The organism is Streptococcus dentiloxodontae (genome assembly GCF_053206925.1).
Genome location: NZ_JBRUHR010000017.1, coordinates 1 through 47900, shown reverse-complemented (window position 1 = coordinate 47900; position 47900 = coordinate 1). Strand labels below are relative to the sequence as shown.

Annotated in this window: 47 protein-coding genes and 1 pseudogene; 6 read left to right on the top strand and 42 right to left on the bottom strand. The window is 39.4% G+C overall.

Annotated elements, in window-relative coordinates:
* Positions 1-213: 213 nt before the first annotated feature.
* From thrS to ACVRZ8_RS08360, 23 genes are all read right to left on the bottom strand, one after another.
* The gene (thrS, locus tag ACVRZ8_RS08470) at positions 214-2166 is read right to left on the bottom strand and encodes a threonine--tRNA ligase (RefSeq protein WP_447448884.1); all 1953 of its coding nucleotides are present in this window, start codon (positions 2164-2166) and stop codon (positions 214-216) included.
* Positions 2167-2372: 206 nt separating this feature from the next.
* Positions 2373-2771 (bottom strand): hypothetical protein, encoded by a 399-nt coding sequence (locus ACVRZ8_RS08465; protein WP_447448883.1) that lies wholly within the window; start codon positions 2769-2771, stop codon positions 2373-2375.
* A 490-nt stretch (positions 2772-3261) separates the two neighbouring features.
* Complete coding sequence (locus ACVRZ8_RS08460; RefSeq protein WP_447448882.1) at positions 3262-4605, bottom strand: glycosyltransferase family 4 protein; 1344 nt, start codon at positions 4603-4605, stop codon at positions 3262-3264.
* Between the two features lie 113 nt (positions 4606-4718).
* Positions 4719-5717: an LTA glycolipid anchor biosynthesis glycosyltransferase, IagA/BgsA family gene (locus ACVRZ8_RS08455; RefSeq protein WP_447448881.1), complete on the bottom strand. Its 999-nt coding sequence runs from the start codon at positions 5715-5717 to the stop codon at positions 4719-4721.
* A 265-nt stretch (positions 5718-5982) separates the two neighbouring features.
* Complete coding sequence (locus tag ACVRZ8_RS08450) at positions 5983-6675, bottom strand: 5'-methylthioadenosine/adenosylhomocysteine nucleosidase (RefSeq protein ID WP_447448880.1); 693 nt, start codon at positions 6673-6675, stop codon at positions 5983-5985.
* 56 nt (positions 6676-6731) lie between these two features.
* Positions 6732-7028, bottom strand: a complete 297-nt coding sequence (macP, locus tag ACVRZ8_RS08445; protein ID WP_447448879.1) for a cell wall synthase accessory phosphoprotein MacP — start codon at positions 7026-7028, stop codon at positions 6732-6734.
* A gap of 3 nt (positions 7029-7031) precedes the next feature.
* Positions 7032-7583, bottom strand: a complete 552-nt coding sequence (locus ACVRZ8_RS08440; protein ID WP_447448878.1) for an NUDIX hydrolase — start codon at positions 7581-7583, stop codon at positions 7032-7034.
* 535 nt (positions 7584-8118) lie between these two features.
* Positions 8119-8907, bottom strand: a complete 789-nt coding sequence (locus ACVRZ8_RS08435; protein WP_447448877.1) for an ABC transporter permease subunit — start codon at positions 8905-8907, stop codon at positions 8119-8121.
* Position 8908: 1 nt separating this feature from the next.
* Positions 8909-9736, bottom strand: coding sequence for an ABC transporter ATP-binding protein (locus ACVRZ8_RS08430; protein ID WP_447448876.1), 828 nt, complete (start codon positions 9734-9736; stop codon positions 8909-8911).
* Positions 9729-10187 carry a DUF3021 domain-containing protein gene (locus ACVRZ8_RS08425; RefSeq protein WP_447448875.1) on the bottom strand — a complete coding sequence of 153 codons (459 nt, stop codon included), beginning with the start codon at positions 10185-10187 and terminating at the stop codon, positions 9729-9731. Before ACVRZ8_RS08425 ends, ACVRZ8_RS08430 begins: the two co-directional genes overlap by 8 nt.
* Positions 10177-10629, bottom strand: coding sequence for a LytTR family DNA-binding domain-containing protein (locus tag ACVRZ8_RS08420; protein WP_447448874.1), 453 nt, complete (start codon positions 10627-10629; stop codon positions 10177-10179). Before ACVRZ8_RS08420 ends, ACVRZ8_RS08425 begins: the two co-directional genes overlap by 11 nt.
* Positions 10630-10753: 124 nt before the next feature.
* Complete coding sequence (gene glmU / locus ACVRZ8_RS08415) at positions 10754-12139, bottom strand: bifunctional UDP-N-acetylglucosamine diphosphorylase/glucosamine-1-phosphate N-acetyltransferase GlmU (RefSeq protein ID WP_447448873.1); 1386 nt, start codon at positions 12137-12139, stop codon at positions 10754-10756.
* 405 nt (positions 12140-12544) lie between these two features.
* A complete protein-coding gene (gene fni / locus ACVRZ8_RS08410) occupies positions 12545-13552 on the bottom strand; it encodes a type 2 isopentenyl-diphosphate Delta-isomerase (protein WP_447448872.1) in 1008 nt (335 codons plus the stop codon).
* Positions 13549-14544 carry a phosphomevalonate kinase gene (locus ACVRZ8_RS08405; RefSeq protein ID WP_447448871.1) on the bottom strand — a complete coding sequence of 332 codons (996 nt, stop codon included), beginning with the start codon at positions 14542-14544 and terminating at the stop codon, positions 13549-13551. Before ACVRZ8_RS08405 ends, fni begins: the two co-directional genes overlap by 4 nt.
* On the bottom strand, positions 14545-15477 hold the full coding sequence (gene mvaD, locus ACVRZ8_RS08400) for a diphosphomevalonate decarboxylase (RefSeq protein WP_447448869.1): 933 nt from the start codon (positions 15475-15477) through the stop codon (positions 14545-14547).
* The gene (gene mvk / locus ACVRZ8_RS08395) at positions 15459-16337 is read right to left on the bottom strand and encodes a mevalonate kinase (RefSeq protein ID WP_447448868.1); all 879 of its coding nucleotides are present in this window, start codon (positions 16335-16337) and stop codon (positions 15459-15461) included. Before mvk ends, mvaD begins: the two co-directional genes overlap by 19 nt.
* 285 nt (positions 16338-16622) lie before the next feature.
* Entirely contained in the window at positions 16623-17855 is a 1233-nt protein-coding gene (locus ACVRZ8_RS08390; RefSeq protein ID WP_447448867.1) for an acyl-CoA thioesterase/BAAT N-terminal domain-containing protein, read from the bottom strand.
* 1 nt (position 17856) lies between these two features.
* A complete protein-coding gene (locus tag ACVRZ8_RS08385) occupies positions 17857-18300 on the bottom strand; it encodes a MarR family winged helix-turn-helix transcriptional regulator (RefSeq protein WP_447448866.1) in 444 nt (147 codons plus the stop codon).
* Positions 18301-18429: 129 nt separating this feature from the next.
* Positions 18430-19386: a ketopantoate reductase family protein gene (locus tag ACVRZ8_RS08380; RefSeq protein ID WP_447448865.1), complete on the bottom strand. Its 957-nt coding sequence runs from the start codon at positions 19384-19386 to the stop codon at positions 18430-18432.
* Positions 19387-19397: 11 nt separating this feature from the next.
* A complete protein-coding gene (locus ACVRZ8_RS08375) occupies positions 19398-19781 on the bottom strand; it encodes a hypothetical protein (protein ID WP_447448864.1) in 384 nt (127 codons plus the stop codon).
* The gene (locus tag ACVRZ8_RS08370; RefSeq protein WP_447448886.1) at positions 19782-20267 is read right to left on the bottom strand and encodes a LytTR family DNA-binding domain-containing protein; all 486 of its coding nucleotides are present in this window, start codon (positions 20265-20267) and stop codon (positions 19782-19784) included. It lies immediately after the preceding gene.
* A gap of 48 nt (positions 20268-20315) precedes the next feature.
* Positions 20316-21209, bottom strand: coding sequence for an alpha/beta hydrolase (locus ACVRZ8_RS08365; RefSeq protein WP_447448863.1), 894 nt, complete (start codon positions 21207-21209; stop codon positions 20316-20318).
* Positions 21210-21223: 14 nt separating this feature from the next.
* A complete protein-coding gene (locus tag ACVRZ8_RS08360; protein ID WP_447448862.1) occupies positions 21224-22192 on the bottom strand; it encodes an alcohol dehydrogenase catalytic domain-containing protein in 969 nt (322 codons plus the stop codon).
* 123 nt (positions 22193-22315) lie between these two features.
* Between ACVRZ8_RS08360 and ACVRZ8_RS08355 the strand changes: the two genes are divergently transcribed.
* The gene (locus ACVRZ8_RS08355) at positions 22316-23689 is read left to right on the top strand and encodes an aminotransferase-like domain-containing protein (RefSeq protein WP_447448861.1); all 1374 of its coding nucleotides are present in this window, start codon (positions 22316-22318) and stop codon (positions 23687-23689) included.
* 154 nt (positions 23690-23843) lie between these two features.
* Here the strand turns inward: ACVRZ8_RS08355 and ACVRZ8_RS08350 are convergent, their stop codons facing one another.
* From ACVRZ8_RS08350 to ACVRZ8_RS08325, 6 genes are all read right to left on the bottom strand, one after another.
* Positions 23844-24617, bottom strand: coding sequence for an SDR family NAD(P)-dependent oxidoreductase (locus ACVRZ8_RS08350; protein WP_447448860.1), 774 nt, complete (start codon positions 24615-24617; stop codon positions 23844-23846).
* 26 nt (positions 24618-24643) lie between these two features.
* The gene (locus tag ACVRZ8_RS08345; RefSeq protein WP_447448859.1) at positions 24644-25210 is read right to left on the bottom strand and encodes a nuclear transport factor 2 family protein; all 567 of its coding nucleotides are present in this window, start codon (positions 25208-25210) and stop codon (positions 24644-24646) included.
* A 43-nt stretch (positions 25211-25253) separates the two neighbouring features.
* Positions 25254-25643 (bottom strand): hypothetical protein, encoded by a 390-nt coding sequence (locus tag ACVRZ8_RS08340; protein WP_447448858.1) that lies wholly within the window; start codon positions 25641-25643, stop codon positions 25254-25256.
* Positions 25644-25789: 146 nt separating this feature from the next.
* On the bottom strand, positions 25790-26263 hold the full coding sequence (locus ACVRZ8_RS08335) for a GNAT family N-acetyltransferase (RefSeq protein WP_447448857.1): 474 nt from the start codon (positions 26261-26263) through the stop codon (positions 25790-25792).
* Positions 26264-26273: 10 nt separating this feature from the next.
* The gene (locus ACVRZ8_RS08330; RefSeq protein WP_447448856.1) at positions 26274-26900 is read right to left on the bottom strand and encodes a class I SAM-dependent methyltransferase; all 627 of its coding nucleotides are present in this window, start codon (positions 26898-26900) and stop codon (positions 26274-26276) included.
* A complete protein-coding gene (locus ACVRZ8_RS08325) occupies positions 26897-27613 on the bottom strand; it encodes a pseudouridine synthase (protein ID WP_447448855.1) in 717 nt (238 codons plus the stop codon). The genes ACVRZ8_RS08330 and ACVRZ8_RS08325 overlap by 4 nt, the downstream gene beginning before the upstream one ends.
* Positions 27614-27714: 101 nt before the next feature.
* Here ACVRZ8_RS08325 and ACVRZ8_RS08320 point away from each other — a divergent pair, with 101 nt between their 5' ends.
* Positions 27715-28671, top strand: a complete 957-nt coding sequence (locus ACVRZ8_RS08320; RefSeq protein ID WP_447448854.1) for a glutathione S-transferase family protein — start codon at positions 27715-27717, stop codon at positions 28669-28671.
* Between the two features lie 49 nt (positions 28672-28720).
* Here the strand turns inward: ACVRZ8_RS08320 and ACVRZ8_RS08315 are convergent, their stop codons facing one another.
* From ACVRZ8_RS08315 to ACVRZ8_RS08295, 5 genes are all read right to left on the bottom strand, one after another.
* Entirely contained in the window at positions 28721-30013 is a 1293-nt protein-coding gene (locus ACVRZ8_RS08315; RefSeq protein ID WP_447448853.1) for a PTS sugar transporter subunit IIC, read from the bottom strand.
* A 3-nt stretch (positions 30014-30016) separates the two neighbouring features.
* Complete coding sequence (locus ACVRZ8_RS08310) at positions 30017-31396, bottom strand: glycoside hydrolase family 1 protein (protein WP_447448852.1); 1380 nt, start codon at positions 31394-31396, stop codon at positions 30017-30019.
* Entirely contained in the window at positions 31386-31727 is a 342-nt protein-coding gene (locus ACVRZ8_RS08305) for a PTS lactose/cellobiose transporter subunit IIA (protein WP_447448851.1), read from the bottom strand. Before ACVRZ8_RS08305 ends, ACVRZ8_RS08310 begins: the two co-directional genes overlap by 11 nt.
* A 10-nt stretch (positions 31728-31737) precedes the next feature.
* Positions 31738-32064 carry a PTS sugar transporter subunit IIB gene (locus ACVRZ8_RS08300; protein WP_447448850.1) on the bottom strand — a complete coding sequence of 109 codons (327 nt, stop codon included), beginning with the start codon at positions 32062-32064 and terminating at the stop codon, positions 31738-31740.
* Between the two features lie 253 nt (positions 32065-32317).
* Positions 32318-34930 carry a PRD domain-containing protein gene (locus ACVRZ8_RS08295; protein ID WP_447448849.1) on the bottom strand — a complete coding sequence of 871 codons (2613 nt, stop codon included), beginning with the start codon at positions 34928-34930 and terminating at the stop codon, positions 32318-32320.
* A 198-nt stretch (positions 34931-35128) separates the two neighbouring features.
* Between ACVRZ8_RS08295 and ACVRZ8_RS08290 the strand changes: the two are divergent.
* A pseudogene (locus ACVRZ8_RS08290) lies at positions 35129-35233 on the top strand (glutathione S-transferase family protein); the annotation flags it as partial.
* Between the two features lie 110 nt (positions 35234-35343).
* On the opposite strand, the gene nagB reads toward ACVRZ8_RS08290, so the two are convergent.
* Both nagB and ACVRZ8_RS08280 read right to left on the bottom strand, forming a co-directional pair.
* The gene (gene nagB, locus ACVRZ8_RS08285; protein WP_447448848.1) at positions 35344-36045 is read right to left on the bottom strand and encodes a glucosamine-6-phosphate deaminase; all 702 of its coding nucleotides are present in this window, start codon (positions 36043-36045) and stop codon (positions 35344-35346) included.
* 160 nt (positions 36046-36205) lie between these two features.
* Complete coding sequence (locus ACVRZ8_RS08280) at positions 36206-36883, bottom strand: VIT1/CCC1 transporter family protein (RefSeq protein WP_447448847.1); 678 nt, start codon at positions 36881-36883, stop codon at positions 36206-36208.
* A gap of 215 nt (positions 36884-37098) precedes the next feature.
* Between ACVRZ8_RS08280 and ACVRZ8_RS08275 the strand changes: the two genes are divergently transcribed.
* On the top strand, positions 37099-38340 hold the full coding sequence (locus ACVRZ8_RS08275; RefSeq protein WP_447448846.1) for a NosD domain-containing protein: 1242 nt from the start codon (positions 37099-37101) through the stop codon (positions 38338-38340).
* Between the two features lie 148 nt (positions 38341-38488).
* Positions 38489-39532, top strand: a complete 1044-nt coding sequence (queA, locus tag ACVRZ8_RS08270) for a tRNA preQ1(34) S-adenosylmethionine ribosyltransferase-isomerase QueA (RefSeq protein WP_447448845.1) — start codon at positions 38489-38491, stop codon at positions 39530-39532.
* A gap of 277 nt (positions 39533-39809) precedes the next feature.
* Here the strand turns inward: queA and ACVRZ8_RS08265 are convergent, their stop codons facing one another.
* The 5 genes from ACVRZ8_RS08265 to xerA are packed head-to-tail and all read right to left on the bottom strand — an operon-like array spanning position 39810 to position 46488.
* Entirely contained in the window at positions 39810-42890 is a 3081-nt protein-coding gene (locus tag ACVRZ8_RS08265; protein ID WP_447448844.1) for a type I restriction endonuclease subunit R, read from the bottom strand.
* Between the two features lie 29 nt (positions 42891-42919).
* The gene (locus ACVRZ8_RS08260) at positions 42920-43420 is read right to left on the bottom strand and encodes a TIR domain-containing protein (protein ID WP_447448843.1); all 501 of its coding nucleotides are present in this window, start codon (positions 43418-43420) and stop codon (positions 42920-42922) included.
* The gene (locus ACVRZ8_RS08255; RefSeq protein WP_447448842.1) at positions 43420-44247 is read right to left on the bottom strand and encodes a macro domain-containing protein; all 828 of its coding nucleotides are present in this window, start codon (positions 44245-44247) and stop codon (positions 43420-43422) included. Before ACVRZ8_RS08255 ends, ACVRZ8_RS08260 begins: the two co-directional genes overlap by 1 nt.
* A 44-nt stretch (positions 44248-44291) precedes the next feature.
* The gene (locus tag ACVRZ8_RS08250; RefSeq protein WP_447448841.1) at positions 44292-45488 is read right to left on the bottom strand and encodes a restriction endonuclease subunit S; all 1197 of its coding nucleotides are present in this window, start codon (positions 45486-45488) and stop codon (positions 44292-44294) included.
* 13 nt (positions 45489-45501) lie between these two features.
* Positions 45502-46488: a site-specific tyrosine recombinase/integron integrase gene (gene xerA, locus ACVRZ8_RS08245; protein ID WP_447448840.1), complete on the bottom strand. Its 987-nt coding sequence runs from the start codon at positions 46486-46488 to the stop codon at positions 45502-45504.
* A 47-nt stretch (positions 46489-46535) separates the two neighbouring features.
* Here xerA and ACVRZ8_RS08240 point away from each other — a divergent pair, with 47 nt between their 5' ends.
* Positions 46536-47264, top strand: coding sequence for a restriction endonuclease subunit S (locus tag ACVRZ8_RS08240; protein WP_447448839.1), 729 nt, complete (start codon positions 46536-46538; stop codon positions 47262-47264).
* Here the strand turns inward: ACVRZ8_RS08240 and ACVRZ8_RS08235 are convergent.
* The gene (locus ACVRZ8_RS08235) at positions 47249-47782 is read right to left on the bottom strand and encodes a restriction endonuclease subunit S (protein WP_447448885.1); all 534 of its coding nucleotides are present in this window, start codon (positions 47780-47782) and stop codon (positions 47249-47251) included. The genes ACVRZ8_RS08240 and ACVRZ8_RS08235 overlap by 16 nt on opposite strands.
* Between the last annotated feature and the right edge of the window lie 118 nt (positions 47783-47900).

The window sequence follows — 47900 nt, the reverse complement described above, 5'->3', positions numbered from 1 at the left end:
CTTTCGAAACTTCAAAAACTTTAAAACTAAAATTCTTATCGCTTTGAACATGCAAAGAGAGAGAACCAATCTGATTCTCTCTCGTGCTTAGTTATAAGTCACCCACTACAGTTGACAAAGAGCCGTTATAAGTCACCCACTACAGTTGACAATGAGCCGAAAAAGCAGGGAAAATTATCGTTTTCCTGTTTTTTCGTCATAATATCTGCTACTTTATTTAACGTCTTCTTCTGGACGTGACTTGCGTTCAATATCTTTAAGAATGTTTTCTGTAAATTCTGCGATGCTTTCTGTGTGCGTAGCTTTGCTGCCGTAGCGGCGGACGTTGACGGTGCCGTCTGCCATTTCTTTGTCTCCAACGATGAGTTGGTAAGGAATTTTTTGCGTTTGTGAGGCACGAATCTTGTACTGCATTTTTTCGTTGCGCTCATCCACTTCGACACGGATACCACGGTCACGAAGCGTTTTAGCGACTTCCCAAGCGTAGTCAATGTGAGCTTCGTTTGAGATTGGAATAACAGTGACTTGTTGCGGTGCCAACCAAGTTGGGAAAGCTCCCTTGTAGTTTTCAATCAGGATAGCGGTAAAGCGTTCCATAGTTGAAATCACACCACGGTGAATCATGACTGGACGGTGTTCTTCACCATCTGCACCAACATATTTGAGGTCAAAGCGTTCTGGAAGCAAGAAGTCCAATTGGATTGTTGACAAGGTTTCTTCATTACCAAGAGCCGTTTTTACTTGAATATCCAATTTTGGACCGTAGAAAGCTGCTTCGCCTTCTGCTTCAAAATAATCCAACTCCATGTCATCCATGGCTGCTTTGAGCATGGTTTGCGCATTTTCCCACATTTCGTCGTTGTCATAGTATTTGTGCGTATCTTTAGGATCACGGTAGGATAGGCGGAAACGGTAATCTGTCAAGTTGAAATCTTCGTAAACATCAATAATCAACTGAAGTGTCTTTTGAAACTCATCTTGAATTTGCTCTGGTGTGACAAAGGTATGACCGTCATTCAATGACATTTCACGCACACGCTGCAGACCAGTCAGGGCACCTGATTTTTCATAACGGTGCATCATACCGATTTCTGCGATACGGATTGGCAACTCACGATAAGAATGCACATGGTGCTTATAGACCTCAATATGGTGCGGGCAATTCATTGGACGAAGAACGAAGGCTTCGCCATCACCCATGTCCATGGTTGGAAACATGTCCTCACGGTAGTGATCCCAGTGACCAGATGTCTTGTAAAGATCAACAGAGGCAATTGGCGGTGTGTAAACGTGTTGGTAGCCTGCAGCGATTTCCTTATCAACAATGTAGCGTTCTAGTGTGCGGCGGATAGTTGCTCCATTTGGCAGCCAGAATGGTAAACCTTGACCAACTTCTTGGGAAATCATAAAGAGATCAAGCTCTTTACCAAGTTTACGGTGGTCACGTTCTTTGGCTTCTTCCAAACGTTTGAGATAAGCTTTGAGATCTTTCTTATCAAACCAAGCTGTCCCGTAAATACGCTGCATCATGGCATTGTCGCTGTTCCCGCGCCAATAAGCACCGGCTACATTGAGCAAATGGAAGACTTGGATACGACCCGTTGATGGCACGTGTGGACCACGGCAGAGATCGACATATTCGCCTTGGCGATAGATGGTCAGACCCCCCTCATCTTCTGAATGTTCTTCAATCAATTCCAATTTGTATGGATCGTTTTTGAAGATGTCACGCGCCTCATCTTTGGTCACTTCTTCACGGATAGATGGGAAATTCTCTTTGACAATTTTCTTCATTTCTTCTTCAATACGCGGCAGATCTTCGTTAGAAATTTGACCTGCTTGATTGTCTGTATCGTAATAGAAACCATCTTCGATAGCTGGACCAACCCCCAAATGAATATCTGGGAAAAGACGGCGTGCCGCTTGGGCAAAGAGGTGAGCAGCTGAGTGACGAAGAATTGGCAAAGCATCCTCATGGTCAGGTGTCACGATTTCAATGCTGCCATCTTCAGTCAAAGCACGCGTTGTGTCCACTAATTTGCCGTTAAATTTACCTGCTAAGGCTTTCTTTGCGAGGGACTTGCTGATTGACTCAGCAATTTCAAAAGTTGTCACGCCGCTTGCGTATTCACGAACAGCGCCATCTGGAAAAGTAATGTTTATCATAATTAAGATATAAAGGGCATTAAAAGGACGAAGCGAAAATCAGAAATTTGAGCAGAGTGACTGGCACTCAAATGAGATTTATCTTTTTCGTAAAGTCCCTAGCTCGTATTCAGTTAATCAAATACGGACAAGCCCTCAGTTCCTTTCTATATTATTTTTAATTATTTTAAATAAAATCTTTATCCCAAAACAGATCTGAATTTCCTTTATTCTTTCTGTTTTAGTTCTTTCAATCTAAATATAAAAAATAGATTAGAGGCTATGATATAGCTTATGAGAGATAGAATGATGGAACGGTACTGATACATAGGCATATAACCATCCATATAAAGCTTTATAGGATAGTCTCTTATGGCATTAAATAGGTAGATGAAAGAGGTTAAACTAGCAAAATAACCTAACTTAATCATTAATCTACTATTTGCAAGCATCACCAAACTGTAAAAAGGCACAAGGTACAGAGCCATGGGAATAAATAGGAAAAATGAATAAACAACAATCAATTCAGTCCCCCATGGGAGTAGAGATATTAAAGCCCATAAATAGGTTCCAAGAAAAAGTAAAAGTAAACTAACTTTAACAGCTAAGACATTCAGTTTTTTCAATGTATCCTCCTCTGATAAACCTAGAACATCTTATAGTACTAGCTCAGAGAGCCCCTCTAGACAAAATAAAGCGACCTCCTCGAAAGGACGTCGCAACGTGGTTCCACCTTCATTCGTGTACAACAAAAAATTGTTAACACCTCAGATTGGCTGTAACGTCGCCACCGTTTTATGTTTGCATAAAATCAAGGAAGGAGTATTTAACGTCAATGCTGTGCCTTTACACCAACCAGGCACTCTCTATAAGCCAAAAGAGCATTAAACATATCTTCGTTGCTTATTATAGCAAAGGCAGAGCCATCTTGCAAGAATTTCTTTGTTTCCAACTGCATAAATTACATTTCCCATTTTCCTGCAATACTGTCCCATAAAACTCTTTAAAATAGCTAAGAAAATTCAAAATAGCAATGCTGATTTGAATCAGCATTGCTATTAATCATAGGATAAAAGTGACATTAGACTGCAATTATCAGCAGCACAATATGACACATCATTCATCGTCTTCAAAGACATCCCAAATACGGTCAATCAGCCGCTTAGGCGTTGTCATCACGCGTCTGGAAGCCCTGACTGTCTGTCTTGCTAAAGCGGCCGGAACATGCGTTGTATTGCGAATCACTTTAATACGTGTTGCTCCCCTAGGAGCTCCTTCACGAATAAACAGACTGGGTTTACGGTGATAATCCTTGGAAATGCTGACATCCAGATAAAGCTCATAAACTTCTTTGCCGAAATGCTCCGCTGAAATACTGTAGAGTTTTTCCTGCCACTTTTTATCATCTTTTGGTGTTTTAAAACTGATGGCATCTAAAATCGCTGACGCCATATCAGACTCTTTTTGGTACAGCAAACCAAACATAGGATCGTCAATTAAATCGTTCAAATAAGGGTTGTTCTGAGCAATAATCGGTGTACCGCTGGCCAAACTTTCTGGGAAAGTCAGCCCTTGTGTCTCACTGGTCGAAGCTGAAATAAAGAAATCTGCTGCTTTGTAATAGAGAGCAGTCTTTTCCTGTTTCACCATGCCTGTAAAAATAACATGCTTTTCTAAGCCCAATTCATGGGTCTGCTCTTCTAGGTCTTTACGATAAGGACCATCTCCCACAATAACCAATTTCACCTTGGAATTTTGTTTAAGAACCTCAGGCAGATTAGCAAGCACCGCTTGGATATTTTTTTCGTAGGAAATCCGCGACAGACTTAGCAACAAAGTTTCATCAGAGGCAACAGCTAATTGGTCGCGCAGAGCCTTAGCATCTTCTGGGGTAATATCAGGGCGCTCATATTTATCTAGCTCAATTCCTGTCGGAATAATACGTTTAGTAATCTCTACCTCATAACCGTCCAAGGTGTTTTGGGCAATGCGGCTTGGACAGATAACAGCATCATATTCCTTAAGGTACGAACGGATAAAGTATTTGACCATGCTCGGCTTAATTAAGCGTCCCTTAGCAATGTAATGAACATAATCTTCGTAATGGGTATGGTAGGTGTGCACCACAGGAATCCCCAGCTCACGGGCAATCAGATAACCAAACGTTCCTACAGAAAATTCGGTCTGAGTGTGAATAATATCCAATTCATACTCTTTAGCCAGCTTATAGGCTGTATTTAACCCTGAATAAACCATACGGCGATCCGTAAAAGCAATGAAAGGAATGCTGGGCAGACGAATAATAGTTGGATCAGGATCTACTTTCAAATCCTTTTCTGTTGCTGTAAAAATAAAAACATCATGTCCTGCTTTTTCCAACTCTTCCTTGAGTGTGCGTGTAGACGTTGCCACCCCTGAAACCTGCGGGAAATAAGTATCTGTAAATAAACCAATTCTCATCTTAAATCACCATGAGCCAACCGCCAAGCAGCAACTCGGGCAGAGACTGCAAAAGCACAGCCTGCCCAATCCTTTCACATCATTCTAAAACTAAAACTCAACCCTGTTTTTGTCTATAAATTTTCAACAGCATGGTAAACAGCCGCTAATTCCTGAGCTACAGCTTCAATGCGGCGGCTAACTGCAACAGCATAGCCTGCTTCTCTTTTTTGACTCTTACCATCTAAAACCAAGCGCAGAGCTGATACAAAGCTATCAATATCTGTTCCAAATTCAGCCGCTCTGCTATCCAGCCAGCCCTCATAGACTGGAATATCTCGTAACACCACATGCTGATGACTGGCCAAAGCCTCTAAAGTTACAATACCTTCAGTTTCCTCCAAGCTCGGGAAGAAGAAACAATCACTTCCAGACATCGCACCTTCATAAATCTCTCCCTTGATATAACCGGGAAAGATAACATTTGAAGGGTGATCACCTTTTACAATCCTGCGAATATAAGAGGGAACCAAGGCTAGATTAAGGTAGCCAAACCAGATAAAGGTCACATCTGGCATTTTTTCAGCAACCTTGACAAAGTCCTCAATGCCCTTACGGCGGAAATAAAGACCTGCCCCCATCACTACTTTTTGATTCTTGGTCAAACCAAAATAATCGCGAAAAGCCCTCTCTTTTTCTGGACTGGTCTGATATTTGGCCAAATCAATACCATTTGAAACTGCCCAAATCGGCTTATCAATGCCATAAGACTGAATCAAACCTTTAGAATACTCTGTCGGCGTAATAATAGCATCAGCCCGTTTATAAAACTGGCATAGCCACCACTTGAATAAGGGAGCGATTTGATTGGACAGAATAAAAGAATTTAAAAAATCTTCTTTAGTCGAATGCCCATGCATGATGACTTTTTTGCCAGAATGCTTTGCTTTATTAAGCAAAAACCAAGACTTAAGACCGTAAGTATTAAGATGAACAATATCATAATCCTCATGCGGATTCATGGTATAAGGGATTCCTTGGGTCTTCAAAGCATGTTCCTGATGCTTAATCGCACGGCCAATACCGGATTTACTCAGTGTTTTTTCACCTTCAAGGTAAAGTAAAACTTTCATACTCTCCATTATAGCTTAATTTGGAAAAAATTTCATGTAGCAATGCTAAAAGAGGTCTGCTGTACTGATAAAGCCATGATAATCCGCTCTGATAACTTATTTTATACAGTTGCAAGATTAAACCTATAAAAAAAGCGAGACTGTCGCATCGCCTTTATGAATTAGTATAAAATTTCTCTGTTTGCAACCTACTGTTTGCCAACTAAAAACCTTTCTGCCTGAGCTCAATTTGTTTTTGGCAGTGTTTTGGATGTATTTAGATAGGTTAGATTAGTTTTTCGAGGAAGGAGAGAAGAACTTGAGCTGACTGTTTTCCAGCTTGGATAATGAACTGGTCAAAGGTAATATTGGCATCATGAGCTGCAGTATCAGACATAGCTCGTACAACGATAAATGGTTTGCCCAGACTGTAAGCTGCTTGAGCAATAGCTGCGCCTTCCATTTCAACAGCCAATACTTGCGGAAAATGTGTTTTTATAGCGTCAATTTTCTCCCGACCGGCAATGAAGCTGTCTCCTGTTGCAATCAGGCCTATTTGAGCAGTTATCTCTGCCTGCGCCAGCACATTTTCAAAAACAGAAACAAAATTGGGATCACTCTCAAAATAGAGAGGCTGCATAGACATCTGACCATAATCATAGCCAAAAGCGGTCAAATCAACATCATGATAGGCAAGCTGAGAGGCCACCACCACGTCGCCAACAGCCAAATCCTCTGCCGCTGCTCCGGCTGAGCCTGTATTAATCACAGCATCAACAGCGAAACGGTCTGCTAAGATGGCTACTGACATAGCTGACATTACCTTACCGACACCAGACTGCACCAAAACAAGTTCGTGCCGGCCAATCACTCCCGTATAATAACTATTGCCAAGAACTGATACTTCTTTTTTATCTTCCAGCTTATCTACTAACAAAGTAAGTTCTTGCTCCATAGCAGCAATAATTCCAATTTTCATAAAAGCACCTTTTTCCAATAAAGAGAGGCCGCTGAAAAAGCAGCCCAGCTATCATTTTACAAATAAAAGACAGCAACAAAGAGAATAATCAGCAGAATAATCAGCCAAAAGAGCAGTTTGTTAAGTTTCTTTTGAAACTGTCCGCGCTTAGCATTCTCAATGCGGCGGCTCTTATAAACGTCAGCTTTATTTGTCTTAGCTGCATGATAGCCCTTTTGCTCCATCAAATCCCGTTCGTGATAGTCCACATAAAGTTTGTCTTCGTCCCAATCTGTACTTGGTGTGTCTTCATAAAATTGCTCACCACGATTGGCACGTTCGATAATCTCGTCTGTCAAGAGTGGCTTTCCCATATACTACTTCCCTCCAAAATGCAAAGCATAATACTGCAGCGCCATGATGGTCTTGGCATCTTGTATGCTGCCATTTTCAACGAGACTCCAAGCCTCTTCATAGCTAAGCTCGAGAAGTTCAATAGTCTCATCAGCATCCATCGGTCTGGGATGTTCAACCTTTTCCAACTCAGTCGCTGCAAACAAAGTGATTCTTTCGTTGCAAAATCCAATAGCTGTGTAGAAAGAATAAAGCTCTGTCAGCTTTCCTTGATAGCCAGTCTCTTCCTCTAACTCACGTTCTGCAGCTTCCTTTTCAAAACCATTTTCACCGATTTCCAGCTTACCTGCGGGAATTTCGTAAGAGACCGTCTCAATGGCCTTGCGGTACTGTTTGACCAAAATCAGCTTATTTTCCTTGGTAACTGCTAAAACAGCCACCGCCCCATTGTGAAAAATCAGCTCACGCTTAGCTTGTCCTAAGCCGTTTGGCAATTCCACATCATCAACAGCCACCTTAAAAACCTGGCCTTCAAAAATTGTTTTGCGCTGCAGCGTTTTTTCTTCAAAATCCATGATTGAGCCCTTTCATCCAGACTATACCCTATCATTTTACTATATTTTGGTTAGAATTGCCATTTTCAGGTAATTATCAAAAAAGCCTTGACTCATCAAGACTTTTTTTAATAGTCAACCACCTAAAATCTTACTGCAATATAGGCTAAAGAAGTGTCAATTTATTACGGGTGAAAGCTTTCAACTTTACTAGCTTTCGTTTTTCTCAGTACTAGACCGATACAATCATCGTAACAAAATTCTATATGAAAGGAAGAAAACCGTTTTAGGATCTCAATTCTCACTGCATTCAATCTCATATTTTTGGGAATCATCGGCTTTATAACCTAGATCTCCTACTCCAATCACCAGAAAAAGTACAATGACCAAACAAAGGATATTTATCAAGAGCGCAAGCAATGTCATCACTAAAATTACTCAGTAGCCACAAAGAGGGTTTTAAGTACTTAAAATTAGCACCCAAATAGTCATTCTCCAAAAACATACAAGCTTTTGCTGCCTTAGATTTTACTACAATTTTGCTAAAAGACCGTTTTTATGCGGTTAGGTCACGTTTTTGGTAAATGGCAAAGCTAAGAATAAGACTGACACCACTGACAGCTAGTGCAAGGCCTAACAACCAGCTGTTTAGCTCAACCTTGCTGAAAATATCTGACCCATTGGCAAAATAATAGGGCGTGAAATACTTGAGAAAATCAATATCAGGCACAATGCGGCACATCATGTCCATAACATAGAAAAGCAGCGTCAAACCCAGTGCAGCACCAAGCTGTCTGCGACGACTCAAAGCTGAAATCAAAAAACAGATACTGGTCAGCTCAAACTGCATGACAAAAGCCAGCGCATGATAGGTCAGAAAAGGTCTGATAGAAAAGTCCTGCCCAGATTGGCAAAGCCCTAAGGTTTCTAGGCTCATACACACCAGATTAAAGATGACTAGCATGACAAGAAGACTGACGAATTTACAAGCCAAAATCGCAATTCGGCTGTGAGGCAAAGTATAAAGAAACTCGCTAGTGTGTCCTTCTTCCTCCTTGGACAAGCTTCCTACTCCCAGCATACTGGCAAACATACCCGCCCCAAGTCCAAACATGATGGTAATCTCTGTTGCAAAGTAACCATCTAAAGTCGCAATACTCACCTTATCCAGACCAATAGCCTTACTCATATCACCCATTTTAGCATAAGTATCCGCTATACCAGCAATACTATCTGCTAAACTCTGGTAAAGCAGAATACAGCCATAGCAGATTAAACCGATTGCCAAAGACCAAATCACAAGGATCTTGACATTTTGCTTACATTCATGTCTTAACAAAACCATCTTAACCCTCCTCATAATAATGCCTAAACAAGTCTTCCAAAGAAGGCTCTTCTACCAAGAAATCGTCTGGCTGCAGGCTATCTAATTTCTTCAGCAAGTCGCTGCTGCTGCCTGTAAAAGAGAAGGTCTCCTCCTGATCGCCTTTCCAGACAGTCACGCGCTTGGACTGGCTGCGCGTCAAATTTTCAAGCGTATCAATTTTGAGGATTTTCCCATCTTTGATAATAGCTGCGCGGTCACAATGTGCCTTAACCTCCGAGAGAACATGCGAGGACAAAAAGCAAGTGCTGCCAGCTGCGCAAGCTTCCCGAACCAGCTTGAAAAAATGCTCCTGCATCAAAGGATCAAGGCCAGAAGTCGGCTCGTCCAAAATAAGCAATTCCGGTTGGTGCTGCAAAGCGCAGACAATAGAAACTTTTTTACGATTACCCAGAGACAACTCCTGAATTTTCTTGTCCAAAGGGACTTCTAAAATCTGACAAATCCGTTCGGCTTCGGCGCTGCAATCCTTTTTCCTAGCCTTGGCCGCAAAAGCAATGACCTCCTTAACCTTCATCTGCGGGTAAAACATGGCTTCTGATGGCATGTATCCGATATGATTGAGACTTTCCGTCAGTGAGCTGCAGCGCCCGCCAAACAAGGCCATCTGTCCGCCACTAGGCTTAATCAACCCCAAGAGACAACGAATAGTCGTTGATTTTCCAGATCCATTTGAGCCTAAAAAGCCAAAGACCTCACCTTTTTGCACTGACAGGGTCACATCTTCTGTACCCATGTGCTTGCCATAATATTTGCGCAAATGCTTGATATCAATAACCGTTTCAGTCATGATGACTCTCCTTCCCTTTTTTGTAAGACTCTAAAAGCTGGTTAAGCTTCTTACTGTCAATATGGCGTTTGATTTTGTTGGCAATAAAAATAGTCAGGTATTCCAGCATCACATAGATAATAAAGCAAGCAGCTGCTAGAAGATTGCCATCAAACCAGCTCAGCCATTGTCCAACAGCACCATAGAGGCAGGAACAAACGATTAAGCCAAGCAGCTCTCTTCTCGCTAACCTATCGGCCTCATCAAAGTTTTTAAATAAAAAAACCTGAATCTGCGTGATAACATAGGCCGCAATAACCATTTCGATTAAATAATAGATATTAGCTGTTGTTCTTCCCTGCAAGAGCTGGTAAACAGCATAGAAAAAATAGACGCAAAAGCAATAGACAGCTGTCTTATATTCATTGGCAATTTCCTGACTTAAGAAACGTTCCCACCACTTAGTCTTCATCTTTCATTCCCTCCTGCAAGACCTGTCTGAGTTTATTGGCATATTTGCGCGAGATAAGGACATGCTCACCATTCTCTAAAGTAGCTTCAATCCGGCCATAAGCCTGACTTTTGAATGACTGAATCTTGTAGATATTGACCACCATAGATTTAGCACAGCGAAAGAAACCATGGCTGGCATAGCAGCTGGCCAAGTCTTTCAAACTTCTGCTCACCTGATAAAGACCATCTGCTGTGTACAGAAAAGTCCTTCCGTCAACACTTTCAGCATAAAGCACCTCATCAACCTTAATATAAGTGTGGCCCGTTTCATTGGCGGCCAGAATTTTATCCTGACCTTGCGCAAGCAAATCACAAATCGCCTGAATCGTTGGACTGTACTTCCGGTAACGGACGAGGATTTCTTCCTCACCGTCTGTGATTTTTTCCAATCTTAATTTCACTGATTGTCTCCTTTGGATTAAAGTATAAACAAAACCTTTATTAATCTCAAGGCAACAAAGCCTAAGCTGCAAAATTCCCTTTTGACTTGCACATAAAAAACAGGCCCATTAGACCTGTTTGTGTTTAATGTTTATTTTGACTAGGGTGGTGTGGTTTTTTAACGGCATAGCCTTCTTTGTTAACCTGACGAGCACGGCCAATGGCAACGCTGTCAGTTGGTACATCTTCTGTGATAGTTGATCCGGCTGCAGTAAGAGCATGGTCTCCAATTGTCACAGGTGCAATCAGCGTCGAATTGCTGCCGATAAAAACACAGTCACCGATAGTCGTTTTATATTTATTCTTGCCATCGTAGTTGACCGTGATGGTGCCAGCACCAAAGTTGACATCAGTTCCAACGTCAGCATTTCCGATATAGGTCAAATGACCCGCTTTGCTATTTTCCCCAATCGTCGAGCCTTTCACTTCCACAAAATTACCAATATGGACGTCTTTTTCAAGGGTTGAATCCGGACGAATGTGAGCGTAAGGGCCAACGGTAACACCGTCTTTAACGGTTGAATGTTCAATCATAGAGTTTGTGATAACTGCTCCAGATCCGATCGTCGCATCAACCATATAAGTGCCGTTGGTTAAGATGCTGCCTGCTCCAATCTGAGTCTGACCTTTGAGCGTGACATTTGCTTCTACCAATACATCTGGAGCAATCTGAACATCTACATCAATATAAGTCGCCTCAGGATTTTGGAGGGAAACCCCATTAAGCATGTGTTTTTGATTGATACGGCGGCGCATAACACTTTCAGCGGTTGCCAGAGCTACGCGATCATTAACCCCTAGACTTTCATCAAAATCACGCAAGACAAATGCTCCGACTTTCTCCCCCGCTTCACGAAAAATAGAAATAACATCGGTCAGGTAATACTCACCCTGAGCATTGTTGGTATTAATATTTTTCAAAGCTTCAAAGAGACGCTTATTATCAAAAACATAAGTCCCCGTATTGATTTCTTTGACCTGCTGTTCGTACTCAGAAGCATCTTTTTGTTCTACAATTTTAACAACTTCGCCGTTTTGATTGCGAATAATCCGACCGTAGCCAAAAGGCTCCTCAGCTGTCGCAGTCAAAATTGTTGCGACATTTTTGTGACTGACGTGAAAAGTAATCAAATCCTGTAAGCTTTGCCCCGTAATCAGGGGCGTATCACCTGCAATGACCAGAGTCTGTCCTTCCAGTCCAGCCAATTCCTTTTCAGCCATCATAACAGCATGGCCTGTTCCCAACTGTTCCGTTTGCAAGGCAAACTGAGATTGATCGGCTAAGACTTCTCTGACCAACTCTGCTTTATGACCGATAACCGTCACATTTTTAGCAGGATCAATCGCTGAAACCGAACGAAAAACATGTTCTAGCATGGTAATACCAGAAACTTTATGCAGAACCTTAGGCAAGTCAGACTTCATGCGAGTGCCCTTACCTGCCGCCAAAATAATTGCGTAATTAGACATATTTTTTCCTTATAAAATTAATAAATCGTCTCATTATACCATATTTTGGATAAGAACGAAAAAATGAGAGTGGGAAAAAACCAAACAACTAACAAAAGAGTTTGCCTTCCCGCCCCCCGCATAGCTCAAAAGATTTGAGGGATCTTTTGAGCTGGCAGATAAAGTCAAGTGAAATTGGACCTCAAATTAGATCAAATCAAAAGCATAAAATACGAACAAAACTGCCATTCAACAGTGGTTGAGGGCTCTGAAGTGCCTAATGAACTGTGCAGGGAAACTCTAGGTTAGCTAAAACCACTTGGCTACCTCACGTTCACTGGACGTTTTGAGTCCCAAGCACTATCTTATGATGTAAAAACGAACTCTAATTAAAGAGGTTGGACTTTTTGCCCAACCTTATCAAGATTATTTACTTTGTTTCACAAATTTGGTCTGTGCCAGTTTGCCATGAAGAATATAGTCTACTTGCTTGAGCTCTGACAGAGTTCGGCAGCCCAAGGCACACATGATAAGACGAAGGTCTTCTTTCCAGCCGTTGACAATAGCCACAATGGTGTCTGCTGAATGGTTTTCGACAAGCTGGAGCATTGTTCTTGATAGGCCGACTGCTTTAGCTCCCAATACCAAACATTTTATGATATCTAAAGGATGACGGACACCACCCGAAGCAAGAAGTTCCGTGTTATCGCGCAGCTCTTGTGCGGATAAGAGTGTTTGTACTGTCGTTTGCCCCCAATCATTGAGGTAACTGCGTTTCCCAGCTCTGCTATTTTCAATATAAGCAAAACTGGTACCGCCGCGCCCCGACAGATCAAAGGTCTCAAGTCCCAGTTCTTTAGCATAACGAATCGTTTTTACATCCATGCCAAAGCCTACTTCCTTAAGAACAAGGGGTACTTCAATCTGCTGAGCATAATCTTTCAGATGTTGCTTCCACGCTCGAAAATGACGCTCACCTTCTGGCATCAGCAGTTCCTGCATCAGATTGACATGTACTTGCAAAAAAAGCGGCTGTAATGCTGTCACGGTTTGCTGTCCCAAGTCAATAGACTTGTCTAAACCAATATTAGCCGCTAACTTAAGAGCGGGAAAATCAGAACGAAAGTCATAAGAATCTGGATAGTCATTTTTCAGCGCTGCGCTGTAGGAGCCCGTCACCATCAAAATTCCCGTTCTTGCAGCGACTTCAGCTAGTTTGCGATTAATAGCGCCAGCTTTTTTGGAACCGCCTGTCATAGCATTAATATAAAAAGGAAAATCCCAGTCTTGACCGGCAAAATGGGTGCTTAAGTCAATCTCAGACAAATCGTAACGAGGAAGAGACGTCTGAACCAGCTCCAGATCATCAAAGCTGTTGTAAGGCGCCTCATACTTAAGGGCATACTTGATATGGTCGTCTTTACGGTTGGTCATGTTCCCCACCTTTCCTTATATAGCAGCTCAATGCCGGCGTTTTGCCAGCGTTTAATCAGCTCTTGGCTGTCTGCTGGGTTAAAACTCAGGGCAATGCCGCAGTCACCGCCGCCAGACCCCGATGATTTGGCCACTATATCTAAACCATGCGCAGCTTCCTTGAGCGCCTTTAGTTTATCAATGTAAATAGCTGAGCTAAGGCTGATTAACAGGTCACTGACGTGTTCAAGTCCTGCTTTTACAGCACAAGCATCTCCAAGTTGCAGAGCTTTTTTGATGTTTTGGACTTCTTGTTCTGTTTCCGATAAGAACGTCTGGTTTATAGCTGACTTGGCCTGATTAATCATATCCTTGGAAATAGCCGGCTGACGCGTCCAGCCAACTAAAAAGTCACAGGCAACTGCAGGTTCAATCACATCAATCTGGTAATTCCAATCAGTTGCCAAAACCTCCTTTAGCGAAGCGGTCTCAATCAGCTTTGCTATTTCCCTGCGGTCAAAAGAACGGTAGGCAACCAAATCTGCATAAGAAATACAGGCAATGTCCCCCATAGAACCGTTATCGCCCAACTTTAAAAGCGTGTAGCTGGCCAACTTAAAAAGCTGATCCGCTGACAAATGCACCTCAGCATAGGCAGCAAGAGCCTTTATAGTCAAAACGGTCACACTACCGCTGGAGCCAATGCCAAACTTGAGGCCATCTCGTTCCATCTTTCCTGTAATTGAAAGCTCAAAGGGCTCTAATTCTTGCCCCAGATAATGTTCAAATGTCTCAACCGAAGCCTGAATCAGCTGATAGCCTGCATCGGGTTCTCGTCCTGCTGAATAATCAAACATATCTGACCATAAACGCATTGCCGCTGCTGGTTTAATCTGTGCGGTCATATAGATCGGAATGTGTTGAATCAAAGCAGTCTGACCCACTGTTAAAACTGCGTATTCCCCTGCCAGATAAAGTTTGCCGCCGGTTTGAACTTGAATTGTCTTTGTCATTTAGAGTTCCTTTGTTTTAGATACGATAATCTCGTAATCTTGGGCAAATTGTTTTGCTAAATCTGCTAAATCTTCTTCTAGACAGAGCACCTTAACATTTGGTCCAGCATCCATGGTAAAGTAACAGCGATGGCCTTCCTTACGCAACTTTCTAACTCTGTCCATAGCAGTATAAGAGCTCTCGGTAAGATAGGAAAAACTAGGATTGGCTGTCTTCGTTGTCTGGTGCATGGCTAAAGCATTTTTTTCTGCCAATTCACCGACTTTTTCAAAATCATTGGCCTTGAGATAAGCCAGCATATCTTTATAATCTTGTTTTGATTGCTCCACCCATTCTGAAAATGATGTTGAGGTTTCTGCGCATAATTTCATTCCTTCGCGGCTGGAAATAGCCTTTTTTTGATCATTGATGACGAGCATAATCATGGCTAATTTGAGATCAGTTGCTACAGAGTAAACTTCCCCTGTATCCTTATCCCAGCCTGCCAGAGGACCAAAGAAAGAACGTGAGGCCGAACCTGATGCGAATTTTGCAAGCTGTGCCAGATCTGTTTGATTTTTGCCAGCTTCAAAGAGCAAATTAGCCGCTTTAACCAAAGCAGATAAGCCTGACGAACTAGATGACAACCCTGCAGCTGTCGGCATATTGTTCCACGTTTCAATCTTGACATACTGGCTGGGATCTGTCCGAAAAAGATCCAAAACCTTAGATGCTTTGGCCGTTTCCTTGTCACCCTGAAGGGTATCATCAATATACATGAGATCGCTCTTAGCTTCATTCAAAAAAGATAATTTGGTCTCAGTGTACATATTTTCTAAAGTCAGCGAAATGCTTGAAGTGGCTGGCACCATCTTAACAGCATCAGCTTTCCCCCAATATTTGATGATGGCGATATTAGCGTATGATTTGACACTTACAGGCTTTCTATCCACGTGTTGATGGCTCCTTTTTCTTCTAATTTTTGAGCAATGGCATGCGCTTCTGAACTGGTTTTGGTCAGAGCAATAATACAGCCTCCTAAGCCGCCGCCAGACATCTTAGCACCTAGGGCACCGTAGCTTAGGGCAGTGGCAACCAAATTGTCAGCTTCTGGACTAGATACTCCAAGCTCAGTCAAAAGAAGGTGAGCTGTCGTCATGATACTTCCCAGAGCCTTTGCATCTTTAGCCTCCAAGGCTTTTTCGGCTTTTAGAGTAAGCTGGCCTAGACCATTTAAATAAGGCAGAGCCTTTTCTTCCTGAGCTTCAACCTTTTCCACCGCTTGGCGTGTATGCCCATGAATACCTGTGTCTGCAATGACCAAATGAGCATCCATATCAATAGCCAGATCAGCAAAACCAACATTTTTTATAAATTTAATGGCACGATCACTCAGGCAAGTCTTTGCGTCCAGTCCGCTGGGTTTGATGTGGGCAATAATTTCAGCCTGATTGACCAGCATTTCCAAAGTCTCTTGATCCAGCTCCTGATCAAAATAATCATAAACCGCCCGAATAGCCGCAATGGCCACTGCTGCTGATGAGCCCATCCCCCGTTTTTCGGGTACCATAGATGAAATAGCATAACTAATAGGCTGGTTCTTGATTTCCAGATATTGGAGAGCCGCAAAGATGGCTGTTGTCAGAGGATCCTGAGGTTTCATGACCAAGAGCTTGTCTGCAGACAAAATCTGACAGGTCACCTCAATATCCTTTAAGGGCAATGCAATAGCTGGGTGTCCGTAGACCACCGCATGCTCTCCCATTAAGATAATCTTACTGTGGGCTTTTCCCACACCTATTTTCTTCACCATAATCTAAGTCGTTTCCAATTTTTTTATCCTTATCCATTTTAGCGTAAATTGCTTGGAAATGCACCCCCAAATCATTTTTCCTGAAAATAACAGCCAAAAAAATCCGACAGGAAGTACTGCAGTATATTATATAAAAACATAAAATGAAACGATACAAGCCCATTACAGCCATAGAATTGTTAAAGCTGCTTCCATTAGCTATAAGGCACTTCTCTTAAAACCAGTGCAGGTCACAGTCAGTAATCATAGCAATTGACGCCACCCAAAAGAACAGACAATCTGATATTATAAAGCTTCCTCAAAATGTTTAATCGTCGCCTGCCAGCTCATTCTGGTATCCTCATGAATCAAAAAAGGTGAAGTGTTTTTATACCTAAGATTTGGTTGATAGCTGATGGTATTCATATGCCCTAGATGCGGCGTTATCAAAAGACGAAGCGGCTTAGCAGATTGCATCTTTGTCATTAGGTCAATAGCTGCGCTATAGGAATCCCAAACCTCATCATGCGACGAGGCGATAAGTAATACAGAAGCCTTGATAGACTCTACCGGCAAAAGACTGGCGGGATTCTTTACCAAACAGTTTCGTCCCAAAACATAGGACGACAAAAAATGCCGCCACTGAAAAGCTGTATAAGGAATCTCCCTACCTTGATAAGTCCAAGAGGAACAGCCAGCATTTCTTCTTCCTTTTAGTCCTTCATAAACACAGTCTGTTGGAGAATTAAGTACAGCGGCCTTAAGCTTTGAGAAATGACAAGCTGCCAGCAAGGCAAACTCAGCTCCCTTGGATCTGCCATAAATACCAATCCTCTCCTCATCAACCATTGCCAAGCCTGCCAAATAATGAAGAGCTTCCTCGATGACTTCCAAAGAAATAGCATTCAAATCCGATGGCAAATCTTCCAAACCAAAATAGGCCACAGCCATAGCAACAAAACCTCTGCTGGATAATAGCTGAGCGATATTCTGAGCTTTTTCAAGTCCGCCTTCACTGCCGCTTAGGACAATAACAGCCGGACGATTACGCCAGTTTTCTTGGTAAAAAAGTCTGGCCTTGGCGTATTGCAAAGAAACCGTTTCAACCGACCAGCCCTTTTGGAGATAGTACCTTTTAAATGAATATTGTCCTAACTTCTTTCTGCCTTGAAAAACACTCAGTCTGCAGGAAAAGTGATCATTTAAAGCAATCGCTTCAAAAGTCTTTTCAGGTCTAACCCTTGTTGTCTTTTGAGGCCGAGCAGTCTCAAACAGTCCCATAGCATTGACACCAGTATAGTCTCCCTTAAGCGCTGGACTTTGTGTCACATCCAACCGACCATGATGATCCGTCAAAAAAACAGCTGAAGACTGCCACTTAACACTTTTGGCAAGATTTTGAGGTGCATTGATACAGTAATAATCTTCTAGCTCCAGCACCAGCCTGACTTCAGTAAGAAGCGGCAGATGATCAATAATAATCGTCAAAGGACTGTCTGCCAGCTGTGTGGGATCTTCTATTGAAAAAATGCAAGACATCTTATAACTCCTCGTTCCACGGCAGAGAATCCCAAAGAGTCTCAACAGCCTCCATTAACTCAGATAGATTAGTCAAAAATTTCTCTGGGTACTGCTCAAAAATAATTTGCAGCTGTTCATTGATATAATCATGCTGCTTTTGATGCTCCTGATAAATAGCTTGCCCCTGCCGAGTTAGCTCTAAATTAAAACGTTTATCATCAATGGGAACTTTCCTGATGCAGCCCTTCTGCTCCAGTCTCTTAATTAATTGCGTAACAGCACTGCGGCTTATTCCTCTTTCTCTGGCAATATCAGCCAAGGTGAGCTGAGGCTGACGGGCGATAAGAACAATGGTCTGAACTTCTGCAAAATTAAGTCCTTCTATACGGTGCTGTTTGTATTCTAAGTCTCTGTATTTCTCCAAAAATACCTGACTTCGCTCTAAAAATGATTGATAAGTCATAAAGATACCCCGTTATTGTTAAGTGTATTAACAATAACAAGAAAAAGGCAGACTGTCAACTTAAAAAGCCATCATCAGATGACTTTTATCAGTATTAATTTGACCAGTGACAACCATGGCTTGAGACGATTAATTTATTTTCTCTAAAATGGCTTCATAAGCTTGATAGAAATGCGGCGCTTCAATACCAGCAGCCTGACCGCTGTCATAAAGGCATTTACAGACAAAGAGTAGGTCTTGAGTGTTCCCATGCAAGGTCATGATTTTGCGAGTCAAGGCCTTTTTAGCAAACATGCGTTTCATAAGCGGAGCAGAAATGATAGTCGGTAATTTATAGGCTAAGAGCTCATTTTTATAATGCTTTAGATTGACCCCTCGACTAGTTACAATCTGCGAGGTCTCTCGAATAGATTTGACCGCAATTTTTAAATAATGGGTGGAGTCCATGAGCTTTTCTGCTGCCGCAGTCGTATCCTTGACATCTTCAGACTTACCCATGACTGAAATAACAGCAGCATTAATGGCCATATGCAGCCAAATCCATTCCAACATATCGTAGGGCTGTTCCAGTTTTATGTCACAATCCGCAAAGAGCTGCACTAACTCCTGATAGTTAGGAATGGCTGCTTTTTCTTCTCTTTCTAGCATGAAATGATCAAAAAGACAGCAAGACAACTTATTAGCCACGATATTGCCACCAGCAACGGGATAGCCTAAAATATAAGGGCGTCCCTTTACTAATTTTTCAATATAAGTACGCTCTTCCCAAATGCCACAGGCAAGAAGCAGCGTTCCTGAAATACCATCTGCTGTTAAACTGTCTATGACATTGCTAACCCTGCCTGATGGAACACTAACAAAGATGAAATCGTAATGCTTTGCTGAACAATACTTGACTTGGTAAACATCACTGCTTTGGAGGCCAGCTTTCTCAGCCCGCCCATCCAGCAAGTCCACTTGAAGTTGCTTGACAGCAGCTTTGGGACTGTCCTTTCTGAGGTAATGCTCCACTTCATGTCCTGCCTTTTGAAAGGCATACCCATAAATGCTGCCAATTGTTCCCAAACCTATTACTAGAATTTTCATTTTACTTCTCCTTACGGTCTGCGCTTTTGAATAAGCTGATTAATTTCCTGCGCTTCCTGCCCTAAGTAGAAAAGATCTAAAAGACGGGACATCAGGTAGACAAACAATCCGATGAACAAAAGCACCCAGAGGCTGGCATTCCAGTGGAAAGGGAAACTGAGACCACAGATAATCCCCTCAATAATGACAAGGTCAAAACTGCTGCCTATGATTTCTCGCTGAATTTCCCATTTTTGCCTCATCAGCAACGCCAAATGAATCAAAATATTGACCAAGAACACTTGGAAAATGGTGACCAGCAAGAGCCATTCTGCTCGAAAATAAATGGCAAAGAAGGCTAATAAAATCAAGGAAATAGCGGTTGTCGCTAGAATATTTGTGATGACTTTTTTCATTTATCGGCTTCCTTTCAGGGCTTCTTTGACAGTAGTCAAATAGCGGCGATTGACAATGACCTTCTCACCATTTAACAAAGTTGCCTCCATGCGGCTGTTAAAGAGCGGCCGAATACTTTCCAGAACATTGACATTGAGTAAACAGGCCTTACTGATCTGAACGAAACCGCTGCTGCTCAAATCATTTAGGAGCTGATAGAGCCGTAAATCCGTCTGATAAACCCTATCCGCCAAATAAACAAACGTTTTTTTATCTACACTTTCGATATAGTAAATGTCCGACACATTAACCAGATGTTCCTCATCATCCTGATAACAGCTGAGCTGCCGATCTACCGTTTCCAAAAAAGACAGAATCCGCTCAGTCAGCTTGTCTTTCTGACCGTATTTGAGATGAATTTCTAATTCTTTATACTTGCTGTCTTGCTTGATTCGTAATTTCATACTGCCATTATAGCACAGCTTTTTCAGCAAAAAATCCCACATCAACCAAGATGCAGGATCGGGGGAGTGAGATACAAACACAATTTTTCTTTATTTTAAGTTCAAAACTTGGTTAATAAAGTGCATGCACAATTTTTTCCAAATGCCTAACTCTTCATAATCGGAAAATTCTGCTTGTGTGTTGCTATTAATCACGGATAAACCATGCTCCCCTGTTGCAAACATATGAAGTTCATAAAAGACGCCATTATCTTTCAGTCGCTTGGCATACTCCAAAAGAGCATTATTATAGATACAATCATCATTTTGCATGCCCCAAATAAAGGTTGGGACAGTATTTGGAGAAATATGCTCTATGGGACTGTATTCCTCCAAATTTTCTACTGTCAATTCCTTACCGACGACTGTTTTCAAAGCACCCGTCAAAAAGTCTATCTTAGGCATTGGCGACAGGCTTGTTGGTTGTTCTTTGTCTGGATCAATCATAATTTGTTCATATTGATACTGAAAATCCAATAAAGGATAGGATAGAATTACCAGACTCGGTCTCAAAGCTTCCCCCGGATCATTAAAATACTCTTGTAAAAATGGCTCATTCCAACTATTTGCTAAAAAAGCACTATGAGTAGCTCCCGCTGAGAAACCAATAAAAATAACTTTTTCAGCATCAATATTCCATTTTTGAGCATTTTCTCTAACGACTAAAAGCATTTTGGCTAAATCGTAAAGAGGCTTAGGATAAGCACTGTCTTTTCCGACCGTATAATCAAGAGTGATAGCTTGAAAGCCTTTATTAAGGAAATAAAGTGCGACAGGCTCCTTTTCCCTATCGGTTACTTTGAAGAAGCCTCCGCCACCACAAATAATAACAGCTGGACGAGGATTTTTGTTTTTAATATCTGGTGTTTTTTCGACGAGGTAAGCCGTGTAAGTGACCTCTGACTTTCGCTCGTCTTTCCAGAGAGGTGATGTCTTAATTTTCATTTTCTTATCCTCCTTTAAGGTACTAAAATGATTTTACGTTTTTCTTTTTTGTCTTCCATTAATTGATGAGCCTCCGCTGCTTCGTCAAATTTTTTGATAACCATATCTTCTTCCAGCAACTGCCCCCTTTCAAAAGCATCGTTTAAAATGGTTCCTGCTTCCTGTAGCTGCTTTAAATTAGCATGGCTAATGACAAAACCTTTTATTTGCTGACAATTCATATAAAATGCTCTGCTATCAAACGAGCTGTTTTTGGGTGCTGTCACTAGACCAATGACGCCGCCTAAAGCAAGTAAACCGCAGCTCATTTGCAATGGCATTTTTCCTGATGTATCAATCACGTGATTAAACCCAGAAGGATGCAGGCTTTTCAATTTTTTATAAAGTTTCTGGTCGTGATAATTGAAACAAGCCGAACTGCCAAGGGATTTTAATTTAGAAAAATCTTCTGTACGAGAGGTTGTTACTACCTCTGCTCCCCTTTTTTTAGCAAGGTAAACTAACTTGCTGCCAACGTGACCAGCAGCCCCTCCAATCAGAATTTTTTCCTGTTTATGAACCCTCAGCACATCTTTTAGAATAATTGCTGCCGTCGCTGCAGAATGGACCGCCGCAATTAATTTTAGTGGAGAAATCGTTTGAGGGGCAGGAAAAAGCCGTTCTTCTGGGATTAGCGCGTATTCGCTGGTAATACCCTGCCTGCCATCATACCCCATACTGTTTGTCCAAACCGTATCGCCTATGTTAAACTTTGTCACAGCTTCACCAACTTCTACAACTTGACCAATAGCATCTCTCCCTAAAATATAAGGTTTAGGCAAGTCCGTCTGATAAAGCCCCGAACGGATGAATGTATCCACATAGTTGATAGAAGCAGCTTCAACCTTAATTAAGACAGATTTTGGTATTACTCTAGGAATCGGCAAATCATCAATAATGATAGTTGACGGAGCCCCTGTTTCCTGAAGATAGACTGCTTTCATCTGTCACCCTCCTTTTCTTTAGAATATGATAAAATGGTACAAACCATACAATTTCATTATAAAATAAAATTCTTCCTTTAAACTGGGAAAAATGTAGGCAAGACAATTTTGAGGAGAAACATCATGTCTGTTAATTCATTTGAACATTATCCAATGACTTGGAAACCAGACAAGCAACTGCTAAAATTGCCACTCTATCTTGGGCTAGCTGAACTGCTAGAAAAAGATATTAATGAGGGACGCTTAAGTGCTGAAACCAAATTACCGCCTCAACGCGAACTGGCTGATTTTTTAGATATCAATCTGAGTACCGTAACAAGAGCACTTAAACTCTGTGAACAAAAGGGGCTGATTTATGCCATTATCGGGAAAGGAACGTTTGTCTCTCCTAATAAAATACGACCCTTAGCTTCCTTACAAAAAAGCGAATCTCTCATTCCTCTAGGGAATATGCGGCCTTATTATCAACTCAATCATATTGTATCTGACATTTCGAGACAAATTTTACAAAGTCAGACTGTTGATGACCTTTTTGAATTTGGCAGAGATACGGACATTCAACAGCACAAGGCCACAGCTCAGCAATGGCTGAAAAATATTCAAATCAACGCTGACAGTGAAAACCTTTTTCTAACTTCTGGTACACAAAATGCTCTGCTATTGTTATTTTTGACAGTATTTAAGCCAGGTGACAAAATAGCCGCTGACATGTTTACTTACACGAATTTTATTGCTTTAGCCCAACGCTTTAAGATTGAACTTATCCCAGTGGCTTCTGATGAAAAGGGAATTATCACAGAAGATTTACAAAAAAAGTGCCGTCAGCAAAAAATCAAAGGTCTATACCTTATTCCGACTTCTAACAATCCAACAGGGACAACCATCACACTGGAAAGAAGACTGGAAATTGCATCCGTAATTGAAAAAAATCACCTTCTGTTAATAGAAGATGACGCCTATGCTTTTACAAATTATGAAAGACTGCCAGCTTTATCAACACTAATTCCTAACCAGTCTGTTTATATACACAGTTTATCGAAAGCTCTATTTGCTGGTTTACGGATAGCTTATATGCTGGTTCCTAATTATCTTATTCATGAAATCCATCAGGCCTCTAACGTTATTAATGGTTCTCCTTCTCCGCTAAATGCTCACATCACAAGCAATCTTATCTTAAGTGGTCAGGCAGACATCACCATAACCCAAAAAAGGCAATTATCCCAAGAAAGAAATACCTTGTTTTATCATCATTTTCCAGAAGCTGCTTCTTCTAATCCATTCTCCTTATTTCAATGGTTACCATTACCCCCACATTGGAATGGCTACCAGTTTGAAACTCTCGCAAAAGAAAACGGTGTTGAAGTATTATGCGCTGAACGTTTTCTTGTCGGGGGACTTGTTGATAAATCTGCTTTACGTATTGCCATCTGCTCACCAGATAGCTTAGAAGAGCTGGAAAAAGGACTCTATCTGTTAAAACGCTTGCTTGATTCATGACTTCATAACGTCATTATAGTATAGCTCAACCCTCAAAAAATCCCGCATCAACCAAGATGCAGGATTGAGGGAGTGAGATACAGGGCACCTGAAGTTTATAGGCAGCTGTTGATAGCAAAAACGAGCATTTCAGACAGCCGGCGCCGTTTTAGGCTTAATTTGTCGTCAGACCGCCATCGACGGCGAGCACTGTTCCTGTGATCCACTTGGCCTGATCGGAAGCGAGGAAAGCGGCTGCCTCTCCGATATCCTCGCTGCTGCCGATTTTCTGCAGGGGATAAACCACCTTAACTATCTGACGGAAAGCTTGCTGCTTCTCTTCAGGCAGAGCCTGCAGATTGCGGTTCATCTGAGGTGTCTCAACGTTTCCCGGAGCAATGGCATTGACCCGAACACCCATAGGACCAACTTCAAAGGCCAAGGACTTAGTAAAGGAATTTAGAGCGCCTTTGGTCATCGAATAAGCAGTAGTCGTGCGGCCCGGAAGCATTCTATCTGCAAAACCGGAGGAAATATTGATGACATTTCCTTGACTAGCCTCCAATTGCGGCAGTAATCTCTGTGTCAAAAAGTAAGGCGTTTTGACATTGAGATTGAAATGAGCATCAAATAGAGCTTCGTCCGTCTCAGCAAAAGGTATAAATCGACCCAGCCCTGCATTATTGACCAAAATATCCACCTGCGGAAATACCGCTAAAATCTGGCTTACTGCCCCTTCCACCTGACTGACATCAGCCAGATCAGCTTCTATCGTATGCACCTCGACATCATAGGCTGTTAGCTGTCTGCGAGCCGACGCCAGCTTCTCCGGATTGCGGCCTATCAGTATGAGATTAGCGCCGTTTTGGGCAAAGGCTTTCGCAATCCCCAAACCAATACCATCGCTGCCTCCTGTAATAACAGCATTTTTTTCTTGTAAAGTTACCATCCGTTTATTCCTCCTTTTGTTTCGTGCTATGCAGAAAGGCTGGGACAAAAGTCTCTAGGACTGTCATATAAATAGCCGTAACAGTTTGACGCAGTGGTTGATTGGAAGTCCTTATCCCTTGCTTTGCAAGTGATAGCGGTCTCCCTAATCAACTGTGCGGGGGTGGGACTGCAAAATCGATTTCTACGAAATCCCGATTTTTGTCCCACTCCCATTTGCGTCCCAAACCAGCCCCAGTAAATGCGGTGGCGCTGAATTTTGCCATTTTTTAGTTCCATTAGCTCCAGAATATCAACCTGCTCACCATCCGGTGTTTGGCGCGGGTATTCCCAAACCAGCAGATTATCATCAGCCAAATAAGAGCCATCCCGATACCAACGCACAAGTTCATTTGGTCTGCGGCGGGTTCCTTCTTCCAGAAAGGCACGGATTTGAGCATGGCCTGTCAGCACTCCGCTTTCTTGGTTCATGATAATAGGAACCAATGGAGACTCGAACTCGGCATCCTCTGCATAGAGGCTGATGAGCCCGTCCGTATCACGTTCTTTGGCAAAATGATGCCAATTTTCATACATTTTTTCTGCTACGGTCATATGATTCCTCCTGATATACCGTTCAAACTGCATATCTCCTTGACTAAGAGTAGAACTCTGCTTCGACTTCGTAGATAGCTGGATTATCTGGAAGCGTTCTGACATTGATTTTACTACCAATGGGATAAAGACGTTCCAAGATTAACAGTTGTTCCAATGGCGAATAGTAGGTATTTCCATCACCTCCTTCAATAATCAATCTGTGATAATACTTAAGACCCACACTGTTTTGAACGGTTTGATGTGTTTTTTTATAACCCGTAACGGTTCCTTCAATAGACTGGCCTTCTTGCTGCAACTGCAAATGTCTTTGCTTCGATTTTTTCCCGCTAAGGAGAAAGCCAAGCCCCAATCCACAAAAGATAAGTGCTATGATCCCAAGAGGAATCAATATAATCCCAGCAATATTACTGCCATTCGCATGCGTTAGCACAGCACCCAATAAAAAAACGATGGAACGAGCATGACAACACCTATTATCCCAAAAATACTACCAAGTATTGTCTGGGGTCTCCCGTTTTTCATTATCATGACCTCCTAATTTAATCTTGTATTGATTATAAATAATTTGAAATTTTTTTACAAATTGCAGACCATGATAACATCTTCTGCATTTTCAACAACCGTTTTAAAACCAGCCTTTTGATACATATTACAGGCATAATTTCCCTTTTGGACAGATAGGGAAACCTTGTGATAGCCTTTTCTACTGAGATATTTTAAGAAAGCCTTGAGCAATTCAGTACCAATCCTCTGCCCGCGATAAGCAGGCAGCAGAGACATGGCTAAAGAAGGTATCTCATTATCAATATGACCATAATCATCCATGATACGACACCAAGCAGCACTAACGATTTTCCCATCTCTTTCTGCCACCATGCCTTCATCACCTGAGAATTGTCCAAAATCTTTGACATAGAGCTGCAGCTCTGGCAGTTGGATAATACTTCTATCAGGTGCTGGCACTCCTTTTGGTAAGAAAATGGCTTGATAGAGGAATTCATCTAAAAGCGGGTAGTCTTCTGCTATCATTTGACGAATAGTGGTAGTCATATAATCTCCTTTAATCTTGTTTCATACTTGATTTCTGCCAACTCAGCAAATAGCGATAGTACAGTCCCCGCCTTAAAGTTGCTCCTTGTAACTCAGTCTTTAACAGCTGACGAACAGCATTCATGCGAGGAAAGTTATAGGACACAGGAACCTCTAATGCTTCAGTAGTTGTGGTGTGGTGAAGAAAATTGCTAATTTTGACAGGAATAATTCTGACTGCTTCTATCAGCCAATCTGTAATCGCAGAAGGTTTAGCCAGACCGACAATAATCAGATGTCCTTCAGGTTTTAAAAGCGAAACTACTTTTTGGACAGCCCTTGTCATATCCATATGATGCAAAGAAGCAACAAAAATAATAGCGTCGAAAGATTCTGATTCAGCTTGAAAATCTTCAAAGGTAGTCGTTTGAAAGCATAGATTGTTCTCATACTTATTTTGACTACATGCCCTCTGAATACATGCTTCATCTGGATCAATCCCAATAATCGTACGCTCTTTAGCCGATAAGTACATAGCTAAACGACCATCACCACAGCCGACATCCAAAATCTTTTGCTCTCCATTCGCTAGCTGTTGACCAATCCAAGAAAAATAAGCTGTGTTATGATTCCAATAGGGAAATTTTTTCTTTGTCATCCCAAATACCTTTTTAATGCTTCTTTTTCCTGCTCCGTCAGCTCCCGATACGTTCCAACAGGCAAATCCCCCAATTTAAATGGCCCAAAGGAAATCCGTTTGAGGTAGGTGACTTTAACCCCATAGGCCAGAAACATTTTCTTAACCTGATGAAATTTACCTTCAGAAATGGTAATGTAGGCACGGCTGACTTCTGAACTAGAACTAATAATCTCTAACTTGGCTGGTTTACAAACGCTGCCATCTAAAAAAGCTATGCCATTTTCAAAGAAAGCAGGCGCATCAAAACCCAGCTCGTCGTTAACTTCTACATAGTAAGTCTTGTCCACATGGTGCTTGGGATGAAGCAGACGAAAACCCAAGGGGCCGTTATTGGTGATAAGAACCAACCCTTCGGTGTCGCGATCCAGCCGCCCGACAGGGTAAAGACCCTCTGCACGGTCTGCCTCCGCAATCAAGTCAATCGCCGTTCTATGGTTCTTATCTGATACCGCCGATACAACACCTGCAGGTTTATTAAGAATATAATAAACATCCGGTGAATAACTGATTTCTTTGCCGGATACCGTGATCAATTGCAGATTGGGGTCAACATTGAGACTGTCTGCTGCAGCCACTTCATTGTCCACGCGCACCTGCCGGCTGCGAATGAGCTTTTTGACCTGACCTCGCGAGCCAAAACCTGCCTGACCGAGTAATTTATCTAAACGCATAATTGTATTGTATCATGTCAAACCAAATTTTTGCATATTTTAGAGATAAAAGGTAAACTACCACTACTTAGTATCATCAAAAATAAATCAGGAGAATATAAATGGGACTCTTACAAAATGGTAAATGGGTTGATCAATGGTACGATACCGCATCGACCGGCGGAAAATTTATCCGCACGACCACACAATTTCGCAACTGGATAACAACAGATGGGGCTGCAGGTCCGACCGGTAACGGCGGCTTTAAAGCTGAATCCGGACGCTATCACCTCTACATTTCGCTGGCCTGCCCTTGGGCTTCTCGTACTCTCATCATGCGTGCACTCAAAGGCTTGGAAGAGCACATCAGCATCTCTATCGTGCATCCTCTCATGTTGGAAAATGGCTGGACTTTTGAGCCAGCAGATGGCGTCATTGCAGATACCGAACTGCACAGTGATTTTCTCTATCAAGTTTATCTGGCTGCGCAGCCAGATTATTCGGGACGTGTGACCGTTCCTGTCCTCTGGGACAAGAAAACCAAGACCATCGTTAACAACGAATCTGCTGAAATCATGCGCATGCTCAACACCGCCTTCAATGACATTACAGGAAATACCGCTGACTACTACCCAGCTGATTGGCAGGCTGACATTGATGCCATGAACGACTTTATCTATCCCAATATCAATAACGGCGTCTATAAGGCTGGCTTTGCTACTTCTCAAACCGTTTATGAGAAGGAAGTCAAAAACCTCTTTGCAGCACTGGACAAACTAGAAGCCCTGCTGAATTCTCAGAATTGGCTGGTCGGCAATCGCTTCACCGAAGCGGACATTCGCCTCTTTACCACCTTGGTGCGCTTTGACTCGGTTTATCATGGCCATTTCAAGTGCAACATCCGCCGCCTGGTTGATTATCCCAACCTCTGGAACTATACCAAACGCATTTACAACCTGCCAGGCATCGCTGCAACGGTCAATTTTGATCATATCAAACAACATTACTATGGCAGCCACAAAACCATCAACCCAACAGGTATTGTACCCGTTGGGCCAGATTTGGATTGGATAGAATAATGTGATACTCTGTTTAGAATTATGTTTTCCAAATAATTAACTAAGTTTACTAGACTTGCTTTAAAGTAACCTTTTCAGAAATTTTCAAAAATGGGATATAAAACATTGTCGTCACAGCAATAATAACTATCTGTACCAACACAACTTTAAAATCTCCAGCGCTAGCAAGATAACCACTAATAAGTGGAGGGGTTGTCCATGGGATATAAACAGATAGTGGTTCAACAAATCCAATGAAAGTTGCAAAATAACCGATAAGAGCGCCAATTACTGGCGATAGTACAAATGGAATCATCATGGGAATATTAAATACAATTGGAAGTCCAAAAATGATTGGCTCATTAATTTCAAAAATCCCTGGAGCCGTACTTAATTTTGCAATCTCTCGATAAGGTTTAAATTTAATAAAAAGCAAGACCGCAATAATTAAAGCAATTGTTCCTCCCGTTCCTCCCATTTGAGAGTAACACGTCACAAAATCACTGTTAATGATGTGTTTAGGAACCTCACCAGCATTTACTGCTGCCATATTATCATTCATATTAATCAGCAAAAGCGGATCAAGTAGCGAACCATTAATAACAGTTTGATGAATACCCAATGTAAATAAGAAATTACCTGTTGAATAGATTAGTATAAATCCAAATAAAGACGTGTTAACCTTGCGAAGAGGCTCTTGAATAATCGTTGAAATAATGGTAATCAGATCTGTATCAAATAAACTAATCAAAGTTGCCGATACCAAGGCAAATAAAGAGAGTGTAATCATTGTTGGTAGCATCACGCTAAAACTATTACCAACTGCGGGTGGGATATTATCCCCTAAATGAATCTGCAAAAATTTTTGTTTAGACAGAAACATATACAGTTCAGTTGCCAAGAGACCCACGATAATACCTGCAAACATTCCTTGAGTTCCTAAATTTGTATAAGTGAGTACTCCAGATACTGTAACAGACTGCTCCGCATCAACAGGTGTCACAGTAATATAGATAGCCATCATGATAATAAGAGAAGCAAGAGCTACAGGAACTGTTGATATAGGATTGCTATAGCCTTTGTTTTTTGATAAGCAGTACGCAATCATGGCAGCAATCAAAATACTTGATATGTTTAAGGTTCCATTAGTAATAACATTGCCAATAACTTGAAACTTTGTTAATGTTCCACCCGAGAAAAACCAAGGAAAAACAACGTTATTTACTAGAACTGCTAAACCAGCCAAAATAAACATTGGCATAATGGTTGAAAAGGCATCACGCAAACTTCTAAGATGAACTTGATTGCCAACTTTAGCAGAAAAGTCTGTAAATTTATCCAAAAAACTTACTTTTGAAGACATACTTTACCTCCTTATTGATTCACCGTTTGATTTAATGACATTTTTAAACCAATCATAACTTTTTTTAGGCACTCTCCTCATATCACGTAAATCATGATTCCCACGATTAACGTAAACCAAACCATAACGTTTTTCCATGTCACCTTGGGAGCTTAAAATATCAATCAAGCCCCAGCCTAAATAGCCAATAACCTTAACACCATCAATATTTATTGCATCATACATTGCTAATAAATGATTTTTATGGTATTCAATTCTATAATCATCTTGAATAGGATTTTGACCATCCCATTTTTCTCTAACACCAATCCCGTTTTCTAAAATAAAAATTGGAATACGATATCTTTGATATAATTTATTTAAAACATCTCTAAATCCCAAAGGATCAATTTGCCACCCCCACTCCGTGGCACTGATATAGGGATTTTTTTTGTGACCAATTGAAGCATAATGATTGGGCAAATCTTTATTCAAGTCAATATTTTCGGCAGACACTACTGAAGAAGCATAATAGCTAAAAGAAATAAAATCACTTTTTTGCCTTTTTATGCTTTTTATCTCTTCTTTTGTTGCAGCCATATCGATATTATGGGATTCAACATATCTCATCACCTCATCAGAGTAGCCTTTTCCAACAAAAGCATCTAAAAGTGTAAAATTAAGAAATTCATCAACTTTTCGTGCAACTAAGATATCTCTCGGATGACATGTCTCGGGATAAACTTCAGAGTAAGCTAGCATTCCTCCAATAAAACAATTCTTATAATTATCATGAATGTAATTGACTATTTCAGCATGACTAACCATAACATTATGGGAAATCTTATATAATTCTTCATCAGTTTTAGGACCATCATTTAAATAACCTGAAATTTTAAACGCTTCTCTCGTATGGTAAAGATTCTGTTCATTAAAGGTTATCCAGTAATTCACTTTACTAGAGAACTCATCAACTACTTTCTTACCATACCTTATAAAGGCCTCTTTGACTTCTTTAGCAACAAAGCCGTTGTAACGTTCTGCCAATGATAACGGCATATCAAAATGGTACAGACATATCATCGGTTTAATACCACGAGAGATAAGTGCATCAATTATTTTATGATAATATTTGAAGCCTTCTTCGTTAAACTCTCCATCACCATCAGGCACTATTCTACTCCAAGAAATCTGAAAACGATAACAATTCATCCCCAAATCTTTAATAAAGTCAAAATCCTCTTCAAAATGATGGTAATTATCATTCGCAAAATGCCAATCCGAATGCTCTTCTGTAGCATTGCGAATGTCATAAACAGACAAGCCTTTCCCACCTTCATTCCATCCACCCTCAGTTTGCATACTTGAAACTGAATTGCCCCATAAAAATTCTTTACTCAGCATTGTTAGTTATCCTCCCTACTCTATGAATTTCTTTATAAACATCTATGACTTCTTTTGCCAGATCAATAAAAGTAATTGCGTTCATTAAATGATCTTGACCATGAACCATTAGCAAACTCATTTCTATAGGCTTCCCTGAAGCTTCAGCAGCCAGCTGCTTGGTTTGAGAATTGTGAGCTAAAATAAGAGCAGCATTGGCTTCCTCTATTTTCATTGTTGCATTTTTAAAATCATATTGTTTTGCAAACTTAATCGCTTCTATAGCTTTCCCTTTTGCATCTCCACCGAAAATAATCAATCCCATAATAGATTCTAATTCTTTTTCAGTCATATCACACACCTCAAAATGACGTCCCCAGCAACTCTAAGGCAGAAGATAACACATTATCTCCTTTCATTAACCCATAATCTTGCATGTTAATAACATCCACTTTAATTCCTTTTGCTTCATACTTTTCTCTAAATTCATTTAATAAAAATTTAACTTGAGGACCAAGTAGTATAACATCAATTTGTTTATCATCTACTTCTTTATCTACAGAGGCCGTTGGCACTGCAAAAATCATGATTTCTTTATCAGGAAATTTTGTTTTTGCTGCATTTATCATTTTATTCACTAACATACTCGTTGACATTCCTGCATTACAAGCTAACATAATCGTAATCATTTTTAGTTTCCTCCTTTAATAATCTTCAATGTTAGTATATCCTGTCTTGTAAAAAGAGCAAAACTATTTTAAATCGGAAAAAATCATAAAAAAAAAGACACTAGCATTAAATTTTATACAGTGTCTTCTTTTCCTTTTGATAAATCTACCTTTTTTTAATTAAAAAAAGTGATTTTAGTTTTCTACAGTATCTTTTCAACATATTTTTTTCAAAAAATATAAACAGTTTTAAAAAAAATATACACTAATTTTTTTAGATTTCTTTTATCATTCGAATCATATTGGCATAATCTCCTTCAGGAATCTGAATACCAAATTCAATTTCCAAGTCAAAACAAACTTCCTTTAACTTATAATAAATTTTTTTGTTGGTAGCAATGATTCTGTCAACATTTGGCAACTGAGGATAACGCTTTCCTTTTTGAAGGTGGCTAATTAAACAAGCAAGATGGATAAAAAAACCAACTTCTTTTGAGCTGGAAAAATTTCCAGAATATTTTTTTATCTCTTTAACACAACGTGGCAATACCCTCTTAAGTCTCGAAATATTCAATGATGGCTGTTGCTCTTTCAAGTACTTATAAATCTCAGAATAATCCATTTCAATAGTCTCAACTTCATAATTTCCCATAAGCACTTTTGTTAATTGTTCCAACGGAGCTCCATACAATTGATTAGCTGAGATAAATTTTAAACCGCTTATTTTTGGATTTATTGTTCCCACAAGACAAATGACATCTGCTTCCTCTTGTATTAAATTTATTTTATATTTTAGCTTAGACTTATTTTCCATTGCTAGAGGAATAATCTCTATTTCTCTAGCATTATCACAATGCTTTTCTATATAATTTTTCATCGAAAGTGCTGCGCCTTGACCACTCATACATAATGTTATAATAACTTTTTTTGAGGCTAGTCTTTTTTGAGAGTTGTTGCCTAATTGAAAACTTTTTCCAATAAGTTCCAATGTTTCCCTATAAAAATCATCTATTGAACTCGCATTTTCCAGATTTCGGACACATTCTAAAACAATTAACGTCATCGGTATTGCGATTGCTTTGATATAAATACCGGTTTCTTTACTTATCGTCTCTAATATGGCTTTTATTGATCCCATATCGTATAAAACAACAATACCTCTTCCATTATCAATTTCAATAATTTTATACTTCAGTTCTTCATAAACTGTTTTTAAATCTTTTTGAAGCAATAAATTATAATAATGGAGATTAGGATTATTAATTAAGTCTTTTGTAACAGCTACAATTGATTCTGATACTCTTCCATGCATTGTTACTAATAGCTGTATACTTTGACTTTGGGGTTGACGATTACTTTCTCCGTCATTCAAAAGAAATAACACAATATAACTTATCTCATTATCACCCAAATTAGTTGAATAGATGTTATTTAAATCCTTTATAAGTTCTCGTGACAAATTAAACGTTCGAGGATGAGAGGCTAATATTTCTTTTTTTTCTTCTTGAGAAAACGTTTCTCTATAGTGGACATTATTTATAGCTGAATATAAGTAAAGAGTTAGTCCACCTAACAATTGTTCAGAAAAGTCTTGCTTCAATTCATGAGAACATGCTTTTAAAAATACCTCAACAAATCTCATCAATTTTTTGCCTGTAATTTTTACAATAGCTTCTCTATCAGCTTGCTCTGAATTGTTCTCTTTCAAATGAATTAATTTTAAATTGTCATCAATCTCTTTACTGATAATCGTTTGGATATCATGATTAGAGATTCCCTCTTCTCTTAAAAGAGCTACGCGCTCATCTATTTTATTATAAACAGATTGTGCTCGTTGATTAATTACTTTTTCTTTTTTTATCCCTTCAGGGGTTATCACATAAGAAAATTTCTCTGATATTAACTTTTCTAATTCCATACGTTTACTAGAATAAAACATAAAACCTTTATGGACATTAATTGAGAAATCTTGCATATATATGGTAACCATACCTGTCCTATGTCCCATTTCCCTCAAATATGCTTTTGCGCAAGCCAAACGAATATCCTTTTTTAATTCCTTAATGTTTTCTTGACAAGGATAAAGCAACAAGTTTCTGATAATTTCTTCATTTAAAAAAACATTTTTTCCTAAACGATTAACTTCATTTTTAAAAAAGTGCATGATAAGTTCTAAGCGATCATTCAAATTTAATTCCACTAGCTTTGGTAACTTTAGACACACTGGAAATTTAGAGGAAAAATAATTTTGAAAATCTATATCAACTGTTTCATCTATTGAACAAACCAAAAAGAAATCCTTGTTTTGTTGTTCAATTTTTTCAAGAATCTGGCTCCTAATGTTTTCATCTAAAACATTTATATGGTTAATGAAAATAAATTGCCCCTTTGAGTGATTTAATATTTTAACTAACATGTCATCATCTGAATTCTTAGTTTTTAATAAATGATGAATACAATTCACTTCAATATATTTAGTTCCTTTGGGAAGTATTTTCTCGCTCAAGGCAAATTGATACATCAGTTTTGCAAAGTAACTCTTTCCAGTTCCTTTTTCACCAATAATAAGACTTGCTAAGCCAAAATCTGGGTAGTTTAGGCCTGCTTTAGCTAGATCTACTTCTTTTTTCAAAAAAGAATCATTACCCACTAAATATTTAAAAGAAGACTCATCCTTAGGAGGGATTGTATTTAAAAAATATATTACTGGTCTGCCAGAAGATTTAATCAGCTTATTTTCTCTGACTAACTGATTCAAAATAGCAGACACATTGCTTCTTTGCATATTGAGTTTATAGGCTAAATCTGATGTAATAACACCATTAGCTAATTCTTCTGAACGAGAACAGATATAATCATAGACGATGTCTTTTATATATTTTTTCATTTTTCTACCAACCTTCAAGATTATCCTAATTTCCAAATGCTCACAATATTAGTATACCTTTTTTATGAGTAAAATTTTCTTTTTATACACACTATAAAAGCAAAAAGGAAGAGAGTATAACAAGCTCCCATGATTGTCACACAATCATAAATGGTAGCCTAACCTCTTCTATCTCTCTTACAGTTTCCCAATTACTCAACGGTCAATTTTAATCATATCAAACAACATTACTATGGCAGCCACAAAACCATTAACCCAACAGGTATTGTACCCGTTGGGCCAAACTTAGATTGGACAGAATAAAAAGGAGCCTTCAAGCTCCTTTTTTACATTTACTTAAAACCTGAATTGACAGTATAATCCAATGATTAACTCAAGTATTAGCTCAAAAAAACACTTATTAACACAGTTTTTTATAGTTTGCTGGCAGCTGCCTTATCAATGATAAGAACCACATCTGCATGTGTCTGCAGAATGCTAGCTGGGACGGCTGCTGTTACAGAACCCTTAACCGTTTTGGCAATAGCTTCTGCTTTTTCTGCGCCGTAAGCCACAAGAACGATTGTTTTAGCCTTCATAATAGAGCCAATACCCATAGAAATAGCCTGAGTCGGCACATCCTCAATCCTGTCAAAAAAGCGGCTGTTGGCTCTAATGGTATCTTTCGTCAAATTGACCACATGCGTTTGACTGTCAAAGGCAGTGCCAGGTTCATTGAAACCGATATGACCATTACGGCCGATACCTAAAATCTGAAAATCAATTGGGTAGGCTGCGATAATTGTTTCATAGCGCTGTGCTTCCGCTTCCAAATCCTGTGCCAATCCGTTTGGTAGGAAACTTTCTTTGAATGGCTTGTATTGAAAGAGATGCTCCTGCATAAAAGTATGATAAGACTGCGGATGCTCAGGAACTAAGCCGAGGTATTCGTCCAGATTTATACTAGTCAGCTCTGTAAACTCTAAATCACTCTGAACAACTTGCTGATAAAAGGTAAGAGGACTGCTGCCTGTCGCCAATCCCAAAGTTTTAGCTCCCTGCGACAGCTTTTTCTTTAAAAGAGCAAAGGCTTCTCTGCCGCCTTCAATCTGATCTGAAACGGTTATAATTTTCATAAGCTTAGCCCCTTTCTTGATTGATATTATTATATAACCCATTATATGGTCTATACCAATTTTTGTCAATAAAATGTATTTTTCGTAAAGCATTTCATCATAAACTCTGCTTTTTCTGCCATCTAAAAAAAGCCAAGACCTGTGTCTTAGCTCTACCATGTTACAAAGAGAAAAAGTGGCCAATAGCATAGGTGACGAGCATCGTTAAAAGACCAATACAGACATTACGACGCATAGCTGGTCCTGTCGGCGCTCCTCCGAGACGGGCACTGACATAACCGGTAATTAGCAGAGCAACTGCTACAACACTAACGGTAGCAATGATGCGAATGGCAGCTGGGAAAAGTAAAATAGCCAAAGTCGGACAAAGAGAGCCAATAAAGAAAGCAATAAAGCTTGAAACAGCTGCATGCCACGGATTGGTGAATTCTCCAAATTCAATGCCATATTTTTCATCAACCAAAACCTTGATTGGATTTTTAGAAAAAGCTTTTTTCACTAAAATATCAGCTGAAGTGTCACATTCACCATTAGCAATATAGGTGTCATAGAGCGATTTTTTAGCAGCCTCAGGATTGCTTTTCAACAACTTTTCTTCACGTGCCACAGCCGCTTCTTCTGTATCTTTTTGTGTGCTGACAGAGACATATTCCCCACCTGCCATGGAGAAAGCTCCTGCAAGGATAGCAGATAAGCCAGATAAAAAAATAATCCAAAGATTCGTCGTGGCGCTTGCCATCCCAATCACCACACCAGCTACTGAAATAATTCCATCATTAGCTCCCAAAACACCTGCTCGCAGGATGTTGAGACGTTTTGCAAATTTCTGATTGTCCATAAGTTTCTCCAAGTTTTTTTGTGATAGTCCTAGTATAAAGGATTACATTATCCAAGTCAATTATTTAGAACTATTCTAAATAAAAAAATAAACGTCGTCAAAAAAACGTACAAAATTGATAGCTTCTCATCATGTAAAAGAAATAATCTTGCTGTAGAATTAAGGGCATACAATTATGACTATTACAAGCTAGGCCATTAGAAAAGGATGTAAAAATGAAAAAAGATAGTATGTTAAAGTTAGCAATCATAGGGATTTTAGCAATCGCAGGGCTGGCTGGAACAGCGACATCACTGCCATCAGCATTGGGAGTCAATCAGGTTTCTGCTGACGAGACCTCAGCTTACTACAATATCTTAGATTATGGCGCTAAAGCTGATGATCCTCAATTTGACAATGCCCCAATCTTCAACCAAATTATCCAATCCATGGGAAAAAATGGCGGAACCATTTATATTCCGACAGGAACTTTTTACCTGAGTTCTTCCATTATCATTGACCGCTCTTATGTTTCCATCGTCAGTGATAATTCAGGCCTTCGTTCAGGCATTGATGCTGAAACAGACAACTCCCAAGCAGGAGGCGGCGGAGCACAGCTTTTAACAAGTTCAAGCCTTACTGCTATTCAAATCAAATCAGCTGCATCAGACCGTCTATCAGGCATCAGCTTTTCTGGTTTTCAGATAAAGGGAACCGATAACAATGGATTTGGCATCAAAGCAGAAACCGATAATGATGGCATCAAAATTTCCAACATGGTCATCAATAATGTCGGTACAGGGATTGAACTTCAAGGAGCGGATGCCCCATCTATCAAGGATAATTGGATTGCTGAAACCATGACAGCCATCAAACTCAGAGGAGCCAGTCAGCAGGCAGAAATCAAAGATAACTCACTAGGAGCACAACCTAGCGGGGTTACCCTTGATTTGGAAAACGCAGATCGCTTCAACATCACAGGCAATAACATCTATCCTGATGGCGCTTCTGCTATGCGACTTTACAACCCTACTCATGGCGTCGTCTCAGGCAACACCATTTCTTCTTATTACAACGGCATCATCGAAATGCTGCCAAATGCTCAAGGCACTTATGGAAATGGCAATGTCATCTCAAGCAATGTTATCTCAAGCAATGTTATCTCAGTAGAAAACTGGACAGACAACCCCTCTGGCCGTGACAGCAAGTGGGGAATTCTCCATATTGAAGGCAGCTCCAACCGTATTGATGGCAATTCGATTATCGCTAATGGTGCCCCTGAAAATTATAGCGGCATTCTTATCAACAAAGGCGACCATAACCGAATCAATGCCAACTCTATCGGTCTTGACGGCCCTGCTTCTAATGCCAAAGTTGTGGTCAACGACGCTGCCAATGATACTCTTGTCAGCAACAGTATCGCTGACAGCGAATTTCAAAACGGAGATAACCCAAGCAATAGCAATAGTCCAGCCTAAGGACATGTGATATAAAGACCAAAAGATACGAAAAACAGCCGTATCTTTTTCATTTACAGTAAGAAATAAAGCAAACATGACTGACAGCAGCAATCATGCTATAATAGAAAGGCTTAACTATTGGAAAAATTTGGAGAGGATAATTACCGTGAATACAAACGATTTTGATTTTGATTTGCCTGAAGAACTCATCGCACAGACCCCTCTAAAGAAGCGCGATGCATCAAAACTTCTGGTCATTGACCCCGTCACTAAAAAAATGACTGACACGCATTTTGATCATATCATTGACCAGCTTAATCCCGGTGATGCTCTGGTTATGAATAACACGCGTGTTCTTCCTGCCCGTCTTTATGGAGAAAAACCTGAAACACATGGTCATGTCGAGCTATTACTGCTCAAAAACACCACAGGCGACCAGTGGGAGGTTCTGGCGAAGCCTGCTAAACGCCTTAAGGTCGGAGCTAAAATTTCTTTTGGCGACGGCCGCCTCACAGCTACTATCATTCAGGAATTAGAACACGGCGGACGCATTGTAGAATTTAACTACGACGGTATTTTCCTAGAAGTTCTCGAAAGCTTGGGAGAAATGCCGCTGCCACCTTATATCCACGAAAAACTAGAAGACCGCGACCGTTATCAGACCGTTTATGCTAAGGAAAATGGCTCTGCTGCTGCCCCGACAGCGGGACTGCATTTTACAAAAGAGCTGCTGCAAAAAATCCAAGCCAAAGGTGTCAAACTCGTCTATCTGACCCTTCACGTAGGACTGGGAACCTTTCGTCCCGTCTCAGTGGACAATATCGCCGATCACGACATGCACTCCGAATTTTACAGTCTCTCCAAAGAAGCTGCTGCAACCCTCAATCAAGTCAAAGAAAACGGCGGACGTATCATTGCTGTCGGAACAACTTCTATCCGTACCCTAGAAACCATTGGTCAAAAGTTTGATGGCAAACTGCAAGCCGACTCTGACTGGACTAAAATCTTTATCAAACCAGGCTATGACTTTAAAATCGTTGATGCCTTCTCTACTAACTTCCATCTCCCAAAATCAACCCTAGTCATGCTGGTAGCCGCCTTTGCAGGACGCGAATTTGTCCTAGAAGCCTACCAACATGCCGTCCAAGAACACTACCGCTTCTTTAGCTTTGGCGACGCTATGTTTGTAACACAACGGGTGGGGAAATGAGTAGTTTCGCAGAAACTTGGTTTATCAGCAATCCCTGATTTTTAGTTGCTGACCTGAAACAGTTGAGTAGGACTGTAAAAGTTGATTTATCAACCTATTAGAGTCCATTCAACCACTACATCTTATCATTATGACTATATACTAAAACGAAGCTGAGCACTTTTGTACCAGCTTCGTTTTAGTATATATTTATCAAATTAAAAAGATATCTACTAATATGACTTAATAGATACCTCTTTATGTAAAAAACTATATTTTTAAAATTGCTAGAATTAACTCAACTATTGTCTTCTTCAGCAACCATTAATGCCTCAGACCGGGAATAGGCGTCATAATTATTATCAGGATTATCCGTCCACATTTCACACTGCTTAATAACAGTCACAATAGCATCCTCTACACCTTCTGGCGGATATTTGTATTTTTTCAAAAGACGTTTGACAAGCATACGCATACGGGCTCGTGCCGATTGTTTCTTTTGCCAGTCAATCGTTCTGCTTTTTCTCAGCATATCAGTCAATTCATGCGTCATGGCTACGAGTTCGTCATTTTCGTAAACATCTTTAACAGCCTGCGGTTGTGTTAAGGCATCATAGAAAGCTAATTCTTCATCTGATAAGCCTAAAGCATTTCCTTCTTCGTGAGCCGTCGTCATCTCTTTAGCCATTTTCATTAATTCAGCAATGACTTCTTCATTTGAAAGCATGCCATTAAGATAAGCCCGCATTGAGCGTGATAGAATTTCTGAGAATTTTTCAGATTTTACCAAGTTTGTCCTTTGATAGAGGGCAATTTGTTCATTTAACAATTTTTTCAAGAGTTCAACAGCTAAATTTTTCTCTTTCATCTTAGAAATTTCATCTAAGAATTTTGGATCAAATAAAGAAAATCCTGTATCAATATCTGAAAAGAGATTAATGACACCTTCGCTCTTGATAGAAGCTTTCAGCAGTTCATTAATACGATCATTAATGTCTCTAAGAGAGAGCTTTTTACCATCTCCAGTAATCCGCGTCAACAAGGTTCTGACAGCTTCAAAGTAAGCAGCTTCAAAACGTTGATCAGGTGAAAGTAAAGAACGGCAAAGTGATAAAGCTTGACGCAAAAGTAAGGATTCTTTGATAAAAAGTTCTTTTTTCTTTTCTTTGTCAACACTAGATAAGAAATTCACCCCACCGCTAATTGTTTTGGCTCTTGCTAAATCACTCGATTCAGAATTCATGAATGCTGAATAATCAAAACCATAAAACAAATCACGGCAAATTTCTAATTTTTCAATGAATTTTGGCAAGGCTGTTTTAGCAATATCGGTATCTCCAAAATTGCCTTTATCTCGATTTGTGTAATCGTTCATAGCCTGTTTTAAGGCTCCAGCAATACCAATATAATCAACAACAAGACCACCTTCTTTATTTTGATAAACACGATTAACGCGTGCAATGGCCTGCATTAAATTATGTCCTTGCATAGGCTTGTAAACATACATAGTTGCCAAACTTGGGACATCAAAGCCAGTCAGCCACATATCAACAACAATTGCAATCTTAAATGGGCTGTCATTATCCTTAAATTTCTTGGCCATTTCTTCCCTATGACGCTTATTGCCAACAATATCATGCCATTCTTCTGGATCATTATTGCTGGAAGTCATGACAACACCAATCTTTTCTGTCCAATTAGGACGCTTTTCAAGCAATTGATGGTAAATTTTCATGGCAATAGGACGCGAATAAGCAACAATCATTGCCTTACCAGTCAATTCTTGTGCACGGTTTTCCTCATAATGCTTGATAATATCATCACACAATGAACTGATGGTCTGGTCTGCTCCTAAGATACTATCCAGACGTCCCAATTCTTTCTTACTCTTATCAATCGCATGAGATTCCGCACTTTCTGCCATTAAATCATACTCAGCATCAATCAAGCGCAAAACATTCTCATCCAATTTCAAGTGCATAACACGACTTTCATAGTAGACAGGGCGTGTGGCACCATCTTCAACAGCTTGTGTCATATCGTAAACATCAATATAATTACCAAAAACTTCAGTCGTTGATTTATCCTTAGTAGAAATAGGTGTCCCTGTAAAACCAATATAAGTCGCATTGGGCAGGCTGTCTCTAATAACTCTAGCTGTTCCGACAACTAAACGGCCACTTTTAACATCAACTTTTTCCTCTAAACCATATTGACCGCGATGAGCCTCATCTGCCATAACAACAATATTTCTTCTCTCAGACAATGCCTCAGCAGACTCCTCAAATTTCTGCATAGTAGTGAAGATAATGCCATTAGCCTGACGACCAGCTAGCAACTCTTTCAAGTGAAGACGACTCTCTGCTTGGACAGGTGTTTGTCTGAGAAAATCTTTACATTTTGAAAATTGACTATAGAGTTGATCGTCTAAGTCATTCCTATCTGTCAGAACAACAATAGTTGGTGAGTCTAGAACTTTCTGTAATAAATGAGCATAGAAAACCATTGATAATGATTTACCACTTCCCTGCGTATGCCAAAAGACACCACCGCGACCATCACTTTTAGTGGCATTCAAAGTAGAGACAGCAGCTTTATTAACTGCAAAATACTGATGATAGGCCGCCAAGATCTTAGCATCTTCAGAAAAACAGATAAAGTTTTTCAAAATATCTAGGAACCTTTTCTTATCAAAAATTCCTTCAATAAAGGTCGTAAAATTAGCATATTGCGTATCTTCAAAACGACCATCTGTCGTCTTCCACTCCATAAAACGATCTTCACCAGCAGTAATCGTCCCTGCTTTTGACGTTGCCAAATCGGTCATGACACAAAAGGCATTATAGGTAAATAAGCTTGGAATTTCTTTTTGATAAGTTTTTAACTGACGATAAGCATCTGATGCATCTGTTTCTTCACGAGACGGACTTTTTAACTCAAAAACAACTATAGGCAAGCCATTCAAAAATACGATAACATCTGGACGCTTATTGCTCTTTTCTACAATTGTCCACTGATTAATAACGGTAAAAATATTGTTATTAATATTCTCAAAATCAGCCAGATAAACAATACCGGACTGCTGTTTCCCCTGATAAAAATAGGACACCTCAATACCATTTTGCAGATAATCCGTAAAAACTTTATTCTTCTGAATCATGGAGCCCAATTCAAAGCGCTGCAGTTTCTCAATCGCTTTTCTAATAGCAACATCAGGTAAACCTGCATTAATTCTTTCCAAAGCAGAATAAAGCTCATCCAAGTATAAAGGTTCTCTGTAATCTCGCTCTATATCCGGTCCATAAATAGATGAATACCCTAAACCATCACGAAAAAGCTCCATAACCGCATTTTCGTAGTTGTTTTCAGTAAATCCCATAAGATCTGTCTCCCAGATAAATTCTAAATTTAAATGCCTAATCGTCGATAAACTGTATCATTATAATAATAAGCTCCAGTTTTCCACTCTTTTCGATATTGCTCATGCGAACGAGGCCAGTTTTCAAGAGCATACTGCATAATTTTATTTCCAAAGGGGATAAATATAGCCAGTTGATCATCTAAACTTGATGGACAATAATCATCCCTTTGTTTGCTTTTATTTAGATTGACACAGATAATTGGTAAGTCTTTCTTAATGGCAAGTTCAATTTCCCATTTTACAAACTTTCTTAAATATCTAGTATGTTCACCAATCAACAAAACAAAAACCTTACTGTTAGCCATTCTTTCACGGAGCTGTCTCTTGATTGATTCTTCACTGCTAGAATCTCTAGCACTATTAATATTGTGAGCATCATAAAAATTAAATGATGTACTGTCATTTTGTTTCCAAGCTTTCATGAGTTGATAATAACGCATATCATTATCACCGTCAAAAGCAACATAAGTTTTATTCCGATAAGTCATTATTCATTCTCCCTTAATTCATATAAATTTACTTGACTAAGTAAGTCATCATGCACGATAATAGTCAGCTTGGCAGGATATGCAAATTTTATTTTACTGATTTTGAACGTCCAAATCATTATACGCAGTAATTCATTAATATCAATATCTTCAAAACCATTTTTAAATCTCGTTATTCCCGAGCCAAATACTGGAACTGTAACTGATCTTTGAGCATATAATCTATTAATCTCGTTCCAAAATGTTAAAAGAAAATTGACATATTCCTGAATAGTCAGCTCTGCTTGATTATTTTTATTAAATCGGCTAAAAGCGGTTAGAATATATTCATCATCTATCAAAATGGAACTTCCTAATCTATATTTAGTAGTTTTTCCTTGCTTCCGCTTTACTTTCTGTTCTACAATACTGTTTTTTAAATCATCATCATTCTCAATATCAGAGTTTAATTTTTCAACATTATCAACATGATTAATGATAAACTGCCCGTTTAAAGATTTCTTGGCAATTATTTTATCATCAACTACCGTATCAAAATATTCATTAAAAGCAATCGCTTTTAACCCATCTTCCTCAAAAATATCGCCTGATTTTACAACAACTGTAGTGAGACCTATTTTTATTGTGGTTTGAGTTATTTTATTAGCAATATGCCAATAAATCAGATAAGAAACAACTAATACAGCAAAATAGATAATACCTGCTAATAATTTAAAATTTCTTGGTATATCTATAAAAATCAAGCCAGCTGTTAATATAGCCGTTATTTTGGAACAGAATTCATAAAATTGTTTTCGGATATTTTTATCCAATATTCCTACTTTCAAAACTTTTCCTTTCTCTTTTTACTTAATATTAATTTGATAAATCATCATTTAGCGGCTTGATTGACAGAAATTTCACCGGATAGAAGTTTGGGTAGAAGAGTATCACGTAGCATTGATAATTTTCTATTTTCGTTAGCATTTTTAGCAATCTGGTGCATGATTGGCGCTATAGTAGTATTAAATTTAGCAATTTCTTCTGTTGTTGGAAGTAATATTGATAAAGTTTTAACTTCAGTTTGATTTAGTCCAGGTTGAGCCGCCTTACTAGAGGCTCGTGAAAATAAAGCTTTTCTGTTTTCATCATATAAAAGTAAAAAATATAGGAAGAATGAGCTTGGTGCTAGTTTGTTTGGCCTTAATATAAAAATATGCTCGTTAATGGCACATTGCGCATGCGGAAAGTTATCCAATGCCATTGACACCTTTCCAGTATAAGCTCCATCTTTATAAAGTAAGACATCACCTGAATGTACAACACCACGATTGAGTTTTTTGAAGTATTCTAAGCTTATAAACTTTTCCTTAGTATAGTCATATTGACCAAAACGTTCAATGTTTTCTGCACCAATGCTTGGGATACCACCTACTTCAGCACCTCCCTTTGGACGCGAACCACTTTCAAGAGTACTGATTACATCTCCTAATTGAGCAGGAGAACCATTATAGTAGACTTGTTCAAAAAGTTCTTGTCCCATCTGCTCTAAATGATGATTTATCTTTTTATTGTTTTCAATTTTGTTATCAAGTGAACGTAAAACCCCGCTAATCTCTTTTTGAATTTCTAACGAAGGTAAGGGTAACTCTAAATTAGCAATATCACTTGGTTTTATAGATGGATAAGCAGATGTACTTTGTTCTCCAATAGCATGTAAGGTTTCGACAATTTCATTTTGAATCAAATAGTAGTATATAAAATTACTATCAGCTTTACTTTTATCAACTGAGATAACTGCAAAACCAGTTGATACAAGCATATTAGGTGCAATATCTTTTATAATTCCATAGTGACATTGATTAGGACGTACTGTTGAATACAAAATATCGTCATATGCTACCTTTCTTCGAGCACGACTTGGCAACTTATCTTTTTCAGTTTTAATATATTGGAATTGCTGAATTTGGTTTCTCGTTAGATTCCCTGTATCTAAATAATTAATAAATTCCCATTTTTCGGAAACTGAGTAGGTATTTTTATTTATTTGACATACATCACTCAATCTTACTCTCTTCCAATCGTTCAATTCTTGTTTCTCCTCATCCTATATATTTGCGATGCGAATTTTTGACATTCGCTTGGTTAACCATGGCATAATGCATGGTTGTATCTATCTTGACATGACCTAGCAAGTGCTGGACTTGCTCAATTGGCATACCTTTATCTATGGCTCTTGTGGCTAGTGTCCGCCTGAATTTATGCGGATGGACTTTATTCAGATCAGCTTTTTCACCTAACTGTCTCAATCTTGTCTCTACTCCACCAATTAGCAGTCTATCATGTGGAGAAGATAAGGAGACAAACAAGGCAGGATTGTCATCAGTTCGGCTGTCTAAATAGTTAATCAGATGAATCTTTGTTCTGGCATCAAAATAGACAATACGTTCACTGTTTCCCTTACCAAAAACGACACATTCCCGTTCATAAAAATTAATATCTTCCCGATTTAATCCTACCAACTCACCGACACGCATGCCTGTTGAAGCAAGCAAATCAATTATAGCCAAATCACGAATGTCATCACAGGCATCCCTTAAAAGCTCAAGACCTTCATCAGAAAAAGTTTCCTTAATCGTTTTATCTGTCTTTATCTTATGAATCCGACGAACAGGACTTTTAAGAATATAATCCTCATCTTCTAACCAGCTGAAAAAACTGCTGAATATCCGACGCATATTGTCAATCGTTACCTTACTAGAATGTCTTTTCTGTTGATAATCCGCAAGATAAGTTCGCAAATCGCTGGTAGAGAGGTCTCTGATAGCCTTTTTCAGGCTTGTAAACATATTTTCAATCACCATTTTGTAGTACTTTAAAGACTTTTCACTGCAGCCTTCAATTCGTTTCGCTGAAAGAAATAACTCAAGTAAATGACTATTAGTTTCCTGTTCCGTAGCAGATTTAACCTCTGCTACTTCTACCCTTGTTAATGCAGCCGTTAAAACCTTTTTCAAATCCTCTAATTGCTTTACTGTCAGACTTTTTGCCATGCTTGATGTGATTTGAGTAATTAATTTATCTTTCATAAGCAACCTACCTTTCTTTATCCCATTATACTTTAAAGGTAGGCAAAGTGATAAATCATCATTTAGAGCAGATGGCGATGGCTATTTTTAAATCTTGGTTCGTTGATTTTGAACAATTTGAGGGTATTCAGCCATCCGATTGGCGGGAAGGGACATTCTCTGAAATAATTACCTCCACACTAGGTGGTGATTGGGGCAAAGAAAAACCTATTGGTAATTATCAACAAATAGTTTATTGTATGCGTGGAGCAGACATCCCAGAGGTTTCTCTTGGGAATAAAGGGAAAATGCCTATACGCTATATATTACCTAAAAATTTTACCAATAAGCAACTTGTGTCAGATGATATCGTCATTGAAATTTCGGGTGGCAGTCCAACTCAATCTACTGGAAGATGTGCATTAATGACACAATCACTAATGGACAGATATGAGTATAACATGGTTTGTACAAATTTTTGTCGCGCTATTAAACCAAAAGAAGGATACTCTGGGTTTATATATTATTGGCAATATTTATATAGTCGTAATGTGATGTTTTTGTATGAAAATGGAACAACTGGAATTAAGAATTTTGATATCTCAAGCTTTTTAGAGACTGAGAAAATCATTATCCCGTCTTTAAATGCAATCTATGAATTTTCAAATATTGTTAAAGAACTTAGAAATACTATTGCTGTAAATGGATTAGAAATTGAAAAATTAACTAATCTTCGTGCTACTCTCTTACCAAAACTCTTATCTGGCGAAATATCCGTCAATCAGACCGCTAAATGATGATTTATCTTTTTATTATTCTCAATTTTATCATCAATGGAACCCAAAATAGCAGCAATTTTTCTTTGCTCACATATTTCAAGAGGGATAGAAACCTCAATTGATTTCACCACACTGGCTGAAACCTCTTTAAAGGTTGTACCACTTCCCATATTTTCAATTTTATTTTTATTAAATTTCAACAGATAATACAGAAATAATGAATCGATATTTGAATTAGGAATAATACTTTTAAATCCTTGATTAGTCGTTACATTATTTGCAGCAATTGCAACGTATCCAATTGGTGCTCGAGAACTAAATAATACCGAACCTGTTGGTAATATTCGGGCAGAACTATTTTCTAATCCTAATGAAGTTATATTTCTATTACCATATTTAATATACCTATCACCAAAATTTGCTAAATCTTTAGGTGTTATCCAAGGTATATTGCCACCATAGTACTCCTCTTTCTTGGTAGATGGTGTCCCACCACCAATAATTTCACCAAGTTCACTTAATTTTACTGGCTCTATAATATCTGTAGTGGGTAAATCTCATTCAGATATTATAGGGCTTTTTGAGTGTATACACAAAAAGTCCCATATGACTTATAATGAAAAGCGACAAAACCATCATTAGAAAGATTCCTAT

Coding starts and splice junctions, on each gene's coding strand:
- ACVRZ8_RS08265 (WP_447448844.1), bottom strand. CDS start 42,890: ATGGGATTTACTGAAAACAACTACGAAAATGCGGTTATGGAGCTTTTT.
- ACVRZ8_RS08435 (WP_447448877.1), bottom strand. CDS start 8,907: ATGGTTTTGTTAAGACATGAATGTAAGCAAAATGTCAAGATCCTTGTG.
- ACVRZ8_RS08275 (WP_447448846.1), top strand. CDS start 37,099: ATGAAAAAAGATAGTATGTTAAAGTTAGCAATCATAGGGATTTTAGCA.
- ACVRZ8_RS08335 (WP_447448857.1), bottom strand. CDS start 26,263: ATGACTACCACTATTCGTCAAATGATAGCAGAAGACTACCCGCTTTTA.
- ACVRZ8_RS08380 (WP_447448865.1), bottom strand. CDS start 19,386: ATGAAAATTCTAGTAATAGGTTTGGGAACAATTGGCAGCATTTATGGG.
- ACVRZ8_RS08440 (WP_447448878.1), bottom strand. CDS start 7,583: ATGGATTTTGAAGAAAAAACGCTGCAGCGCAAAACAATTTTTGAAGGC.
- ACVRZ8_RS08315 (WP_447448853.1), bottom strand. CDS start 30,013: ATGTCTTCAAAAGTAAGTTTTTTGGATAAATTTACAGACTTTTCTGCT.
- ACVRZ8_RS08360 (WP_447448862.1), bottom strand. CDS start 22,192: ATGAAAGCAGTCTATCTTCAGGAAACAGGGGCTCCGTCAACTATCATT.
- ACVRZ8_RS08260 (WP_447448843.1), bottom strand. CDS start 43,420: ATGACTTATCGGAATAAAACTTATGTTGCTTTTGACGGTGATAATGAT.
- ACVRZ8_RS08320 (WP_447448854.1), top strand. CDS start 27,715: ATGGGACTCTTACAAAATGGTAAATGGGTTGATCAATGGTACGATACC.
- ACVRZ8_RS08405 (WP_447448871.1), bottom strand. CDS start 14,544: ATGACAAAGACAATTCAAGTTCAAACCGGCGGCAAACTTTATCTGGCA.
- ACVRZ8_RS08430 (WP_447448876.1), bottom strand. CDS start 9,736: ATGACTGAAACGGTTATTGATATCAAGCATTTGCGCAAATATTATGGC.
- xerA (WP_447448840.1), bottom strand. CDS start 46,488: ATGAAAGATAAATTAATTACTCAAATCACATCAAGCATGGCAAAAAGT.
- ACVRZ8_RS08295 (WP_447448849.1), bottom strand. CDS start 34,930: ATGAAAAAATATATAAAAGACATCGTCTATGATTATATCTGTTCTCGT.
- ACVRZ8_RS08450 (WP_447448880.1), bottom strand. CDS start 6,675: ATGAAAATTGGAATTATTGCTGCTATGGAGCAAGAACTTACTTTGTTA.
- ACVRZ8_RS08365 (WP_447448863.1), bottom strand. CDS start 21,209: ATGAAAATTAAGACATCACCTCTCTGGAAAGACGAGCGAAAGTCAGAG.
- ACVRZ8_RS08300 (WP_447448850.1), bottom strand. CDS start 32,064: ATGATTACGATTATGTTAGCTTGTAATGCAGGAATGTCAACGAGTATG.
- fni (WP_447448872.1), bottom strand. CDS start 13,552: ATGACCAACCGTAAAGACGACCATATCAAGTATGCCCTTAAGTATGAG.
- ACVRZ8_RS08460 (WP_447448882.1), bottom strand. CDS start 4,605: ATGAGAATTGGTTTATTTACAGATACTTATTTCCCGCAGGTTTCAGGG.
- ACVRZ8_RS08375 (WP_447448864.1), bottom strand. CDS start 19,781: ATGAAAAAAGTCATCACAAATATTCTAGCGACAACCGCTATTTCCTTG.
- ACVRZ8_RS08310 (WP_447448852.1), bottom strand. CDS start 31,396: ATGCTGAGTAAAGAATTTTTATGGGGCAATTCAGTTTCAAGTATGCAA.
- ACVRZ8_RS08330 (WP_447448856.1), bottom strand. CDS start 26,900: ATGACAAAGAAAAAATTTCCCTATTGGAATCATAACACAGCTTATTTT.
- ACVRZ8_RS08325 (WP_447448855.1), bottom strand. CDS start 27,613: ATGCGTTTAGATAAATTACTCGGTCAGGCAGGTTTTGGCTCGCGAGGT.
- ACVRZ8_RS08280 (WP_447448847.1), bottom strand. CDS start 36,883: ATGGACAATCAGAAATTTGCAAAACGTCTCAACATCCTGCGAGCAGGT.
- ACVRZ8_RS08350 (WP_447448860.1), bottom strand. CDS start 24,617: ATGGTAACTTTACAAGAAAAAAATGCTGTTATTACAGGAGGCAGCGAT.
- ACVRZ8_RS08385 (WP_447448866.1), bottom strand. CDS start 18,300: ATGACTTATCAATCATTTTTAGAGCGAAGTCAGGTATTTTTGGAGAAA.
- ACVRZ8_RS08355 (WP_447448861.1), top strand. CDS start 22,316: ATGTCTGTTAATTCATTTGAACATTATCCAATGACTTGGAAACCAGAC.
- ACVRZ8_RS08305 (WP_447448851.1), bottom strand. CDS start 31,727: ATGACTGAAAAAGAATTAGAATCTATTATGGGATTGATTATTTTCGGT.
- ACVRZ8_RS08425 (WP_447448875.1), bottom strand. CDS start 10,187: ATGAAGACTAAGTGGTGGGAACGTTTCTTAAGTCAGGAAATTGCCAAT.
- ACVRZ8_RS08390 (WP_447448867.1), bottom strand. CDS start 17,855: ATGTCTTGCATTTTTTCAATAGAAGATCCCACACAGCTGGCAGACAGT.
- macP (WP_447448879.1), bottom strand. CDS start 7,028: ATGGGAAAGCCACTCTTGACAGACGAGATTATCGAACGTGCCAATCGT.
- ACVRZ8_RS08370 (WP_447448886.1), bottom strand. CDS start 20,267: ATGTGGGATTTTTTGCTGAAAAAGCTGTGCTATAATGGCAGTATGAAA.
- thrS (WP_447448884.1), bottom strand. CDS start 2,166: ATGATAAACATTACTTTTCCAGATGGCGCTGTTCGTGAATACGCAAGC.
- nagB (WP_447448848.1), bottom strand. CDS start 36,045: ATGAAAATTATAACCGTTTCAGATCAGATTGAAGGCGGCAGAGAAGCC.
- ACVRZ8_RS08455 (WP_447448881.1), bottom strand. CDS start 5,717: ATGAAAGTTTTACTTTACCTTGAAGGTGAAAAAACACTGAGTAAATCC.
- ACVRZ8_RS08345 (WP_447448859.1), bottom strand. CDS start 25,210: ATGACCGTAGCAGAAAAAATGTATGAAAATTGGCATCATTTTGCCAAA.
- glmU (WP_447448873.1), bottom strand. CDS start 12,139: ATGTCTAATTACGCAATTATTTTGGCGGCAGGTAAGGGCACTCGCATG.
- mvk (WP_447448868.1), bottom strand. CDS start 16,337: ATGGTGAAGAAAATAGGTGTGGGAAAAGCCCACAGTAAGATTATCTTA.